General features: G+C 61.8%; 50 protein-coding genes and 2 pseudogenes (1 of these 52 only partly in view). 29 read left to right on the top strand and 23 right to left on the bottom strand.

What is annotated here, in order from left to right; translation table 11 throughout:
• Positions 1–154: 154 nt before the first annotated feature.
• Positions 155–521 (top strand): annotated as a pseudogene (locus tag AC07R0_RS13175) (bestrophin family protein); the annotation flags it as partial.
• 301 nt (positions 522–822) lie between these two features.
• On the opposite strand, the gene AC07R0_RS13170 reads toward AC07R0_RS13175, so the two are convergent.
• The 8 genes and pseudogenes from AC07R0_RS13170 to AC07R0_RS13135 form a co-directional block, all read right to left on the bottom strand.
• Positions 823–2,214, bottom strand: coding sequence for an efflux transporter outer membrane subunit (locus AC07R0_RS13170; RefSeq protein WP_495105138.1), 1,392 nt, complete (start codon positions 2,212–2,214; stop codon positions 823–825).
• Positions 2,211–4,169: a MacB family efflux pump subunit gene (locus tag AC07R0_RS13165; protein WP_495105137.1), complete on the bottom strand. Its 1,959-nt coding sequence runs from the start codon at positions 4,167–4,169 to the stop codon at positions 2,211–2,213. The genes AC07R0_RS13170 and AC07R0_RS13165 overlap by 4 nt, the downstream gene beginning before the upstream one ends.
• Before the next feature lie 2 nt (positions 4,170–4,171).
• On the bottom strand, positions 4,172–5,368 hold the full coding sequence (locus tag AC07R0_RS13160; RefSeq protein ID WP_495105136.1) for an efflux RND transporter periplasmic adaptor subunit: 1,197 nt from the start codon (positions 5,366–5,368) through the stop codon (positions 4,172–4,174).
• A gap of 388 nt (positions 5,369–5,756) precedes the next feature.
• Positions 5,757–6,335: a DUF2062 domain-containing protein gene (locus tag AC07R0_RS13155; protein WP_495105135.1), complete on the bottom strand. Its 579-nt coding sequence runs from the start codon at positions 6,333–6,335 to the stop codon at positions 5,757–5,759.
• The gene (locus AC07R0_RS13150; RefSeq protein ID WP_495105134.1) at positions 6,335–7,297 is read right to left on the bottom strand and encodes a TerC family protein; all 963 of its coding nucleotides are present in this window, start codon (positions 7,295–7,297) and stop codon (positions 6,335–6,337) included. Before AC07R0_RS13150 ends, AC07R0_RS13155 begins: the two co-directional genes overlap by 1 nt.
• A 162-nt stretch (positions 7,298–7,459) precedes the next feature.
• Positions 7,460–8,338, bottom strand: coding sequence for an EamA family transporter RarD (gene rarD / locus AC07R0_RS13145; RefSeq protein ID WP_495075540.1), 879 nt, complete (start codon positions 8,336–8,338; stop codon positions 7,460–7,462).
• A 116-nt stretch (positions 8,339–8,454) separates the two neighbouring features.
• Positions 8,455–8,559, bottom strand: a pseudogene (locus tag AC07R0_RS13140) (Lrp/AsnC family transcriptional regulator); the annotation flags it as partial.
• 100 nt (positions 8,560–8,659) lie between these two features.
• A complete protein-coding gene (locus tag AC07R0_RS13135) occupies positions 8,660–9,649 on the bottom strand; it encodes a helix-turn-helix domain-containing protein (RefSeq protein WP_495105133.1) in 990 nt (329 codons plus the stop codon).
• A 123-nt stretch (positions 9,650–9,772) separates the two neighbouring features.
• Between AC07R0_RS13135 and AC07R0_RS13130 the strand changes: the two genes are divergently transcribed.
• Positions 9,773–10,540 (top strand): SDR family NAD(P)-dependent oxidoreductase, encoded by a 768-nt coding sequence (locus AC07R0_RS13130; RefSeq protein WP_495075542.1) that lies wholly within the window; start codon positions 9,773–9,775, stop codon positions 10,538–10,540.
• Positions 10,541–10,581: 41 nt separating this feature from the next.
• Complete coding sequence (locus AC07R0_RS13125) at positions 10,582–12,114, top strand: amino acid permease (RefSeq protein WP_495105132.1); 1,533 nt, start codon at positions 10,582–10,584, stop codon at positions 12,112–12,114.
• A 116-nt stretch (positions 12,115–12,230) separates the two neighbouring features.
• On the opposite strand, the gene AC07R0_RS13120 is transcribed toward AC07R0_RS13125, so the two are convergent.
• The 3 genes from AC07R0_RS13120 to tkt form a co-directional block, all read right to left on the bottom strand.
• Complete coding sequence (locus tag AC07R0_RS13120) at positions 12,231–13,193, bottom strand: hypothetical protein (RefSeq protein ID WP_495105131.1); 963 nt, start codon at positions 13,191–13,193, stop codon at positions 12,231–12,233.
• A 113-nt stretch (positions 13,194–13,306) separates the two neighbouring features.
• A complete protein-coding gene (gene gap, locus AC07R0_RS13115) occupies positions 13,307–14,305 on the bottom strand; it encodes a type I glyceraldehyde-3-phosphate dehydrogenase (RefSeq protein WP_116607738.1) in 999 nt (332 codons plus the stop codon).
• A gap of 69 nt (positions 14,306–14,374) precedes the next feature.
• Complete coding sequence (gene tkt / locus AC07R0_RS13110; RefSeq protein WP_495105145.1) at positions 14,375–16,378, bottom strand: transketolase; 2,004 nt, start codon at positions 16,376–16,378, stop codon at positions 14,375–14,377.
• Between the two features lie 244 nt (positions 16,379–16,622).
• On the opposite strand from tkt, the gene AC07R0_RS13105 reads away from it, so the two are divergent.
• The 9 genes from AC07R0_RS13105 (at position 16,623) to AC07R0_RS13065 (ending at position 23,702) form a co-directional block, all read left to right on the top strand.
• A complete protein-coding gene (locus AC07R0_RS13105) occupies positions 16,623–16,997 on the top strand; it encodes a tautomerase family protein (RefSeq protein ID WP_310374998.1) in 375 nt (124 codons plus the stop codon).
• Between the two features lie 96 nt (positions 16,998–17,093).
• Complete coding sequence (gene murU / locus AC07R0_RS13100; RefSeq protein ID WP_495105130.1) at positions 17,094–17,798, top strand: N-acetylmuramate alpha-1-phosphate uridylyltransferase MurU; 705 nt, start codon at positions 17,094–17,096, stop codon at positions 17,796–17,798.
• 11 nt (positions 17,799–17,809) lie between these two features.
• Entirely contained in the window at positions 17,810–19,195 is a 1,386-nt protein-coding gene (locus AC07R0_RS13095) for an aminopeptidase P N-terminal domain-containing protein (RefSeq protein WP_495105129.1), read from the top strand.
• 186 nt (positions 19,196–19,381) lie between these two features.
• Positions 19,382–19,729, top strand: a complete 348-nt coding sequence (locus tag AC07R0_RS13090) for a hypothetical protein (RefSeq protein WP_495105128.1) — start codon at positions 19,382–19,384, stop codon at positions 19,727–19,729.
• A gap of 48 nt (positions 19,730–19,777) precedes the next feature.
• Positions 19,778–20,029: a translation initiation factor IF-1 gene (gene infA, locus AC07R0_RS13085; protein ID WP_092757223.1), complete on the top strand. Its 252-nt coding sequence runs from the start codon at positions 19,778–19,780 to the stop codon at positions 20,027–20,029.
• A 121-nt stretch (positions 20,030–20,150) separates the two neighbouring features.
• The gene (locus AC07R0_RS13080; protein WP_495075550.1) at positions 20,151–22,484 is read left to right on the top strand and encodes an NADP-dependent malic enzyme; all 2,334 of its coding nucleotides are present in this window, start codon (positions 20,151–20,153) and stop codon (positions 22,482–22,484) included.
• A gap of 158 nt (positions 22,485–22,642) precedes the next feature.
• Positions 22,643–23,047: a guanyl-specific ribonuclease gene (locus AC07R0_RS13075; protein WP_495075551.1), complete on the top strand. Its 405-nt coding sequence runs from the start codon at positions 22,643–22,645 to the stop codon at positions 23,045–23,047.
• A 47-nt stretch (positions 23,048–23,094) separates the two neighbouring features.
• Positions 23,095–23,517, top strand: coding sequence for a barstar family protein (locus AC07R0_RS13070; RefSeq protein ID WP_490591847.1), 423 nt, complete (start codon positions 23,095–23,097; stop codon positions 23,515–23,517).
• Positions 23,496–23,702, top strand: coding sequence for a hypothetical protein (locus AC07R0_RS13065; protein WP_490591848.1), 207 nt, complete (start codon positions 23,496–23,498; stop codon positions 23,700–23,702). Before AC07R0_RS13070 ends, AC07R0_RS13065 begins: the two co-directional genes overlap by 22 nt.
• 70 nt (positions 23,703–23,772) lie before the next feature.
• On the opposite strand, the gene rsmA is transcribed toward AC07R0_RS13065, so the two are convergent.
• The 3 genes from rsmA to AC07R0_RS13050 form a co-directional block, all read right to left on the bottom strand.
• A complete protein-coding gene (rsmA, locus tag AC07R0_RS13060) occupies positions 23,773–24,564 on the bottom strand; it encodes a 16S rRNA (adenine(1518)-N(6)/adenine(1519)-N(6))-dimethyltransferase RsmA (protein WP_495105144.1) in 792 nt (263 codons plus the stop codon).
• Between the two features lie 13 nt (positions 24,565–24,577).
• Positions 24,578–25,963 carry a peptidylprolyl isomerase gene (locus tag AC07R0_RS13055; RefSeq protein WP_495105127.1) on the bottom strand — a complete coding sequence of 462 codons (1,386 nt, stop codon included), beginning with the start codon at positions 25,961–25,963 and terminating at the stop codon, positions 24,578–24,580.
• A 72-nt stretch (positions 25,964–26,035) separates the two neighbouring features.
• Positions 26,036–28,423, bottom strand: a complete 2,388-nt coding sequence (locus AC07R0_RS13050) for an LPS-assembly protein LptD (RefSeq protein ID WP_495105126.1) — start codon at positions 28,421–28,423, stop codon at positions 26,036–26,038.
• Positions 28,424–28,510: 87 nt separating this feature from the next.
• On the opposite strand from AC07R0_RS13050, the gene AC07R0_RS13045 reads away from it, so the two are divergent.
• The 12 genes from AC07R0_RS13045 (at position 28,511) to rbp (AC07R0_RS12990) (ending at position 41,765) form a co-directional block, all read left to right on the top strand.
• Positions 28,511–29,683: an aminoglycoside phosphotransferase family protein gene (locus AC07R0_RS13045; RefSeq protein WP_495105125.1), complete on the top strand. Its 1,173-nt coding sequence runs from the start codon at positions 28,511–28,513 to the stop codon at positions 29,681–29,683.
• Between the two features lie 89 nt (positions 29,684–29,772).
• Complete coding sequence (locus AC07R0_RS13040) at positions 29,773–30,909, top strand: ABC transporter substrate-binding protein (RefSeq protein ID WP_495075823.1); 1,137 nt, start codon at positions 29,773–29,775, stop codon at positions 30,907–30,909.
• Positions 30,836–32,641 carry an ATP-binding protein gene (locus tag AC07R0_RS13035; RefSeq protein WP_495105124.1) on the top strand — a complete coding sequence of 602 codons (1,806 nt, stop codon included), beginning with the start codon at positions 30,836–30,838 and terminating at the stop codon, positions 32,639–32,641. Before AC07R0_RS13040 ends, AC07R0_RS13035 begins: the two co-directional genes overlap by 74 nt.
• Positions 32,642–32,854: 213 nt before the next feature.
• Positions 32,855–33,556, top strand: a complete 702-nt coding sequence (locus AC07R0_RS13030; protein WP_495105123.1) for a 16S rRNA (uracil(1498)-N(3))-methyltransferase — start codon at positions 32,855–32,857, stop codon at positions 33,554–33,556.
• Between the two features lie 2 nt (positions 33,557–33,558).
• Entirely contained in the window at positions 33,559–34,893 is a 1,335-nt protein-coding gene (locus tag AC07R0_RS13025; protein ID WP_495105122.1) for a hypothetical protein, read from the top strand.
• Positions 34,890–35,570 carry a hypothetical protein gene (locus tag AC07R0_RS13020; RefSeq protein ID WP_495105121.1) on the top strand — a complete coding sequence of 227 codons (681 nt, stop codon included), beginning with the start codon at positions 34,890–34,892 and terminating at the stop codon, positions 35,568–35,570. Before AC07R0_RS13025 ends, AC07R0_RS13020 begins: the two co-directional genes overlap by 4 nt.
• 4 nt (positions 35,571–35,574) lie before the next feature.
• On the top strand, positions 35,575–38,400 hold the full coding sequence (locus tag AC07R0_RS13015) for an ATP-binding protein (RefSeq protein WP_495105120.1): 2,826 nt from the start codon (positions 35,575–35,577) through the stop codon (positions 38,398–38,400).
• On the top strand, positions 38,397–39,560 hold the full coding sequence (locus tag AC07R0_RS13010) for a hypothetical protein (RefSeq protein ID WP_495105119.1): 1,164 nt from the start codon (positions 38,397–38,399) through the stop codon (positions 39,558–39,560). The genes AC07R0_RS13015 and AC07R0_RS13010 overlap by 4 nt, the downstream gene beginning before the upstream one ends.
• Positions 39,561–39,605: 45 nt before the next feature.
• Positions 39,606–40,175, top strand: coding sequence for a sigma-70 family RNA polymerase sigma factor (locus tag AC07R0_RS13005; RefSeq protein ID WP_495105118.1), 570 nt, complete (start codon positions 39,606–39,608; stop codon positions 40,173–40,175).
• The gene (locus tag AC07R0_RS13000; RefSeq protein WP_495075562.1) at positions 40,172–40,381 is read left to right on the top strand and encodes an anti-sigma factor family protein; all 210 of its coding nucleotides are present in this window, start codon (positions 40,172–40,174) and stop codon (positions 40,379–40,381) included. The genes AC07R0_RS13005 and AC07R0_RS13000 overlap by 4 nt, the downstream gene beginning before the upstream one ends.
• A 220-nt stretch (positions 40,382–40,601) precedes the next feature.
• On the top strand, positions 40,602–40,961 hold the full coding sequence (rbp, locus tag AC07R0_RS12995) for an RNA-binding regulator (RefSeq protein ID WP_495075563.1): 360 nt from the start codon (positions 40,602–40,604) through the stop codon (positions 40,959–40,961).
• Positions 40,962–41,222: 261 nt separating this feature from the next.
• Entirely contained in the window at positions 41,223–41,765 is a 543-nt protein-coding gene (rbp, locus tag AC07R0_RS12990) for an RNA-binding regulator (RefSeq protein WP_495075564.1), read from the top strand.
• A gap of 71 nt (positions 41,766–41,836) precedes the next feature.
• Here rbp (AC07R0_RS12990) and AC07R0_RS12985 read toward each other — a convergent pair whose 3' ends face one another.
• From AC07R0_RS12985 to AC07R0_RS12970, 4 genes are read right to left on the bottom strand one after another with little or no spacing between them, the layout of a single operon-like run.
• Positions 41,837–42,631, bottom strand: coding sequence for an SDR family oxidoreductase (locus AC07R0_RS12985; protein ID WP_495096355.1), 795 nt, complete (start codon positions 42,629–42,631; stop codon positions 41,837–41,839).
• A 4-nt stretch (positions 42,632–42,635) separates the two neighbouring features.
• On the bottom strand, positions 42,636–43,262 hold the full coding sequence (gene lptC / locus AC07R0_RS12980) for an LPS export ABC transporter periplasmic protein LptC (RefSeq protein WP_495105117.1): 627 nt from the start codon (positions 43,260–43,262) through the stop codon (positions 42,636–42,638).
• Positions 43,259–43,807, bottom strand: coding sequence for a KdsC family phosphatase (locus AC07R0_RS12975; RefSeq protein WP_495096354.1), 549 nt, complete (start codon positions 43,805–43,807; stop codon positions 43,259–43,261). The genes lptC and AC07R0_RS12975 overlap by 4 nt, the downstream gene beginning before the upstream one ends.
• On the bottom strand, positions 43,807–44,805 hold the full coding sequence (locus tag AC07R0_RS12970) for a KpsF/GutQ family sugar-phosphate isomerase (RefSeq protein ID WP_495105143.1): 999 nt from the start codon (positions 44,803–44,805) through the stop codon (positions 43,807–43,809). Before AC07R0_RS12970 ends, AC07R0_RS12975 begins: the two co-directional genes overlap by 1 nt.
• A gap of 74 nt (positions 44,806–44,879) precedes the next feature.
• Here AC07R0_RS12970 and AC07R0_RS12965 point away from each other — a divergent pair, with 74 nt between their 5' ends.
• Complete coding sequence (locus tag AC07R0_RS12965) at positions 44,880–46,865, top strand: monovalent cation:proton antiporter family protein (RefSeq protein ID WP_495105116.1); 1,986 nt, start codon at positions 44,880–44,882, stop codon at positions 46,863–46,865.
• Between the two features lie 64 nt (positions 46,866–46,929).
• Positions 46,930–47,484, top strand: coding sequence for an adenine phosphoribosyltransferase (locus AC07R0_RS12960; protein WP_495105115.1), 555 nt, complete (start codon positions 46,930–46,932; stop codon positions 47,482–47,484).
• Positions 47,485–47,504: 20 nt separating this feature from the next.
• Here the strand turns inward: AC07R0_RS12960 and mnmE are convergent, their stop codons facing one another.
• From mnmE to rpmH, 5 genes are all read right to left on the bottom strand, one after another.
• Positions 47,505–48,878: a tRNA uridine-5-carboxymethylaminomethyl(34) synthesis GTPase MnmE gene (gene mnmE, locus AC07R0_RS12955; protein ID WP_495105114.1), complete on the bottom strand. Its 1,374-nt coding sequence runs from the start codon at positions 48,876–48,878 to the stop codon at positions 47,505–47,507.
• A gap of 220 nt (positions 48,879–49,098) precedes the next feature.
• Positions 49,099–50,805 carry a membrane protein insertase YidC gene (yidC, locus tag AC07R0_RS12950; RefSeq protein WP_495105113.1) on the bottom strand — a complete coding sequence of 569 codons (1,707 nt, stop codon included), beginning with the start codon at positions 50,803–50,805 and terminating at the stop codon, positions 49,099–49,101.
• An 8-nt stretch (positions 50,806–50,813) separates the two neighbouring features.
• Positions 50,814–51,077 carry a membrane protein insertion efficiency factor YidD gene (gene yidD / locus AC07R0_RS12945; RefSeq protein ID WP_495075572.1) on the bottom strand — a complete coding sequence of 88 codons (264 nt, stop codon included), beginning with the start codon at positions 51,075–51,077 and terminating at the stop codon, positions 50,814–50,816.
• Positions 51,074–51,520, bottom strand: a complete 447-nt coding sequence (locus tag AC07R0_RS12940) for a ribonuclease P protein component (RefSeq protein WP_495075573.1) — start codon at positions 51,518–51,520, stop codon at positions 51,074–51,076. Before AC07R0_RS12940 ends, yidD begins: the two co-directional genes overlap by 4 nt.
• Positions 51,521–51,583: 63 nt before the next feature.
• Positions 51,584–51,718: a 50S ribosomal protein L34 gene (gene rpmH, locus AC07R0_RS12935; RefSeq protein ID WP_092757190.1), complete on the bottom strand. Its 135-nt coding sequence runs from the start codon at positions 51,716–51,718 to the stop codon at positions 51,584–51,586.
• A 377-nt stretch (positions 51,719–52,095) separates the two neighbouring features.
• Between rpmH and dnaA the strand changes: the two genes are divergently transcribed.
• The 3 genes from dnaA to gyrB all read left to right on the top strand — a co-directional run.
• On the top strand, positions 52,096–53,508 hold the full coding sequence (dnaA, locus tag AC07R0_RS12930; protein ID WP_495105112.1) for a chromosomal replication initiator protein DnaA: 1,413 nt from the start codon (positions 52,096–52,098) through the stop codon (positions 53,506–53,508).
• Positions 53,509–53,671: 163 nt separating this feature from the next.
• Positions 53,672–54,778, top strand: a complete 1,107-nt coding sequence (dnaN, locus tag AC07R0_RS12925; protein WP_495105111.1) for a DNA polymerase III subunit beta — start codon at positions 53,672–53,674, stop codon at positions 54,776–54,778.
• 113 nt (positions 54,779–54,891) lie between these two features.
• Positions 54,892–55,248, top strand: partial view of a DNA topoisomerase (ATP-hydrolyzing) subunit B gene (gene gyrB / locus AC07R0_RS12920; protein ID WP_495075576.1) — the 5' end (the start) only. 2,259 nt of this gene lie beyond the right edge of the window; the window shows 357 of its 2,616 coding nt (coding positions 1–357); its start codon is at positions 54,892–54,894; its stop codon lies off the right edge, out of view.

Genomic DNA, 55,248 nt, shown 5'->3' with positions numbered 1-55,248 from the left:
TTTTGAACACCACCTTGCAGTTCATTCATTTAGCATTCCTGGCTCTGCTGCTCAAAAGATTTTGAACAGGTTCTTAGCCGCACTGTTGTCAGTTGGAAGCATGCCTTTCTTTTTCCAGTCATTCTTCTTGTTCTCACGGTAGCCAAATTCTTTACTGGTTTTCTTATCGGCTCATACTTGCCTCTCTTTTTTGCAAGGCTTCCTGTTGCTGCGTGGCTCGGTGCTGCCGCGCATCCTGCCTTCGCTGCTGGTCAACACCGTAATCGCTATCGTGGTGACGCTCACCCATGGTGATCTGTTCACCCACAAGATCACCCTGACCACCATTCCCTTCACGCTGATCGGCCTGCCGATTGCGATCTTTTTGGGCTTTCGCAATACGGCGGCCTACGACCGCTACTGGAAAGGCCGCAAGCTAGTGGGGCGAGATTTTGCTGCGTAGCCGCAACCTGGCGCGGTAGTGCAATACCTTACTGATTTATCCGCAACCGGCGCTGGCCAGCAACGGCCTAGACTATGTGTAGGTGCGGATGGTGTACCGCTGCATTGCCTACGCGCATACGCGTGTCCAGCGGCGCCTGCAGCTGGGCACGGTCTGCTAGATAGGTCTGGATCAGAGAGGCAAGCTGTTTTGCGACCATGGTTACCTTATCAAGATCGAATCAATAGAGATGAGATTGGGGTTATCTTCTCAAGATTGATAGGATTTTGAGAAAGTGCTGGGTCCGGTGGACCGCATGGTTATCTCTCCAAGTTTTAAGGTTTTTAGCGTGCTGGCGCAGATAAACCGTGCGGTGACAGCTATGTTTTAAATAGCAAATGCTATTGAACTGCCCCCGCGCTGCCCCCCAGCGCCAGCACCAGCGTGGCATGGTTCACATACTGGTTCAAACGGTTTTCGGCCACGGCGATCTCGGCCGTGCGGCGGCTGTCTTGCGCGTCCAGCCAGGGGCGCAGGGCGACGGAGCCTGCGCGGTAGCGGACTTCGTACAGGCGCTCGGCCTGGGCGGCGGCGTCCAGCGCCTGTTGCAGCAATACCGCTTGCTGGCGGTACTGCTGGCGGGCGGACAGGGCGTTGTCCACATCGCCCAGGGCGGTGTACAGCGTCTGGCGGAAGTTGACCACGGCCTGGTCGCGCTGGGCCTGGGCGACCTGGATGTTCAGGTCCATAGTCTGCTGGTTCAGGAACGGTAGGCTCAGCGCTGCGCCCAAGCTGCCAAACGGGTTTTGCAGGATGTTCGCCAGCGAAGCGCTGGAGGTACCCAGCGCGCCGGTGAGTGTCAGCGCCGGGTAGTAGCTGGCGCGGGTGGCGTCGATCTGCACATGGGCTTCGCGCAGGCGCAGCTCGGCGGCGCGCAGGTCGGGGCGGCGCGCCAGCAGCTCGGCAGGCAGGCCGGCGGCCACCTCGGGCAGCGGGCTGTTGGGTAGGGCTTGCAGGGTTTGCAGCGAGGCGGGTACCGGCGCGGCGTCGAACAGCAGGGCCAGGGCGGTGTTGGCGGTGACCACGTTTTGCTGCAGCGTGGTGTGGGTGGCCTGCAGGTTCAGCAGGCTTTGCCGGGCCTCGGCCAGCTCCAGCCCGCTGGTGGCGCCCGCGCTGGCCTGGGCTTGCACCAGGGCCAGGGTTTTCTGGGCATTGGCAATGCTTTGCAGATTGGCGGCCAGGCGCTGCTGGGCGTAGCCCAGTTGCCAGTACAGCTGGGCGGTGGTGGCCACCAGGGTCAGCGCAGTGCTGGCGCGGTCTTGCTCGGTGGCGCGGGCTTCCCACAGGGCCACGTCGCGCTGGCTGCCCAGCTTGTTCCACAGGTCCAGCTCGTAGCTGACGCCCAGGCTGGTGCCGCTGCTATGGGTGACCTGCTGCGGTGTATCCAGCGTGCGCGTGGCCGTGGTGCTAAGGCTGCCGCTGAAGACGGGGCGGTTTTCTGCCAGGCCGGCCTGCAACTGGGCTTCGCGCAGCTTGATGGTGGCGGCGGCCAGGTTGTTGTTGCGCGCCAGGGCCTGGGCGACCAGTTGGTCCAGCACCGGGTCGTTGAAGGCTTTCCACCAGGCGTCGTTGCTGACGGCCTGGCTGGCATCGGCGTACTGCCCATATTGCCATTTGCTGGCAACCGTGGTGGCCGGGGGTGTGTAGGCGGCCTGCTGGGTAGCGCAGCCGGCCAGCAGCAGGGCGCACAGCAACGCGGGAGGGACGGCCAGAGGGAAGGGACGGGTTTTCATTCGCGGGTCAGTGCTTCGACGGGGTTGAGCTGAGAGGCGTTGCTGGCCGGCAAGAAGCCGAACACGATGCCGATGAGGGTGGAGCACACAAACGCCGCCACCATGGAGGCCGTGGAATAGACCATCTGGAAGCTGGTGCCGGCCAGGCTGAAGCCCCAACCTATGGCCAGTGACAGGCCTATGCCCAGCACGCCGCCCACCAGGCAGACCAGCACGGCTTCGATCAGGAACTGCTGGCGGATGTCGCTCTGCCGCGCGCCCACGGCCATGCGCACGCCGATCTCACCGGTGCGCTCAGTGACCGACACCAGCATGATGTTCATCACACCGATGCCACCCACTACCAGCGAGATGAGGGCGATGGCCGACACCAGCAGGGTCAGTACCTGGGTGGTGCTTTCAATGGTCTGGCGGATGGTGTCGGTGTTCAGCACATAGAAGTCCACCACGCCGTGGCGTTTTTTGAGCAGGCTGTTGATGCCGGCCTCGGCGGCCTTGGTGGAGACATCGTCGCTGACCCGCACGGTGATGGAGCGCAGATAGCTCTGGCCCAGCACCCGGCGCATGGCGGCGGTGTAGGGGATGTAGACGTTCAGCGCCTCGGCATTGCCAAAGCCGGACTCGGCCTTCTTCGCCACACCGACCACCTGGAAGGGCACGCTGCCCAGCAGCACCACTTGGCCCACCGGGTTGGGGTCGGTGGGGAACAGCTGTTTGCGGGTGTTGTCGTCTATCACCACCTCTTGTGCCAGGTTGGTAATGCTGGCGGGGTTGAAGAAGCGGCCCTGCGCCAGCTGCACACCCTTGACGCGGAAGTACTGCTCGCCCACGCCGTTGATGTTGCCGGTCACGGCCACGTTGCCAAAGCGCAGCGTGGCCGAGCTGGAGGCGGTGGGTGTCACGCTGTCGGCGTAGACCTGCTGGGCCAGCGCGTCGGCGTCGCCCGGCACCAGGGTGCGCACGCGCGCCGCACGCTGGTCGCCAAAGCCGGCGCCGGAAAAGATTTCAATCGTGTTGGTGCCGATGGAGCTGATGTTCTTCAGCACCTGCTGGCGCGAGCCCTCGCCCAGCGCCACCACCGACACCACCGAGGCGATGCCGATGATGATGCCCAGCATGGTTAGAAAGCTGCGCAGCGGGTGCGAGCGCAGCGCCAGCACGGCCATGCGGAAGGCTTCGGTGAAGCGGCCCCACACCGCACCCCAGCCTGCGCCGCCCGCGGGGGGCGCGGCCAGCACGGGCGCCACCGTGGCGGGCCGCACCTGGCGGTCGGCAATGATCTCGCCGTCGCTGATCTCGATGATGCGCTGGGCGTGTTCGGCCACCTGCATATCGTGGGTCACCAGGATGATGGTGTGGCCCTCGGCGTGCAGCTCTTGCAGGATCTTCATCACCTCGGCGCCGCTGTGGCTGTCCAGCGCGCCGGTGGGCTCGTCGGCCAGGATCACGCTGCCGCCGTTCATCAGCGCGCGCGCAATGCTCACGCGCTGCTGCTGCCCGCCGGACAGTTGGCCGGGCTTGTGGCGCATGCGGTCGGCCATGCCCAGGCGCGTCAGCAGGGCGGCGGCGCGGTCATGGCGGGCGGTGCTGTCCTTGCCGGCATAGACGGCGGGCACTTCCACATTGCCCAGTGCGTTCAGGTCGCCCAGCAGGTGGTAGCGCTGGAAGATGAAGCCAAAGTGTTCGCGCCGCAGCTCGGCCAGCGCGTCGGGCTCCAGCTGGCCGGTCTCGCGCCCAGCCACCCGGTACGAGCCGGTGGTGGGCCGGTCTAGGCAGCCCAGGATGTTCATCAAGGTGGATTTGCCCGATCCGGACGCACCCACGATGGCGATCATTTCACCCGCGTGGATTTGCAGGTTCAGGTCCTTCAGGACGGTGATGGTGTCTTCGCCCGCGGGGAACTCGCGCCGCAAGGCGGTGAGCTCCAGCAGCGGGCTGGATGGGTTGTTGGCCATGCCTACATGCCCATGGGGGGGCGCATGCGGGGAGCGCCACTGCCGCTGCCGGCGGCGGCTTCGCTGACCACCACCTGGTCGCCGGTCTTCAGGCCTTCCAGAATCTGCGCGTGGATGTTGTTGTTCAATCCGATCTTCACGGCGCGCGGTGTGGCCTGGCCATCCGGGCCCAGCACGCGCACCATGGTGCGGCCCTGCTTGTCGCGCTCACCCAGCGCGGCCGAAGGGATGCTGAGCACCTGCTTGGCCTCGTCCAGCACGATGTTGACCTGGGCCGTCATGGAGATGCGCAGCTGGCCGTCGGGGTTGGGCACGTCCAGCAGGCCGTTGTAGTAGATGGCGGTGGCGCTGGTGGTGGTCGAGGTGCTGCTGCTGGTGGTGGTGTCGGTCAGGATGGAGTCGGGCGCGGGCTCCACTGTGCGCAAGGTGGTGCTGTAGCGCTTGTCGGGTGCGCCGAGGATGGTGAAGTAGACCTTCTGCCCGGGCTTGACGCGCACCACGTCGGCCTCTGAGATTTGCGCCTTCACGGTGATGGTGTCCAGCCGCGCCAGCTTGATGATGGTGGGCGTGCTCTGGTTGGCGTTGACGGTCTGCCCTTCGAGTGCCACCAGGGCGACCACCACGCCGTCCATGGGCGCCAGGATCTGGGTGTAGCCCAGGTTCAGTTGGGCGGTGTTGACGGCGATCTGCGCCTGGGTGATTTGCGCCTGCTGCGCGCTCACATCGGCGCGGGCGGTGTGCAGCGCAGCATCGGCGGTTTCAAAGTCGGCACGCGAGCCCGCGTCGGCCGCCAGCAGGGTTTGGGCGCGCTGGAAGGCCAGCTCGGCCTGCTTCTGCGTGGCCTGTTTGTAGAGCAGCTGGGCCTGCACATTGGCCAGCGCGGCCTGGGCGGTGCGCAGGCTGTTTTGCTGGGTCAGCGAGTCGATCTCGGCCACCAGCTGGCCTTTTTTGACCACGTCACCCAGGGCTACTTTCAGCGACTTGATCTGGCCGGATGCCTGCGCACCCACGCTGACCTGCTTGAAGGCCTGCAGCGTGCCCGAGGCCAGCACCGCCTGCTCGATGTCGGCCAGGCCGGCGGTGGCGGTCACGTAGTCGGGCTTTTTGGCGCTGGGGAAGAAGACCAGTTTGGCGGCGACGGCCAGCACCAGCAGAAAAATGGCGGCCAGCGCGTAGCGCAGAAGTCGGGACTTGGGCATGGAGTGAGGGTGTGTGGTAGCAGCGGCTTACTTTACATAAGCCCCGTCACATGCCTGCCAAGCCCCGGCAAAGCCTTTGTAAAGCAAAGGCCGGAGGTTTGCCCCGGCGCGCTTGAGCTTGCTACTGCGCTATGGTTTTTGCGAAAAATTCATACAAGAAAATAACCCACTAGCGCAGGTATAACCTGCGCTGGCAGCTATCAAAAAAGTACTGATTTTTGATAACTTATGCGTTTGCAAACCGATCACACCACCATCGTTTTTGGTGATCATCACCTTGGCTGGGCCAGTGGCCCTTGTACTGGCTGGGGTCGCCGATGTTGGCGGTGTTTTTATCCGGGTGTTGGATGTTGATGAACAAGGCCTTGCCATCGGGCGACTCGGCCGGCTATGCGGTTTTTGCGTGTGACGCCTTGTGCCTGCGTCGGGCCTGCTGCCAGGCGCGCTTGATGGCCGGGCTCAGCCACAGTGCCTGCATGGCCCCGTAGGCCGTAAGCGCCAAGGCGGCGCCCAGCAGCGGCAGACCCACCAGCAGCGGCCAGCCCATGGCCTGCACCCAGCCCAGCAGGCCCTGCATCCAGTCGGCGGCGCCATCGCCCATGCTGGGCAGTGGCGGCAGGGTTTGCGTGCCGGGCAGCACCCACTGGCCGATCTGAAAGGCCAGCAGGTACAGCGGCACGATGGTCAGCGGGTTGGTGTAGCAGGTGGCCAGCGCACCGGCAATCGCATTGCCGCGCAGCCAGGCGCAAGCGGCAAAGGTGGCGGGCACCTGCAGCGGGCCGGGGATCAGCCCGCAGAACATGCCTATGGCCACGCCCAGGGTCAACGGGCGGCGGTTGAAGTTGAACACCTCGCGCCGGTCCAGCCAGGGCCGCATGCGCTGCAGCAGCGGCCCGTGCAGATGGGCCAGCACCCGGGGCTCCAGGCCACGCAGCCAATGGCGCAAGGTGTGCGCGTAACTGGCCATCAGTGCGCCGGCGGGCCGGGTTTGCGCGAGGTGATGAGCGAGGCCACGATGGACGCGGCAATCAGCAGCGCCGTCACCAGCAGGGCGTAGCCGATCGGGATCTTCACCAGGTCGATCAGTAGCATCTTGCCGCCGATGAAGACCAGCACCAGGGCCAGGCCATAGGCCAGCAGGTGGAAGCGGTCCGCCAGGTCGGCCAGCAGAAAGTACAGCGCGCGCAGGCCCAGAATGGCGAAGATGTTGGCGGTCAGCACGATGAACGGGTCGCTGGTGATGGCGAAGATGGCGGGGATGCTGTCCACCGCAAAAATCACGTCGGTGGTGCCGATCAGCACCAGCACCACGAACAGCGGCGTGTAGTACTTGACGCCGTTGACCTGGGTGGACAGCTTCTCGCCGTTAAACTCGTTGCTGATCTTCATGCGGCCGCGCAGAAAGCGCAGCACCGGGTTTTGTGCAATGTCCGGCTCCTTGCCGGCGGCCAGCCACATCTTGGTGCCGGTGAACACCAGGAAGGCGCCGAACACATACAGCAGCCAGTGGAAGGTGGCCAGCAGCCAGGCGCCGGCCAAAATCAGGATGGCGCGCAGCACGATGGCGCCGATGATGCCGGTGATCAGCGCGCGCTTCTGGTACTGGGCTGGCACGCCGAAGTAGCTGAAGATCATCAGGAACACAAAGATGTTGTCCACCGACAGGCTCTTTTCCACCAGGTAGCCGGTAATGAACTGCATGGACACGGTATTGGCCACCGTGCGGCTCTGGCTGTAGTCCAGGTAGGTCCACAGCAGGCCCACGAACACAAAGGCCAGCGAGAACCACAGCACACTCCAGCCGGCGGCTTCTTTCATGGTGACCTGGTGCGCGCCCTGGCGCTCCATTACCCATAGGTCGATGCCAATGGCCACCACCACAAAGACGGCAAAGCCGACCCACATCCACCAGGTTCCGATTGTTTCCATGCCGCTGCTTCCTTTCTTCGTATGCCAGACCCCGTGCAGATCTGCCGGGCGCCAGGGCGTAAGTCTAGGGGTAGGCTACTTCCGAGAAAACATGCTTAAACCATAGCGTATCTTCGGAAATTACGAAATGTACGGCCGGCACCGCGCGGTGGATTGCCCCGCTTATGCGGCTACGGTGCGCCGGCTGGTCCACCAGCCTTCCAGGCTATACACCACCAGCGCGGCCCAGATCATGCCAAAGCCCGCCAGGCGCGATAACTCGAAGGGCTCGTGGAACAGCCACACGCCGGTGGCGAACTGCAGGCTGGGTGAGATGTATTGCAGGATGCCCATGGTGGACATGGGGATCAGGCGCGCACCAGCGGCAAACAGCAGCAGAGGCACGGCCGTCATGGGCCCGGCAAACACCAGCAAGGCGATGGTGGCACTGTCGCCCTGCGCCAGCACGCCCTGGCCTTGCCAGGTTGCCCAGCCCAGCATGACGGCAGCGATCGGCGCCAGCAGCATGGTCTCCAGCGCCAGGCCTTCCAGCGCGCCCAGGTGAGCCACCTTGCGCAGCAGGCCGTAGAAGCCAAAGGTCAGCGCCAGCACCAGCGAGATCCAGGGCAGGTGCCCGGTCTGTACCGTCAGCCACAGCACGCCGCCGGCGGCCACCGCCACCGCCAGCCACTGGCCGGGCCGGGGCCGTTCACCCAGAAACACAAAGCCCAGCGCCACGCTGACCAGCGGCAGGATGAAGTAGCCCAGGCTGGCGTCCACGATGTGCTGGTGCTGCACCGCCCAGACATAGACCAGCCAGTTGCCCGACAGCAGCAGCGCCGACAGCGTAAATGCTCCCAGCACCTTGGGTTGGCCGCGCAGCGCGCGCATCCAGGACCAGCGCTTGAGCACGCCCAGCAGCAGCAGCACAAACACCAGCGACCACAGCGTGCGGTGCAGCACCATCTCCAGCGCTGGCACCTGGTTCAGGTGGTGGAAGTACAGCGGGAACAGGCCCCAGGCCGCGTAAGCCAGGGTGGCGTAAAGGATTCCGGGATGCATGGCGAAGGGGGGTAAAAGACGGTGGGTAGCGTGGTTACCCAAAATGACTGGCCCGCAGACCACTACATAAATTGTAGCTACCTGCGCAGTATTTATCTGCGCTGGGGGCTTGCTTCTTACACAGATTGGATGGTGACGAACTTGCGCACCGGGCTGGACAGCACCAGGGACGTGGTCACCGCACCATGTACCGCCAGCGCATCCACCACGCGCTGCAGGTCCTTCTTGTCGAGTTGCATCGGGGTTTCAGATGGGCCATCGGCCTGCTGTTTGAGCGTCGGCCCACCTCCGTATCAGCTCCAGCAGATCAAGCCTGGGGTCTTAGCTCAACCGGGTTGGCACCGCCTGCCCGTGCCGGCGCCGGAAGGTGTCTGATGGCCGCTCGCCAAACAGTGCGCGGTAGTCGTTGGCAAAGTGGCCGAAATGCCAGAAGCCAAAGCGCGTGGCCGCCTCGGTCACTGAATCGGCTTCGCCCATGATCTGGCGCACGCGGTTCAACCGCTCGGCGCGCAGGTAGGACGCCGGATTCAGGCCCAGCGCATCCTGGAAGGCGTATTGCAGGCAGCGCCGGCTGACACCCAGCAGGGCCACCAGCTCGGCCACCGACAGCGGGCAGTCACGGGCCGATTGCTCTATGTGCGAGCGCGCTGCCTGGGCCAGGCGCCAGTTGCGGTTGGCGCTGGGCGGAGTGGCCGATTCCCTTAGCGGCTCGGCCTCCAGCAGATCCAGCAGACTGTAGACCAGGGATTTTTCGAAGGCTTCGCAGACCTGGGGGTTGTCCAGTAAATCCGGGTCTTTGCCCACCGCGTCCAGCATGGCGCGTAGCAGCTGGCGCAGCGCGTCCATGCGTTCGCCGGGCATGTCCAGCACGGTGGCCCGCACACCCAGCTTGCCGGCGATGCGGGCCAGGGCCTCGCGCAGCGCCGGGTTGGCAAAACGCTGTGGATAGAACTCGATATCCACCACCACATGCTTTTCGGGCGAGCGGAACTCGAAGCCGTCGGCCCCCGAGAACACATGCAGGCCGTTGAGATGGCTGCGCTGGCCGCACAGCAGCGAATGCCCTTCTAGCTGCAAAGGCACGCCGATGGCCACGCAGCCGGGCGACAGTGCACCACGTTGCAGCACAGCACGGTTCAGGTGTTCGACCACGATGTGCACCGCCCCGGTGTCTATGGCGGTCACGCTGCCGTCGAAGGCGCCGGGCGACAGCTGGCAGTAGGACTGGTTCCAGCCGTGCAGCACCGCCGCCTGCTCGTCGGTGTCGCGGCAGCGGAAAACCTGGAAGTGCGGGGTGGCAGCGGGGTGCATGGGTGCGAAAGAAGTGGCCTAAAAGATTAAGCAAGTCTTTTGCCAATTCGGGATAGTGCCATCGCCACGGAATTTTTAGACTGGGGCGAACCAGCATTTCATTCGACTTAAAGGAGTTATTCCATGGCAGGCAGATTGGCGGGCAAGACGGCCCTTATTTCCGGTGGCGCTACCGGCGCGGGCGGTGCGGCATCCAAGTTGTTCGCGGCAGAAGGCGCGCGCGTGGCGGTGGTCGACATCAACGTAGCCGCCGGTGAAGCGGTGGTGGCCGAGATCATCGCTGCGGGCGGCGAGGCCGCATTCTTCGCCGCCGACGTGTCGCGGCGCGACCAGGTGGAGATCGCCGTGGCGGCAGCCAGCGCCCGCTTCGGCACCATCTCCGTGCTGTTCAACCATGCCGGCACCATCACCGTGAAGCCGTTTCTGGACACCACGGACGAAGACTACGACCGCTTGATGGATATCAATGTGAAGAGCATGTTCATGGTGACCCGCGCCGTGCTGCCGCAGATGCTGGCCGCCGGTAAGGGCAGCATCGTTTGCACCGCGTCCATCTCGTCGGTGGCGGCCACGCCGCTGGAGGTGCTGTACTGCATGACCAAGGGCGCTTGCGCGATGCTGGCGCGCGCAGTAGCGGTGGAGTACCGCGACCGCGGCATACGCTGCAACGCGGTCTGCCCCGGCTTCATCGACACGCCGCACGGCCAGCGCGAGATCAAGGCCCTGGCCGCGCACGGCTTCGACGCCTCGGTCGAGGCCTTGTCGGTCCAGCAAGGCCGCCTGTGCCAGCCCGAAGAGGTGGCCAAGGCCGCGCTGTTTCTGGCCAGCGACGACGCGAGCTTCGTCAACGGCGCGCACCTGTTCGTCGACAACTGCTTCACCGCAGCTTGATGTTTGTTTGAACTTTCACACCCTTACCGAAAGGTCTGTTTATGAGTGCCATCTCTCCTCCCGCCATGGATGCGGACGTCAAACTCCTGCATGAAATGGGCTATGCCCAAGAGCTGTCGCGCCGCATGGGGCGCTTCTCCAACTTCGCTGTGTCGTTCTCGCTGATCTGCATCTTGTCGGGCGGCATCACGTCCTTCCAGATGGGCCTGTCGGCCGCTGGTGGCGCGTCCATTGGCTTGGGCTGGCCGTTGGGCGGCCTGTTCGCCATGGTGGTGGCCGCGTCTATGGCGCAGATCGCCTCGGCCTACCCCACCGCGGGCGGCCTGTACCACTGGGGCTCCATCCTGGGTGGCAAGGCCTGGGGCTGGATCACCGCCTGGTTCAATTTGCTGGGCCTGGTGTTCGTGGTGGCGGCGATCAACTTCGGCACCTACGACCCGTTCTTCAAGACGCTGATTGCGCCGATGTTTGGCGTAGCACCCGAGTCGCTGGGCTGGGTGCACCAGACGATCTTTTTGAGCGTCATCACCGGCCTGCAGGCGCTGCTGAACCACCGCTTCATCAAGCTGGCTAGCCGCATCACCGACCTGTCGGGCTACCTGATCTTTGTGGTCACGGTGGTGCTGGTGGTGTCGTTGATCGCCTATGCGCCGGGCAAGCTGGACTTCAGCCGCCTGTACACCTTCACCAACCTCACCGGTACGGATGGCAGCGCCTGGCCACAGCAAACGCTGGTGATGGCCTTCTTGTCCGGTCTGCTGCTGACGGCCTACACCATCACCGGTTTTGACGCCTCAGCCCATACCGCCGAAGAGACCCGCGACGCCGCCAAGAACGTGCCCAAGGGCATCATCAGCTCGGTGCTCTGGTCGGTGCTGTTTGGCTATGTGATGGTGTGCAGCTTCGTGCTGGTCATGCCCGACCTGACGGCGGGCATGAAGATGGGTACCGGCTTCTTCGAGGCCATCCTGGCGCCTATCCCCACCGCGCTGCGTGTCACCATCGAGGTGCTGATGTTCTTCATCAACTTCGTCTGCGGCTTGGCTGCCGTCACCTCCTGCTCGCGCATGATGTACGCCTTCGCCCGCGACGGCGGCTTGCCCGGCTCGCGCTGGCTTAAGCAGGTGCACCATGTGCAGCGCACGCCCGGCACTGCCATCTGGGTCACCGCCGTGCTGGCGATTTCGATCACGCTGTATGGCGACGCCTTTACCGTGCTGAGTGCCGGCAGCGCCGTGTTCCTGTTCATCTCTTACGCCATGCCTATCGCCGCTGGCGTGTTCGCCGAGGGTAAGACCTGGACCAAAAAAGGCCCGTTCAACCTGGGCGCCTGGTCCAAACCCTTCGCCCTGCTAGGCACCGTGGGTGCACTGGTGCTGGCCTATGTGGGCATGCAACCGCCGAACGAAAAGGTGGCCTATGTGACCGTGGCCTTGTTGGTCGCGCTGCTGCTGATCTGGTTCGTCTTCGGCGTGCGCAAGCACTTCGCCGGCCCCCCCATCGGCAAACGCATTGCCGAGCGCCAGTCGCACATGGGCGAGATCGAAGCCGAGTTCGCCACGCAGGAGAGTTGAGGCTATTTTGCTATATTAAAAGTAGCTTCTAACGCAGGTATTCACTGCGCTAGCAGCCAAAATGATGTACATGAAAAACGCGCCCTGGGGCGCGTTTTTATTGGGGGCTCTTAGGCTCAGGGCGCAGTGCTTGCCGCCAAGGGTTTGGCTGCTGCATCGTCTTCTTTTTTCCAGACGACGACGCCATTGATGGCATACAGGTGGCAGGGTTCGGTACTAATGCGGTTGCAGTTCGCCATCACCCGCTCAGCCGGGTCTTGCAGTGGGCCGCCGTCAACGGAGCGCATGCCATTGGCCCAGGCATATTTGCCGGACATGGACAGCGCAAAGGCGCGCGGTGCAGACTTCTTCAACCACTCCCGGTACTGTTCACGCGCCTTGTCGTCAATGTAGGGAATGGCGTCTACGTCGTCGATGTTGGCGAAGCCACTCCCCAGGTAGGCAATGCCCGTCATCTTGGTCGCGGGGGCAGCAGCAGTGCCCGATGCCGCGGGTTTGGCCGCGATCACCAGGCTTTGTTGAGCACGTACCGTCGATTTGTCCAGGTCCGCCGTTTTGGTATTGCCCGTGAGCTCGTTCAGCGTGAGCTCGGCAAACTTTTCGTACATCCAGTTCATGCGCATGCTGTCTTGCCCGCCGCCCCAGCCGCCTAAACCGTAGGAGGCATTGACCTTGAATGCGTGCAGCTGGCGTCCGGCGGCATCCACGATCTGCACCCGCCCACTCATGGAGTCGGTGCCTGCCAGGATGCCCAGCAGCACCGCCGATACGGCCGAGCGCACCCGGAAGTCCTCGATGGTGATATTGATTCTGTAAGGCGCGTCGCTGCGCAGCAGGTTGTTGGCGTCCAGGCGGGTTTCTATATACCGGCCCAACTCCTTGGTGCTGAATTGCGGGTTGTCGGCCTGCAGCTTGCGGGCATCTTCCGTCAGCGCCAGTTCCACGCGGTTGTAGCTCAGCCCCAGCATGCTGCCCGGGGCTGCGGTCTTGCCGCCTTCCCGCTGCACCGTGCCCGCACACCCGGTGAGCAGAGCTGCCAGCGCAAGCAAAAGGCCCGCGCACCATTGCGTATTCAACATGCCATCTCCCTTGTTTTGTATGTCCACGTGGTTTTATTCTCGGCACCAAACGTTGCGGCCGGATGTAAAAAACGCGCCCGAGGGCGCGTTTTTCTTGGGGGCTGTGAGGCCGATTACTTGGCCACGACGCGGGCCATTTCCAACACTTTGTTGGAGTAACCCCATTCGTTGTCGTACCAGCTGACCAGCTTGACGAAGGTGCCGTCCAGGGCGATGGAGGCTTCAGCGTCGTAGATCGAGGTACGGCTGTCACCACGGAAGTCGGTCGCAACGACCTTGTCTTCGGTGTAACCCAGAATGCCCTTCAGCGCGCCTTCGGATTGAGCCTTCAGTTCGGCATTGATCTCGGCGATGGTGGCCGAGGTGTTCAGCTCGACCGTCAAGTCCACCACCGACACATCGCTGGTCGGCACGCGGAAGGCCATGCCGGTCAGCTTCTTGTTCAGCTCAGGAATCACCACGCCCACGGCCTTGGCAGCGCCCGTGCTGGAAGGAATGATGTTTTCCAGAATACCGCGGCCGCCGCGCCAGTCTTTGTTCGACGGGCCGTCCACAGTCTTTTGCGTGGCGGTGGCAGCGTGCACGGTGGTCATCAGGCCGCGCTTGATGCCGAACTTGTCATTGATCACCTTGGCCAGGGGGGCCAGGCAGTTGGTGGTGCAGGACGCGTTGGAGATGATGGCCTGGCCAGCGTAGCTCTTGTCGTTCACGCCAAACACGAACATGGGGGTGTCGTCTTTGGAAGGAGCGGACAGGATGACCTTCTTGGCACCTGCGTCGATGTGCTTTTGTGCGGTTTCCTTGGTCAGGAACAGGCCGGTGGATTCAACCACGATGTCGGCACCGACTTCGGCCCACTTCAGGTTCGCGGGGTCTCGCTCTTGCGTCAGGCGGATCTTCTTGCCGTTGACGATCAGCACGCCGTTGTCCACCGAGACTTCACCCTTGAAGCGGCCGTGCACGCTGTCGTACTGCAGCATGTACGCCAGGTAGTCGGGCTCCAGCAGGTCGTTGATGCCGACGATTTCCACGTCGTCAAAGTTTTGGATGGCGGCACGGAACACCATGCGCCCGATACGGCCGAAACCGTTGATACCGATCTTGATTGCCATTGTCTTATCTCCAGTAGTTAAATCTCAACCCAGCGATGGTAGGCCTGGTGTGCACCAGGCCTACGCCGTTTACTTCTTCTTACGCAGGACTTTTTCGACCGTCATCGCCACGTTCTCGGAGGTGAAGCCGAAGTGCTTGAACAGCACCGGTGCGGGGGCCGATTCGCCGTAGGTGTCCAGGCCGACCACGGCTGCGCAGCCGTATTTCCACCAGCCGTCGGTGACACCCATTTCGACAGCGATGCGGGGCAGATTGGCCGGCAGCACTTCGGTTTTGTAGGCTTCGGATTGGCGGTCAAATACCGTGTTGCTGGGCATAGAGACTACGCGGACAGCTATGCCTTTAGTAGCAAGCAGGGCCTGGGCAGCGATTGCCAGTTGCACTTCGGAGCCGGTGGCGATGATGACGGCCTGGCCCTTCTTCTTAATACCAACGGCTGCGGGTTCGGACAGCACATAGGCACCGCGGCTGATCTCGCCCAGATCCGCCTTGGCGGCGTAAGCGATGTTCTGGCGGCTCAGCAGCAGGGCCGAAGGACGGTTCTTGTTTTCCAGCGCCACGGCCCAGGCCACGGCGGTTTCGGCCGTGTCGCCCGGACGCCAGACGTCCAGGTTCGGGATCAAACGCAGGCTGGCGGCGTGCTCGACCGACTGGTGCGTCGGGCCGTCTTCGCCCAGACCGATGGAGTCGTGGGTGAACACGTGGACCACGCGCAGCTTCATCAGCGCAGCCATGCGGATGGCATTGCGGCTGTAGTCGCTGAAGGTCAGGAAGGTGCCGCCGTAGGGAATGAAGCCGCCGTGCAGCGCCACGCCGTTCATGATGGCGGCCATGCCGAATTCGCGCACGCCGTAGTTGATGTGGCGGCCACCGTTGCCGACGCCGGTGTGGCTGTCGAAACGCAGATTCGGCGTGGACTTGGTGTTGGTCAGGTTGGAACCAGTCAGGTCGGCCGAACCGCCCAGCAGTTCAGGCAGGGCCGCGGTGAAGGCTTCCAGCGCCAGCTGCGATGCCTTGCGGGAGGCCACGGTTTCGCCCTTGGTGTGGGCGCCGATGACGGTGTCCACAGCAGTCTGGGCAAAGTTCTTCGGCAGATCGCCCTTCATGCGGCGCAGCAGTTCCTTGGCTTCGGCGGGGAAGGCGGCCTTGTAGGCAGCGAACTGGGTGTTCCAGGCGGCTTCGCGGGCGGCTCCGGCGCTCTTGGCGTCCCAGGCGGCAGCGATGTCCTTGGGAATGGTGAACGGGGCGTAAGGCCAGTTCAGCACTTCGCGGGTCAGCTTGATTTCCTCGGCGCCCAGCGGTTCGCCGTGGGCCTTGGAGGTGTTGGCACGGTTCGGGCTGCCCTTGCCGATGTGGGTCTTGCAGATGATCAGCGTGGGCTTGTCGGCCGACTTCTTGGCATCGGCGATGGCTTGCGATACGGCGGCGGTGTCGTGGCCGTCGATCGGGCCCAGCACGTTCCAGCCGTAGGCCACAAAACGCAGGGCGCTGTTGTCGATGAACCAGGGCGCGACCTGGCCGTCGATGGAGATGCCGTTGTCGTCGTACAGGGCGACCAGCTTGTTCAGCTTCCAGGCGCCGGCCAGAGCGGCGGCTTCGTGGCTGATGCCTTCCATCAGGCAACCGTCGCCCAGGAAGGCGTAGGTGTGGTGGTCGACGATGGCATGGCCTTCGCGGTTGAACTCTTGCGCCAGCAGCTTCTCCGCCAGGGCAAAGCCGACGGCATTGGTGATGCCTTGGCCCAGCGGGCCGGTGGTGGTTTCCACGCCAGGCGTGTAGCCGAATTCGGGGTGGCCTGGGGTCTTGCTGTGCAGCTGGCGGAAGTTCTTCAGCTCAGCTATCGGCAGCTTGTAGCCGGTCAGGTGCAGCAGCGCGTACAGCAGCATGGAGCCGTGGCCGTTGGACAGGATGAAGCGGTCGCGGTTCAGCCAGTTCGGGTTCTTGGGGTTGTGCTGCAGGTGCTCGTCCCACAGGGCGACAGCCATGTCGGCCATGCCCATGGGCGCACCGGGGTGGCCGGAGTTGGCCTGTTGCACCGCGTCCATGGCCAGCGCGCGGATGGCGTTGGCCATGGCGGTGGTGGGCTTTGCAGCAGCCGGAGCCGCAGCAGGAAGAACCGCCACTTCGGGGGTGTTTTCGTTCAGGGGGGTGTCGGCCATCGAGGTCAGCTCCGGAGAAAGTTCGGGGTGGATATTCTGGTAAGCCCGTTATTTTACGGGGCTGACACCTTGCGCCTTGTGCTGCCCTGGTAACCCGGAGCGGGTACGGCAAAGACAGCACAATAGACAACCCCTCGCCCACACACCCGTAACCGCCATGCCGCTTGCCAAAATTGAAGTCCGCCGCAGCCGTCCTGCTGCCGAAGTTGCCGCGCTGATGGAGGCGGTCTACCTGTCCATGCGCGAAGCCCTGAAAGTGCCGGAAGACGACCGCCAGGTGCGCTACATCGAGCACCGCCCCGAGCACTTCTGGGTGGCCCCCGGCAAGACCGAAAACTACACCCTGGTCGAGGTGATGATGTTCCCCGGCCGCAGCATCGATGCCAAGCGCACGCTGTACCAGGGCATCGTGCAGCGCTTGGGCACACTCGGCATTGCGCCACTGGACGTGTTGGTGGTGCTGACCGAGCCACCCAAGGAAAGCTGGGGCGTGCTGGGTGTACCGGCCTCAGACACCACACCCAAGGTTTAAGCCTTTTAGGCCGCTAGCGCAATAACCATCTGCGGCAGCAGCTATTTATTCAATAGCAAATGCAGCCGTAGCATGACCCGCCCGATAATCCACACCATGCCCGCCCACCCCCTGATTACCCATGCCATCGTGCTCGCCGCAGGCCGCGGCGAGCGCATGCGCCCGCTGACCGACCACACGCCCAAGCCGCTGTTGCCCGTACAAGGCAAACCGCTGATCGTCTGGCACCTGGAAGCGCTGGCGGCAGCTGGTGTGCGCTCCGTCGTCATCAACACCGCCTGGCTGGAAGAGCAGATCCCCGCCGCGCTGGGCGATGGCTCGCGCTGGGGCCTGCAGATCAGCTATTCCATGGAAGGCCGCGACCACGGCGGAGCACTGGAAACCGCCGGTGGCATCCGCAAGGCGTTGCCGCAGCTGGGAGATGCTTTCTGGGTGGTGGCCGGCGATATTTATGCGCCAAGCTTCCGCTATGAGGCCAGCGCCGCCAATGACTTCGCCCGCAGCAGCGCCCTGGCCCAGCTGTGGATGGTGCCGAACCCACCCTACCACCCGCGCGGCGACTTCGGCATTGCCGACAACGGTCTGGCGCTGGACGGCCCTGGCCCCGACGGCCATCGCTGGACCTATAGCAGCTTGGCCCTGGTGCGCGCCGAACTGTGCCGCGCCGTGCCCCTGGGCAGCAAGGCCGCGCTGGGCCCGCTGCTGTTTGACGCGATACGCAAGCAGCGCATCACCGCATCCCGTTTTGACGGCCCCTGGCACAACGTGGGCACCCCCGAACAACTGGCCGAACTCCACTGAAGCGACACACCATGAGCACCCACATCTACGCCCAACGCCGCGCCCAACTGGCCCGTGAAATCGGTCCCGGCGGCATCGCCATCGTCCCCACCGCGCCCGAGCAGCAGCGCAACCGCGACAGCGACTTTCTGTACCGTGCCGACAGCTATTTCTACTACCTGAGCGGCTTCACCGAGCCGAATGCCTGGCTGGTGGTGACCGGCGAAGGCCAGTCCACCCTGTTCTGCGCACCAAAAGATCTGGAGCGCGAAATCTGGGACGGTTTCCGGCTCGGACCGGATGCAGCGCCCGCAGTGCTTGCGGTAGATGCTGCATATTCTGTAGCAGACCTGGACACCCAGCTGCCGCGCCTGCTGGAAAACCGCAGCGCTGTGTGGACGCCGTTCGCCACCCACAAGGGGCTGGAAGGCCGTGTCGATGGCTGGCTGAACAAGGTGCGCGCGCGGGTCCGCTACGGCGCCCTGTGCCCGGATACCCAGCGCGACCTGTGCAGCGTGCTGGACGAGATGCGTATGTTCAAGGACGCCAGCGAGCAGGACACCATGCGCCGCGCCGCACAGATCAGCGCCGGCGCCCATATCCGCGCCATGCAGCTGTCTGCCCGCATGCTGCGCGCCGGCCAGGACGTATTTGAGTACCACCTGGACGCCGAACTGCTGCACGAGTTCCGCCGCCAGGGCTCGCAGTACCCGGCCTACGGCTCCATCGTCGCTGCGGGCGCGAATGCCTGCGTGCTGCACTACCGCGCCGACAAGGCCCCGGTGCGCGACGGTGAGCTGGTGCTGATCGACGCGGGTTGCGAGCTGGACGGCTATGCCAGCGACATCACCCGCACCTTCCCGGCCAACGGCAAGTTCAGCGGCCCGCAGCGCACGCTGTACGAGCTGGTGCTGGCCAGCCAGGATGCAGCTGTCGCCGCCACCAAGCCCGGCGCCCGCTTCACCGACCCACACGACGCCACGGTGAAAGTGCTGGCCCAGGGCATGCTGGACGTAGGCTTGCTGGACAAGAACAAGGTTGGCACCGTGGACGACGTGATCGCCAGCCGCGCCTACTTTGCCTACTACATGCACCGCACCGGCCACTGGATCGGCATGGACGTACACGACTGCGGCAGCTATGTGGAGGCGTCGGAAGTCGGCGCCAGCAGCCAGCGCAAGGACCCGCTGAGCGGCGAGACCATCACCAACCGGCCGAGTCGCATCCTGCAACCCGGCATGGCGCTGACCATCGAGCCCGGCATCTATGTGCGCCCCGGCCCGGGCGTACCCGAGGCCTTCCACAACATCGGCATCCGCATCGAAGACGATGCCATCGTCACGGCCACCGGCTGCGAACTGATCAGCCGCGGCGTGCCGGTGGATCCGGACGCGATCGAGGCTCTGATGCGGGATTAAGCAGCTTTTACGGCTCTACGCTATAATAGTCGTCTCGGTAGATGGGCTTCGCCATGGAGCTCCGCGATGCAACCCAACACATCGCACCACCACGCCGAGCCTGCACCCCCGAGTTTGTCCGCACCCTGTCATGCTGTGCGGACCCAGGGCTCCAAGTGCTTTGCGCGCAAAACCCCTCCCCACCGGGTGCTGCGCAAGACCTGCCTCCAGTGCAATTCCATCGGAAGCCTGTCTAAAACCCGCAGTGTGACAAGACGTATTTCTGGCGCGCCCATTAGTAAGGCCGCCTTGTTTTCCATAATGAATAAAAATAATTCGATTGCTGCCGGCAAATATTTGCTCTCGCCGCTGACCCGTGAACAGGCCGATGGCCGTTTTGGCTCCTCCGTGTCGATCCGTAATGGCTCGCACGACCGTGTCATGCGTTTCGTGGCCCTGTTCGACGATGCCACAACCGCGACACAATACGCAGTTGAGCAAGGTTTGCAGTGGGTGGGTGCGCGCCACGCCAATCCGAGCGCCGCACACGCCTAAAAATTAGTTAGTTACTTAGATACTGTCTCATCCTCAAGGAATTTATCCATGGCAAAAGAAGAACTGATCGAAATGAAGGGCCTTGTGTCCGAAGTCTTGCCCGACTCGCGCTTTCGCGTGACGCTGGAAAACGGCCACGTACTCATCGCTTACACCGCCGGCAAGATGCGCAAGAACCACATCCGTATCCTGGCGGGTGACCATGTGTCGCTGGAACTGTCGCCTTACGATTTGTCCAAGGGCCGCATCACCTTCCGTCACATTGCCGGCCGCGCTCCGACGTCTACGCGTTTCGCCTGATACCGGCGTACGCAAAACCCCGTACGGAGGCCGTCGTTGGACGGCCCCTACAATCGCAGTCCCTTTGACACAGTGACTGCCCGGCATATTTCCAGTCGGCGGCCATGGCAGGAGACGCCAGATGAGCAATACCACGGTGAATGCCGAAGAAAAACGCGCTGAGTTACGGCGTGCAGCCCTTGAATACCACCAGTTTCCTAGCCCCGGAAAAATAGCCATTGCGGCGACCAAGCAGTTGGTCAACCAGCATGATCTGGCGCTGGCCTACTCGCCCGGTGTGGCAGCTCCTTGCGAGGAAATCGTCAAGGACCCGAACAACGCGTTCAAGTACACCAGCCGGGGCAACCTGGTCGCCGTGATCAGCAACGGTACGGCCGTGCTGGGTCTGGGCGACATAGGGCCACTGGCGTCCAAGCCGGTGATGGAGGGCAAGGGCGTGCTGTTCAAGAAGTTCGCCGGCATCGACGTGTTCGACATCGAAATCGATGAAAAGCACGACCTCGACAAGCTGGTGGACATCATCGCCTCGCTGGAGCCCACCTTCGGCGGCATCAACCTCGAAGATATCAAGGCCCCGGACTGCTTCTACGTCGAGCGCAAGCTGCGCGAACGCATGAAGATCCCCGTGTTCCATGACGACCAGCACGGCACGGCGATCTGCGTGGGCGCGGCCCTGCTAAACGGCCTGAAGGTGGTCGGCAAAGACCCCAAAGACGTTAAGCTGGTGACCTCTGGCGCCGGTGCTGCTGCACTGGCCTGCCTGGGCTTGCTGGTCAAGCTGGGCATACGCCGCGAAAACATTTACGTGACCGACTTGGCCGGCGTGGTCTATGAGGGCCGTACCGAGCTGATGGATGAAGACAAGATCATCTACGCCCAGAACACTTCGGCGCGCACTCTGTCTGAGATCATCGAAGGAGCCGATGTGTTCCTGGGACTGTCGGCTGGTGGTGTGCTGAAAAAAGAAATGGTTGCCAAGATGGCGGCCAAGCCTGTGATTTTTGCGTTGGCCAACCCCAACCCCGAAATTACCCCTGAAGACGTGAAGTCTGTGCGCAGCGATGCCATCATCGCCACCGGTCGCACCGATTACCCGAACCAAGTCAACAACGTCTTGTGCTTCCCCTACATCTTCCGAGGTGCTTTGGATGCGGGTGCCTCCACCATCACGTTGGAGATGGAAATTGCCGCCGTGCATGCGATTGCCGAGTTGGCCCAGGCCGAGCAAAGCGAAGTGGTGGCCGCCGCCTATGCCGGCGAACAGCTGGCGTTTGGCCCCGAATACATCATCCCCAAGCCGTTTGATCCGCGGCTGATGATCAAGATTGCGCCTGCCGTTGCCAAGGCCGCTGCAGACAGCGGCGTGGCTCTGCGTCCCATTGAGGACATGGACGCCTACCGCAATCGGCTGCAAAGCTTTGTCTACGCTTCCGGCACGACCATGAAGCCGATCTATGACGCGGCCAAAAATGCAGCCAAGAAACGCGTCTGCTACGCCGAAGGTGAAGAAGAGCGCGTGTTGCGGGCCGCCCAGATCGTGGTGGACGAAGGTCTGGCTCGCCCCACGCTGATCGGGCGTCCGGCCGTGATCGCCGAGCGGATCAAGAAATTTGGCCTGCGTCTGCGCGAAGAACTGGACTACGACGTGGTGAACGTCGAGCAAGACCACCGTTACCGCGATTTCTGGCAGACCTACCACCGCATGACCGAACGCAAGGGCGTGACGGCACAAATGGCCAAAATCGAAATGCGCCGTCGCTTGACGCTGATTGGCAGCATGCTGCTGCACAAGGGCGAAGTGGATGGCATGATTTGTGGCACCTGGGGCCACACCTCCATCCATTTGCACTACATCGACCAGGTGATCGGCAAGCGCGCAGGCGGTTGCCCCAGCACTCCACAAGATGTGCCCATCTATGCCTGCATGAACGGCCTGATGCTGCCGGGCCGCCAGGTGTTCCTGGTGGATACCCACGTCAACTACGACCCCACGGCGGAAGAGTTGACGGAGATCACGGTCATGGCGGCCGAAGAAATGTTGCGCTTTGGTCTCAAACCCAAAGCTGCGTTGTTATCGCATAGCAACTACGGCCAAAGTAATCAGCCCAGCGCGGTCAAGATGCGCCGTGTTCTGGAGCTTTTGCAGACAGAGGCTCCATGGCTGGAGGTGGACGGTGAAATGCACGGCGATATCGCGCTGGATGGTGCAGCCCGCGCCGCTACTATGCCGAACAGCCCGCTGGTAGGTGACGCCAACTTGCTGGTATTCCCGAATATCGATGCGGCCAATATTGCCTACAACCTGTTGAAAATGGCGGCGGGCGGCAATATTGCGATTGGCCCCGTGCTGCTGGGAGCGGCTAAACCCGTGCATATTCTGACCGCCAGCACCACTGTGCGCCGTATCGTGAATATGACGGCTTTGACGGTAGCCGACGCTAACGTGGTTCGATAAAGCCTAATTCGCCAGCAAGTGCTAACTTTGTTGGTGTAAAGACTTGTGAGGGGCTGCCCAAATTTTGGGCAGCCCCTTGCTTTTTTGGTGCACATACGGCACACTTACGCCTTGAAATTTACGGGTTAACCCGAAGTTCTCCAAAGGCTTATTCCCGCATGGTTCTAAATGTCCGTGGCTCTGCATGCAGGCGTGTTTTTGCTTTCCTGCTGTTGGCTGTTTCTGTCTTGTGCACCCCATTGGGGCATGCGCGTCAGGCTGCTCCGCAGGAAATTGGTGAGGTCATCGGACTCTCGGCACTGCCCTCGCAAGGCCAGGCAACATATGCGCTGATCAAGCAGGGCGGTCCGTTTCCTTTTGATAAGGATGGCGTGGTCTTTGGGAACCGTGAACGTATTTTGCCGCTCCAGAAGCGTGGATATTACCGGGAGTACACCGTGAAAACGGTGGGTGCCGGTAACCGGGGTGCTAAGCGAATTGTTTGTGGCGGGCCTGCCAGAACGCCAGATGCATGTTTTTATACCAGTGACCATTACGCCAGCTTTCGTCGCATTGTCGAATAGAGCGTAAGAGGCTGCTCCCTCAGAATTTTGAAGCCGGGGTAAATTAGATGATTGAAAAGAAAGCGGAGACGGATATGCCTCTTCGCAATGTAAGAACCAATATCGTGCAGTCTATTCGTGCCTTCAGGGTGCAAGATTTGCAAGATGCTGCTTTGGGTCTGGGCCAGCATTTCCTGTACGCGAACCTGGCGAACGCCCAGAGCAAGCAGGATGTGTTGGACATGATCGCCCAGCAGTTCACCTTTCCGACCCATTTCGGCAAGAATTTTGATGCGCTGTACGACTGCATGACAGACCCGTTGCATAAATCGGGCCCACAGCCTGGATTTGTGGTGGTGCTGGAGCAGATTCCTGCGCACGCCAAGTTTGACAAGGAAGCCCGTGAGCAACTGCTCGACATTTTCCGCGATGCCGCAGACTATTGGGGGGACCGGAAGATTCCGTTCCGATGCTTCTATTCTTTTCTGTAGCCCGTTCTGCACAAAACAGCCAAGCAGAACGGGCGAACGAGGCAGGCAGCGATGCCGTCTCGGGCATTGAATTGAACAGTGAATCCGGCGAGAAGATGCCTACCGACAAGTTGGTAGATGTGTCGCCTCTGGCTTTGCGTATGAGCAGCCCGTTTAATGCGGGTTACTGGCTGGCCGCAGCCTGATTCGGAGGCGCGTTGCATGCTGTATGCTGCAGTCGCTTTCATCAAAAAAGCCCGTCTATGACGGGCTTTTTTATGTGTGTGCCAGGCTGCTTGCCAGTGTCACATATTCCTCCACCGGGACTTCTTCGGCGCGGCGTTTGACGTCGAAGCTGCCGCTGAAGGCCTTGGTTTCCAGCCATTGGCCCAGGGTGTGGCGCATGATTTTGCGGCGCTGGCTGAACGCCACCTGAACGATCTCACTCAACAACTGCACGTCCACGGATGGGGGCTTGGTCAGGGGCACCATGCGCACCACGGCGCTGTCTACGCGCGGTGGCGGATCGAAGGATTCGGGTGGTACAAACAGCACGTTTTCCATCGCGTAGCGCCATTGCAACATGACGCTGAGGCGGCCATAGGCGGCGGTGCTGGGACGCGCCACCATGCGGTCGATGACTTCTTTTTGCAGCATGAAGTGCTGGTCTTCGACGACATGGACCGCATCCAGCAGGTGGAACAGGATGGGGGTGGAGATGTTGTAGGGTAAGTTGCCGACTACCCTGACTTTCTTCGCTGGACTTGCTATGGAATCAGTAGCTGTTGGTGCTGGTAGAAACTGCGTGAAGTCCACTTTCAATACATCAGATTCCACCACCGTCAGCTGGGGGTGCTGGCGCAGGCGCTGGGCCAGATCGCGGTCCAGCTCCACCACCGTCAGGTGGCCCAGTCGTTCAACCAGGGGCTGGGTCAATGCCGCCAGGCCGGGGCCGATCTCCACCATATTGTCGCCAGGCTGGGGGGCAATCGCATCGACGATGGCGTCGATGATGCCGTTGTCGGACAGGAAATGCTGGCCGAAGCGTTTACGGGGGATGTGCTTCACGGCGTATTCAATGTCATTGCGGGGATTCGCGGTATTCGACATAGGCGCGTGAGCGCAGCTCGTCGATCCAGCGGGCGTAGGCCTCGTCCAATTTCTTTTCGCGCACCAGGCCACGGACCATTTCGCGCTGTTCACGTTGCGACAGTGTGGCGGTGCGGCGTTCCAGCAGCTGCACCAGGTGCACGCCAAAGCGGGACACAAAGGGCGGGGCAATCTGGCCGGGCGTCAGGTTGTTGAGCACCTCTTCAAATTCCGGCACAAATTGGCCGGGACTGGCCCAGCCCAGGTCGCCACCCTGTGCGGCGCTGCCATCGGCTGAGTTTTCCTTGGCCAACTGGGCAAAATCGGCCTGCTTGTTCTGGATACGTCTCTTGAAGTCGTTCAGGCGTTCAAGGGCCGCGGCCTCGGTCAGCCGTGGGCCGGTGCGCAGCAGGATGTGTCGGGCATGTTGCTGGACGACGGCCGTGGCCACGCCACCCTGGCGTTTGTCGAGCACCTTGAGCACGTGGAAGCCTGCGCCGGAGCGCAGCACTGGGCTGATGGCGCCGGTATCCAGGCTTTGCACTGCGTTGACGAACAGCTCCGGGTAGCGGTCTGCACTGCGCAGGCCGAGCACGCCACTGTTCTTGGCATGGTCAGGGGCATCCGACAGTTCGCGGGCCAGGGCGGCGAAGTCTTCGCCTGCCAGCGCACGTTCGCGGATTTTTTCGGCCTTGGCCTGCAGTGTTGCGACTTGTTCGGGAGTTGCGTTTTCAGGTACTTCCACCAGCACCATGCCCAGATTGAGCTCCAGGGCCGACGCGTCGGTTTTGCCTTGTTGGTCACGCAGGTATTGGTCCACCTCGGCGTCGCTCACGCGCTGGCGGCTGTCCAGTTCGCGGTCGCGCAGACGGGTGATCAGGATCTGGTTGCGCAACTCCTCGCGGAACTGGGTGGGGACCATGCCGTCCTGCACCAGGCGGCGGCGCAGCTCGGTCACGCTCAGTTGGTTTTGGCGTGCCACGTTCTCTTCTGCCGCGTCAACGGCCGCATCATCGACCTTTACACCGGTTTCGCGCGCCAGCTGCAGCTGGGCTTTTTCAACGATCAACCGTTCCAATACCTGACGGACCAGTTCGGGTGTTGGGTTGGTAGCTTCACCTTGTTGCGACATCTGCTGCAAGGCGCGGCCCATCCGGGCGCGGACTTCGTTATTGGTAATGGGCTCAGAGTTCACCACAGCAACAATGAAATCGGCCTGACGGGGGCCTTCGAGTGCACGGGCCGTCAGGGGGACGCTGCTGCTGCCGGTCAATCCGGTGCCGGATGGCGATGCAGGGCGCAGGCCTTGGGCAGATACGGACAAGGCCGCCAGTGCCGCCAAGCCCAGGAGCGTCGTGCGAAATAAACGGTGGTTCATGGTTGGGGTGGAAGTGAGTGGACTTGCTTCGCGGAGAAGGCGTGGCCTTCCTCTGCTGGTGCAGGTCGGTGGTTAGTCGTATTGGCTGAAGCGGCTGGGGGTGGTGATCTGCTCGCGCAGATACTGGTAACGGGGGATGTTTTCCTTCAGGACCGACAAGGGGTTGTTGCCAACGCCCAGGCGTGTAAAGCCGACAAACTCCAGCTGGAAGGAAATTTTCTGGGTGGATGTAGTGGTGCTGGTCTGGGTTCTGTCCAGCACCACGCGGCCAACCCAGCAGCCGGCATCATATTCAAAGCCCATGATCGCGTTGACCATCTTGCGGTCATACATGCTGTAGTTCAGGCGACCCACGCTGTACCAGCGCCCCTCAGTCTGTCCGGAGCTGTTCTTGCCGTTCCACAAATCGCTGATCGGCCATTGCCAGCCCAGGTCGATCTGTTCGCTGCCATCGGTGGCCGTTGACGTGGAATCGCGTTGGTACCGGTAATTGGCGCTGATGACGCGGAAGTCGCCCGGATTCCAGCGCCCGCCGATGGTGGAGCGTTCAGATCGCCCGGTTTGCGGGTTGTACTGGATGGTGGTGTCGAAAGCCCAACGCTTGTCCCAGTTCAGCTGGGTGCCGACCAGGAAGTCGCTCCAACGGTCGGTCACGGTCGTGCCACCGGGCAGCGTCACATTCTGGTCCTTGAAGCGCAGCCTCTGGGCGAAGCTGAAACGGGCCAGCTCTTCGCTGGTGTCGGGCTCCAGGAAGCGGGTGGTCACACCCAGGGTCAGCAGATTGTTGTCGGCAATGCGGTCATTTCCGGAAAACGAGTTTTCGGTATAGACCGTAGCGAAGTTGAAGTCGTTCAGGCCGGTGTCGTAGACCGGCAGCATGCTCTGGTCGCGGTAGGGCGTGTTCACATAGAACGCGCGCGGCTCCAGGGTCTGGGTGAGGGCCTTGCCCCAGAAATTGGCGGAGCGCTCGAACACCAGGCCGCTGTCCAGGCTGAAGGTCGGAACTGTGCTGCTGGCCGAGGTGGCGCCATTGCTCAAGGCTTCGTCAAACTGGTAGCTGGTGGCATGCAACTGGACCTTGGGTGTCACAAACCAGCCTGGCGCCACCCAGGGGCGGCTGATCTGTCCCAGCGCGTAGCCACGCTTGGCATTGGGTTGCCCGGTCAGCGTGCGGTCCGCCGAGAACTCGGTGTAGTCGGTTTCCAGCGATGCATCTATGCCGCCCACGTCGTAACGTGCGTACTTGGCGTTGAGTTCGGGCAGCCGGTCGTAGGGCGGAACAATGATTGAACTGGTGCTCTGCAGGGTTTGCCATTTCAGCGTGCGCACGCTAGCGCTGAAATTGTCTTTGGCCCAACTCAGGGTTGCGTCATTGGACAGCAGGCGCTGCGTCAGCGTGGTAGACGAGCTGCCAAAGTCGGTCCAGTAGTTATCGTCACTGACCCGGTTCAATGCCACGTTTAAGCCTAAGCCGCCGATACCGGAAATTCCGGTCTGGACGGTTCCCGAATGCGTCGCAGCAATGCCCCAACGGGATTCGCCGCGTAGCTTGTCACCGGGCAGGTAATTGGCCTTGACTTGACCCTTGTATTCCGGCTCCAGGTAACGGAACTCGCCGTCCAGATTTACGCCCCGGCTGGTCATCACCGTGGGGGTGATGGTGGCGTCGCGGTTGGGCGCGATGTTCCAGTAGTAGGGAACCGTCAGCTCCGCGCCGTTGGTGCTGTCCAAACCTATGCTGGGCGGCAAAAAGCCCGATTTGCGCTTGTCCGTCAGCGGAAAGCTCATGGCTGGGAATGCCAGTATGGGCACGTCCTTGAAGCGCAGCACCGCGCCATCGGCCACGCCGACTTCTTCCTCGGTATCTATGCTGATTGAAGTGGCGCGCAGTATCCAGTCGGGCAGCCAGCTCGGGCCGGGTTGGCGGCGGCAGGTACTGTAGGTGGCGTTTTGCAGCACCATGCGGTTGTCGTCCACGAAATCGGCGCGGTCGGCCTCGCCATAAGCGCCGTTCTTGATGAACTGGTAGTGCGGCTGGACGAAAAAGCCCTCGAACGAATCCACCTTCAGCTCCAGCGCCGGGCCTTCGTAGATATTGCCAGCGCGGTTGATGCGCACATTGCCGCGCGCCTTGACCAGATCGTCGGGCTGGTAGTACTCCACCCGGTCGGCCTTCAGCACCATATCGCCTTTGCGCATCTCGGCATTGCCATCGATCACGGTGTCCAGGTCGGGCCGGCCCAGAGTGTGGTCGCCAGAGAAGAAGCTGGGCATCTGCTCCCGCATCTCTTGGGGAATCTGCTCCTGCAGCAGGGGCGTAGACTTCAGGACCAGGGGCGGTTGGGCGTCCTCGGCGCGTGCCGTGGCCGAACACAGCACGGCGGCGACAAGTGCCACAGGCGTCAGGGTAAAGCGGCCGCGGCGGGTGCTGCGCTGGAATTCAGGCATCAGGGCAGGCATGAAAGAGGTGGATCGGTCGGGCGAAAAGGTTGTACACAGAGGCGGGCCAGCTATACAGATAAGCCGGATTTGTAGAATGGATTATCCATGAGCCCTACCTCCACTCCAGCGTCTCCCGCTTCTTTACCCGATTCCGGCTCCATCGTTTGGGCTGATGCTGCGCGCGCAAGCGCCTTCCATGCCTGGCTGGAGCAGATCGCCAGCACCCACCATTTGCAAGCGCAGACCCTGCAGCTGGCCGCGGCCGACGCCGGTTTTCGCCGTTACTTCCGTCTGCAAAGCGCCCACGGCAGCTGCATCGTCATGGACGCGCCTCCCGACAAGGAGAACTGCGAGCCCTTTGTGCGCATCGCCAGCTTGTTTGCCCAGGCCGGCCTGCTGGTGCCCGAGGTGCTGGCCTGGGACCAGGCCCAGGGCTTTATGCTGCTCAGCGACCTGGGCAGGCAGACCATGCTGCAGGCCCTGCAGTCCGACGCACCTCCGCCGGCTGCCGGCCTGTTCACCCAGGCGATTGACACCCTGGTGACGCTGCAGCTGGCCTCCCAGCCCGGCGTGCTGCCGGTGTACGACGCTGCCGTGCTGCAACGCGAGCTGGCGCTGTTCCCCGACTGGTACATCGCCCGGCACCGCGGCATCACCCTGGACGATAGCCAGCGCGCCACGCTGGACAAGGTATTCGCCCAGATCGTGGCCAACAATTTGGAAGCCCCACGCGTCTACGTGCACCGCGACTTCATGCCGCGTAACCTCATGGTGGGGAATGTGGCCCCCACGCTCCCCGCTACGCGTGGTTCGCTGCCCCCCGAGGGGGCGCATTTCGCCTCGGGGCGGCCCAGCGGCGAAATCGAGAAATTAGGCGTGCTGGACTTCCAGGACGCGCTCTACGGCCCCATCACCTACGACATCGCCTGCCTGACGCGCGACGCTTTCCACAGCTGGGAAGAAGACTTTGTGCTGGACGTCACTATCCGCTACTGGCAAAAGGCGCGCAAGGCCGGCCTGCCGGTGGGCGACGATTTCGGCGCCTTCTACCGCAGCGTGGAATGGATGGGCCTGCAGCGCCACCTCAAGGTAGCCGGCATCTTCGCCCGCCTGACCCTGCGCGATGGCAAGTCCAAATATCTGGCCGATACGCCCCGTTTCATCGCTTACATCCGCGCCACCGCCGGCCGTTACCGAGAGCTGACGCCTTTGCTTCGCCTTGTCGACAAAATCGAAGGCACACAGGCGACTACGGGTTTTGCCTATGGAAGGATGTAGCCAGCGACTGGTTTGGCGCTACTTTATACATGGTGCCTTTGGCGATTCGCATGTATAAAGTGGTAGCAATTTTTCACGGAGCTTCGACTATGGCATACGGTACCCGGATGTGTTCGGTCTTAGGTTTCTGTCTGGTGGTAGCGCTTCCGGTATACGCACAGTCAGCCCCCCCGCCGAGCAAGCCAGCGGCAGCTGTGGAGCAGAGCTTGGACGCCATGCGACAGTTGGTTGCCGATGCAAGCAAGCACGGTGCTCCCTGGAACGGACCAGAATCCGGTCCGGTTGCGTACGCAGGGGCCACGGTGGCAATAGTCAGTGAAGATCTGCGCAATGGGGGTATTCTCGGCGTCGGCAAGGGTATCCAGGAAGCCGCAAAAACAATCGGCTGGAACACCAAGATTTACGACGCGGGAGGAACACCTGCAGGGCGCGCCAAGGCTCTTTCCTCAGCGCTGGCTTTGAAGCCGGATGGCGTCATCCTGGTCGGCATCGATGTAAAAGAAATTCAAGCCCAACTGGCCCCATTTGAAGAACGTAAAGTGCCTATGGTGGGCTGGCATGTTGGCCCCAATGCCGGCCCGATTGTCGGCAGTCCGATCGCCATGAACGTATCCACCAACCCGCTGGATGTGGCGCGTATCACTGCCATGGCGGCGGTAGTCGCGTCCGAGGGGCGGGCAAGTGTAGTGGTCTTCACCGATAGCAACTTCGAAATCGCCATGGCCAAGTCCAATGCCATGGCGGATGTCATACGTGCCTGCAAAGGCTGTCGCTTGCTGGAAATCAAGGACGTAGCGATTTCCAAAAGTGCCGAATTGATGCCTGCCGCGACGCAAGACCTGCTCAAACGCTATGGCACGCAGTGGACCCATGCGCTGGCCATCAACGATATTTATTTTGACTATGCCGCGCCAGAGCTGACCAATGCCGGAAAATCCAGCAAAAGTGTCAACATGCTTTCTGCTGGCGATGGCAGCGCCGCCGCCTTCCTGCGCATCCGGGCAGGCACGTTTCAGACCGGCACGGTCTCCGAACCACTGAATCTCCATGGCTGGCAGCTGGTGGACGAATTGAATCGCCTGTTGGCTCGACAGCCGGTCAGCGGCTATATCGTTCCTGTGCATTTGGTCACGGCCGACAACATCGCCTTTGATGGCGGCGCACAGCGCCAATACGACCCTGACAACGGTTACCGCAACATCTACCGGCGCATCTGGAAACGTTAAGAACACACGCCGGAATTTATTGCTGAATATGCACTTACGGCTACCCCGGTCTCTGCGCAACCAGTTCATACTGGCCCTTTCAGCACTGGCGCTGCTGGTTTTGGCGGGCGGTGTGACTGCTGTGTATGCCTTGCGCGTCAATACCAATGCCACCCAGTTATTGGCCGAAAAGCGTCTGGTGCAGATGCGGGATGCGCAAGACCTCGTCCGGCGCACCTTGCTCATCGAGCGCGAAGCCTACCAATTGACCGCTGCTGAATCTGTCGACGAGATGCGCGAGAGCTATGCCGATGTTCTCAAGCAGCTGGAGTTGTTCGACCACACCATAGACCGTCTCGCCGCGGCCGACGACGATCTTGGTGTACTTGACCTGCACGAGTCCAGCCAGTTGTTTCGCAATACCGTGAATATCGTTGGGCAATTGCAAGAAAGCAAGCTGCAAACCACTGGGCAAGCACCACCTAAAACCAGCGCCGAAGCAGACCAACAGTTCCACACGGAACTGCGCAATCAAGCGGGTCAGATGGTGGAAACAACCCAGGCCCAATCTGACCGCGTCACGCAGGACTACCGAAATGCCATGCTGGCATTGGCAGAAACCTCCCAGAAGAACCAGCGCTGGGTCACGGTGTTACTGTCAGCCAGCTTGTTGCTGGCTTGGCTGGTAGCGCAAAGTTTTCTCGGCAAACATGTGCTGGCGCGTCTGCAATTGGTTAGCAAAAGTCTGCGCAAAACCGAAGTGGGCGAGGGGCGTTTTGTGGTTCCAGTACAAGGCAGCGATGAGATTGGAGCCATGGCGCGCGCCGTTGAGCAGTTCCAGGAGGACCGCCAACAACTGGCCTTGGCCAACGCTGCGCTGCTGGTCGAAAAAGCCCGGCAAGAAGAACTCATCCGCAAGCTTGCGCAAGCCCATAGCCAGTTGCTGCAATCGGAAAAATTGGCCTCTATTGGGCAGCTCGCTGCTGGCGTGGCGCACGAAATCAATAATCCCATCGCTTTCGTGAACTCAAACCTGGGCACCCTGCAAGGCTATGTGGAGGATATTTTCAAAATCCTGGCTGCATACGAACAGAGCGAGAAGGAGTTGAGCCCCGCCACCCAAAAGACCATGTACAACTTGAAGCAGGAGGTCGACATCGTCTATTTGCGTGAAGATGTGGGTAGTCTCATGGCCGAATCGGTGAACGGTTTGCAGCGGGTCAAACGCATCGTGCAGGATCTGCGGGACTTCTCCCATGTGGACGAGACAGATAAACAATGGGCTAACCTGGAATCTGGCCTGGACAGCACATTGAACGTGGTGTGGAGCGCGCTCAAGGATAAGGCCGAGGTGGTCAAGGAATACGGCGCCATCCCGGAAATCGAGTGCATCCCCTCGCAAATCAACCAGGTGTTCATGAATCTGCTGATCAACGCCGGACAGGCGATCGAAGAGCACGGCCGCATTACCTTGCGCACCGGCCAGGATGCCGAAAATGTCTGGGTCGAGATACAGGACACGGGCAACGGCATACCTCCTGAGCATCTGGACCGCATTTTCGACCCTTTCTTCACCACCAAACCTGTTGGCACGGGCACCGGTCTAGGCCTCTCTATCTCCTACGGCATCGTTAGCCGGCATGGTGGACAGATTGAAGTGACAAGCCAGCCTGGAAAAGGCGCCACCTTCAAGGTGCTGTTACCGCGGAATGCGGTTTCCGCACGGGCGGAGACCCATTCGGAAGTGGCATGAACAAGGGTCGCGCCAGCCCCAGACCGGGAAACCGCATAATTACCCCCTCTCGCAACATGCAAGCCGCTACATACCCAATCCTCTGGGTCTGAGGGGTGCTGCCCACGTCAAGTTTTTTGCGCCAGTTTCTGGTATTTGAACTCGCCATTGAAAATGGCATTTCCGCACATCCAATAAAGCTTTATAGCTACATAAATAATAGCGTTTACCTGTATGCCCCGTTTTTACTGCCCTGCCCCTTTGGCGACCGGGGCTGTTCTTGATTTACCCGCCGGTGCTGCCCGCCACGTGCAGGTGCTGCGCATGCAGCCCGGCCAGAGCATCACCCTTTTCAACGGCCAGGGCGGCGAGTTTGAGGCCACGATTGAGCGCATGGGCCGCAGCGATGTGGCCGTGAGTGTTACTGCCCATGACCCGGTGGAGCGTGAAGCCGCGCGCGCCGTGCACATCGTGCTGGCCATGCCGGCGAACGACCGCATGGACTGGTTGGTCGAGAAAGCCGCCGAGCTCGGTGTGGCCAGCATCCAGCCCCTGGTGGCCGAGCGCAGTGTGCTGCGCCTGAACGGTGAACGCGCCGACAAAAAGCGCGCCCACTGGTTTGCCGTGGGCGTAGCCGCCTGCGAACAATCCGGCCGCAATAGCGTGCCCGAGGTCTACCCCGTGCGTAGCTTTGCCGACTGGGTGGCCACGGCAGACGCCGGCCTGCTGCTGTCGCTGCGTCCCGGCAGCCAGCCGATGTTGAAGGCGCTACCCGCCAGCGGCCCCATCCACTTCCTCAGCGGCCCCGAGGGCGGCCTCAGCCCCGCTGAGGAAGACGCGGCCACCGCCCGTGGCTACCAGCCGGTGACCCTGGCCAACCGCGTGCTGCGCGCCGAGACCGCGCCCCTGGCCGCGCTGGCCCAACTCCAGTTCTGACGATGGACGACACGACGCTCCCCGACAGCGACACCACGCTGTCGGATTACTTCCGTGATGCTGACTTTGCAGCCGAATCCCTGCTGGCCTTCCGCATCGACGCGCAGGGCGCGCTGATTGACGCACTGCGCGCCCTGTTCCACGGTCCGGCCGGCCTGGTGCGCCTGCGCCTGTGGGTCTTCATGGGCCTGCTGGGCCAGAGCGAAGCCAGCCTGAGCCGTGATGACATCAACGAACTGTTCCACGCCGTGCGCCCGGAAGCGCTGGACACCGTGTTCAAACGCTTCCGCGACACCGGCCTGCTGCTGTGGGACGAAACCCAGCGCCGCACCAGCCTCACGCCGCTGGCGCAGCAGCTGTCTGCCGTGCTGGGCGTGCTGAATACCGCGCCGCCGGCCGATGGCGAAGACGGCGACCTGGCCAGCTTGCTGAGCCAGGTGGTCGGTGCAGACCAGCTCGGCACGCTGGACGCCGCCCAGGTCCAAATGCTGCAAGCCCAGCTGGGCCGCCTGCATGCCGAGTTCGAGGACGCCATCGCCAGCGGCTCCGAATTCCGCCTGCGTGAGGCGCGCAAACGCTACGACCGCGCCGCGCGCTTGATCGACAAGGCCTCCACCGCCATCACCGCCATCATCAGCCACGCCCACGGCCATGTGGTGATGGAGCGCGCCGCCCGGGCCCTGGGCCAGGCGCAGAGCCGCTTGCTGGCCATGGCCAGCCAGTTCAACCGCGCGCTGCAACAGGTGGACCGCCAGCGCGTCACTCTGGGCACCACCGGTATCACCAGCACCGACGTGAAACGCTGGATGCAGACCGTTGCCGCCCCCGAACATTTGCTGCAGGACGCGCTGGCCTGCCCGGTCGCGCCCGTCATGCTTGCCCCCCATGAATTGCTGGATGTGACCGAAGCAGAATTTGAACGCGACCGCCCCACGCTGGCCCTGCCCGATGCCTTGCCGGTATCCCAGGCCGCGCCGCTTGGCGAACTCAGCGCCGTGGCCCTGCCGCAGGCGCTGGCCGATCTGTCCGAGCTGCTGGCCAGCTGGAACACCGACGGCAGCGAGCCACGCACCGCCGTCCAGGCCTTGCTGGGTGCCGAGCCTCTTGAAGCCGCCTATGCCGAGGTGGCCTACAAGGCCCAACTGCTGCCGCTGCTGGGCGACGCCCAGGCCTGCCTGCTGCCCGGTGCCACCGGTGATCTGGCGCGCCAGCCCTGGCGCGTGGAATGGAGTACCGAGTTGCTGGACCTGCAGCACCCCGTGCTGGCCCAGGTCAGCGCCGGCGCGCTGCACCCGGTGCTGCCCCCGAACGAATCTATTGAGAAGACTACCCCATGACCGACGAAGCCGCCCTGCTGGTCGCCGAGCTGCTGGCCCGCCGCAGCCTGCCGCGCACCCACCCCCGCGTGAAGCGCGCGCTGGTGAACGCCGAACTGTTCGCCCAGGTGGAACAACGTCTGGCCGACATCGGCCTGCGCTGGATGGACAACATTTACGCCGAGCACGTCAGCCTGGCCCTGCTGCCTGCCGCGCAAAGCACCGTGATGGGCGAGGCCGGCCTCAACGCCAACAACAACCTGGAGCTGCCGCGCGACGGCCAGGCCCTGCTGGTCGTGCTGTGGGCGCTGATCATCTTGCCCAAGCGTGAACGCCAGACCAGCCGCGCCCCAGTCGCCGAGACGCAGAACGACATGTTCGCCAGCAGCAAGCCGCTGCCACCGGTGCGCGATGTCAGCCCGGTGCTGTCGTACAAGGCCCTGCTGGAAGACTACGGCACGCAGCTGGGCAAAAAGACCCGGCTCGACGGCAACCTCAAGTTGTTGGAGCGCCACGGCTTCATCCTGCGCCGGCAAGACGACATTGCTGAAGGCCCGTTGCTAGACGTGCTGCTGGACTACGACATCATGGCCCCGCGCATCCTGGACGGCGCCCTGGCCGACGTGCTGGCCCGCGAGCAAGCCGCCCGCCTGGCCGCTGAAGCCCAGCTGGCTGCCGAAACCCCTACCGAAGACTGAGCCCATGTTCCATCTGCAAAGCCTTGAGCTGGTCCACTGGGACTACTGCCAACGCGTCAGCCTGCCGCTGGACGCCAGCATCATCACCATCGCCGGCCCCAACGGCTCCGGCAAGACCACCCTGCTGGATGCGCTACGCACCCTGCTGGGCCTGAAATGCTCGTCGCCACGCGACTTCAAAACCTATGCCCGCCACGCCGGGGCCAACGTAGCCTGGCTGCGCGCCGTGGTGGACAACCGCCCGCATAACCGCCAGACCAGCAGCCGCCCGTTTGCCAAACGCCTGCTGTACAGCGACCAGGTCACCCTGGCCTGCCGCATCGAACGCAACGGTGGCGACTGGCAGCGCCGCTACATGGTGCTGGAAGGCGACGTCAGCATCGAGCAGCTGAGCGAAAAACCCGAGAAAGAGCTTGCCACCATGGGCATAGAGGCCTGGGGCAAAACCCTGTCCGCCGCCGGCCTGTCGCCGGCGATTGCCAAGGTGCTGTCGCTGGAGCAGGGCCAGACCGACCGCCTGTGTGAATTCAGCCCGCGCGAGCTGCTGCGCCTGGTGTTTGACGTGTTTGGCGACCAGGAGGTGTTGAACCACTACGACACCGCCCGCGAACACCAGCAGCAGCTGGCCCGCGAGATGGAGCAGGCCAGCCACGAGCTGGACCACAGCAAGGCCCAGCTGGCCGAGCTGCAAAGTCGCGTCAGCAACTACCAGAACTGGCAGCACAAGGTGCAGGAGCATGAGCGCCTGGCCACCGAGGTGGTGCCGGTGCTGGAATGGCATATCCAGCGCCAAAAGCTCACCGAGCGCAGCCGCGAGCAGCGCCGCCAGCGCCAGCACGCAAGCCAAAACATCGCCCAGCGCAAGCAGGACAATGACAAGCTGCTCTCTTTATTGGAGCAACGCAGTCAGGCCGAAGACAATGAAGCCCGCCTGCTGCGCGAGCGCGATGCGGCCAATGTGCAGCGCGAAAGCTGCCGCGACCTGGAGCGTCCGCTGGAAGATCTGGTCAAGCGCGAAACCGAGCTGCTGGCCCTGGTGGACAAGGAAAGTGACGCCGAGGCGCTGAACGCCCACCTCAACACCCTGCACAGCCAGCAGGCCGCGCTGCAGGCCAAGCACAGCGCTGTGCTACAAAAAAGAGAGCTGGTTGCGCAGGCTTTATCTGCGCTGGAAGGCCAAAACACCCCACCCCACCCGGAAGACGCCCGGCGGCTGCGCCAGCGTCTGCAGGCCGCCAAGATCAGCCACCGCTTCCTGGCCGAGGTGGTCGAGGTGCGCGACGAATATTGGCGCGCCGCGGTCGAAGGTGTGCTGCGCCCGCTGCGCTGGATGGTGCTGCTGGAGAAAAATGACGACCTGACCCAGGCCGACACCATCGCCAGCGCAGACCGCTACCGCCACTACATCACCGCCCCCGGCGACCCGGTGCCGACGGCTGACGCGCAATCGCTGCTGGCGCAGACGAAGTTCGATGCCAAGCTGCCGCGCTGGCTGATCCAGCAGCTGCAAAACCTGCGCTGCGTGGACAACCCGGCCGAGGGCCGCAAGACCAGTGGCAGCTGGATCACCCCGCAGGCCTATAGCTTTGACGGGCGCGGTGCGCGCTCGGTGTGGGTGGAGCCGCGCGACCACCAGTTCGGTGCCGCCGCTCTGGTAGCCCGCCGCGACGGCCTGGAGCGCGACCTGCGCCGCCTGGACGGCGAACTCGGCCCGCTGACGCAGGAGCTGATGGCCGTAAAACGCCAGGTCAAGGACATCCAGAAATCGCTGGAGGGCCATAGCGCCGCCGAAGAGCTGGCCCGCCGCAGCGAAGAGTTCGCCGCTGCCCGCGAAGCATGGCCCGGCGCCAAGCAGGCCCGCATCGCTGCCGCCCAGCATTGGCAGGCGCTGGACAAGGCCTATGGCGACGCCAAGACCCGGTACCAGCAGGTCGACACCCAGTACCGCCAGACCGAGCAGGCCCTGCGCCAGAAGCACCAGGAGGCCGACCGTCTGATCGCCGAGCTGGCGCAGCGCCGCAAGCAGCTGACCGTGGATGTGGACAACTCCAATACCCGGCGCGGCCAGATCCCGCCGCAATGGCGCACGCCCGAGCTGCTGCAGTCCCTGGTGAAGACCTACCAGAACGACACGCAAGCCCGCCTGCGCCTGCAGTCGGTGCACGAGGAATTGCAACTCGACACCTGGGAAAAAGACGCCACGGTGGAAGAACGCTACCGCCGCATGGAGGTGCTGGTGCGCGAACAGGGCTTGAACCTGGGCGACCACCAGGCCAAGAATGCCCAGGCCGCCATTGCCGTGCACAACGCCCGCGAGAGCTATATCGAGGTGCTGCGCACCACCGTGCGCCGCTACCGCAAGAACATCCAGGAACTCGGCGAGCTGGCCGGCGTGGCCGTGAATGCCGACCTGCCCGCGCTGGAAAACAGCGACACCGTGCTGGCCCAGGCCGGCCTGAAGGTGCACTTCAACTTCGACGGCAAGGGCAGCATCGGCATGAACGACGGCGAGGCCTCGGGCGGCCAGCAGGTCATCAAGTCGCTGATCCTGCTGGTGGCGCTGCTGAAGGACGACGAAACCGCCTCCGGCGGCTTTGTCTTCATCGACGAGCCCTTTGCCCATCTGGACGTGCGCAACATCCAGTTGGTCGGCCACTTCCTGCGCTCCACCCAGGCGCAATACGTGCTGACCACGCCTATCACCCACAATCTGGAAGTCTTCGAGCCCGCCGAGATCACCCTGATCACCAGCAAGAAGCCGAAGAACGCCAAATGGGCACCGCCCATCGCGGTGGCCAAGCGGCGGGGTGTCGTTACCAGCACACCATGATCGAGACCACCGCCACGGGCAAAGGCAAGCGCACCTGCCAGTCCCAGGCGGGGTTTGCCGGCTTGCCAGCGTTGCGCGAAGTGCAGCGCATTGTGCTGTTGCGGTGGTTGGCGTCAGATGCCAAGGAGCGGGCCTGGCAGTCGCTGCTCAACGAGGCGGGTACGGAGTACCTCGACCACACCGAAACCTTGCTGCAAGCTCTGCTGGAAGCGGGCGCACTGCAGGTCAAGCAGGGTTTTAAAAATGGCCAATGGTGGCCGCTGCGCATCGTCTGGACGGATCTCCCCCAGCTACAAAAAATCTGTGGCATACAGCCCGCTGACGAACGTGACGCGCAGCGCCAGGATCTGCAGCAGCAGCTGCAGGTCCTGGCCTCTGCCCAGCCCTGGGTGGCTAGTGCCGTTCAAAGTAGCCTGGTTTTGCCCACGGCAAGTTTGGTCGCCAGGGCACAGCTGCTGCACGCTTTGTCTGAATGGCATGCTGAACAGCGTTTTGGCTTAAGGCAAGACTTCGCCCTGTTTGCCCGCGAACACACCAAAGACATCAAGCTCCATGAATGGGCCTGGCTGGAAGCACATTGCGACCTGGAAGGCCTGGGCATCGGGCGTTTTGAACCCTTGCTGTGGCTGGGTGGCGCACTTCGTTTGCAGGGCCCGAATGGCCAACTGGATGCCGCAGCCCTGGGTTGGGCCGCCATACCGGCCCGGCGCCTGGACTCGCGCATGACGGTGGCGACAGGCCCGGCCCGCTACTGGCTGGTCGAAAACCGGGCTAGTTTTGAGCGCTGCGCTGTGAAAGCACCGACGGACCATTGCGTCGTATGGCTGCCGGGGCGGCCATCGCAAGATTGGCTCAAGGCCATGCAATGGTTGCTGGAGCAGGCCCCTGCGCCTGCAGACATCAGCTGCGACCCCGATCCCGCGGGCATCGAAATTGCGCTCACAGCAGGTCAACTTTGGATGCAGCGTGGACTCGCTTGGCGCTGCACCCATATGGCACCCGAACTCTGGCAGGACGGCAAAACATTGCCACTTACCCACTATGACCGCCAGACCCTGGAGCGCCTGGCACTGCACATCGACCTACCCGCCGATCTGGTCGTGTTGCGAGACTATTTGCAACGTACGGCATGCAAGGCGGAACAAGAAGGCTGGCTGTGAGAAAAAGTATCGTAGATACTGCGCGCCTACCGACCAAAGAGTGACATGCATTTCGAAACTGAACTGGCCCAACACCGCACCTACTTGCTGCGCTTTGCGCGTCTGCAGCTGCGCAACGATGCCTGGGCCGAGGATGCCGTATCCGAGACGCTGCTGGCCGCTTTAAGCAAGCCGCAATCCTTTGGCAGCAAGTCACAGCTCAAGACCTGGCTGGTCGGCATCCTCAAGCACAAGGTGCTGGACCTGTTTCGCAGCCATGCCCGCGAGGTGTGTTTGGACAGCGAGGGCGAAGAGACTGGCGCGGAAGAGCTGGAGAACTTGGTGTTCAAGGCCGACGGACATTTCGCGCAGACGCCCGCAGACTGGGGCAACCCCGAGCAGGACCTGCATTCGCGGCAGTTTTTTCTGGTGCTGGAGGCGTGCACCGATAAATTGCCGGCGGTGTTGGGTCGTGTGTTCCTGATGCGCGAGTGGCTGGAGCTGTCCAGCGAAGAAATTTGTAAGGATCTTGGCCTGACGTCGACTAATCTTTACGTCCAGTTGCACCGTGCCCGTTTACGGTTGCGTGAATGTCTGGAGCTCAACTGGTTTGGCGCATCAAAGGAGGCTACGTGATCCCGTTACGGCGCACCTGCAAGCAAGTTGCAGCCATTCTGATCGCCCGTGAGGACCGCGCCATCACCTTGCCTGACAGTGTGGCTTTGCGCCTGCATTTGATGGCGTGCAAAGCCTGTCCACGTTTCGAGCGTCAATTGCTCACCATGCGCAATGCCATGCGGCAATGGCGCCACTATGCGGACGACGTGGAAACCGACGCTTAGGCGACAGAATTTGCCCTGTGTATGGGCCCGCCTGCAACAGCTGCACAAGTATTTTTGTGCTTATGGGCCAGATGTAGCATAATCAATTGGTTCAGCCGCTTCAACGGCTGCACGGGTTTGCGGTGAATGGTCAGTTTCGCGTCTGCTTTAGTCTTCAATGGTTTGTTGATTGCGGTTATCGGACTCCATCGCGTTTTGCGTTTTTTTGAGGAGTCCTTTCATGGGCAACAAACTTTACGTGGGCAACCTGCCCTACTCTTTCCGCGATGAAGACATGCAACAGGCTTTCAGCCAGTTCGGCTCCATCTCCAGCGCCAAGGTCATGATGGAACGTGACACCGGCCGCTCCAAGGGTTTCGGCTTTGTCGAAATGGGTAACGATGCTGAAGCACAAGCTGCTATCAAGGGCATGAACGGTCAGTCCATGGGCGGCCGTAACCTGGTTGTCAACGAAGCCCGTCCGATGGAGGCTCGTCCTCCCCGCACCGGCGGTGGTGGCGGCTACGGTGGTGGCAATGGTGGCGGCGGCTACGGCGGCGGCAACGGTGGTGGTTACGGCGGTGGCCGCAACAGCTACTAAATCTTGCCAACAGGAGGTTTTGCCTCCTTTCGCAAATTTGAAAAAGGGCCCCCTGGGCCCTTTTTTATTGCCTGCGCATTTTCGTACTTACAGCCATCGTATTTTTTAGTTGAAATCTTTTGATCTAGTCGCATAATGCAAAAGTGTGGGTTCAAAATCCACACAAGTTTGCGGTGTCGGTCAGTTTCGCGTCCTTGCTTTCGGTTGATTGCGTTTTCGGAACTCCATCGCTTTATTAATGTGTTTTTGAGGAGTCCCTTGATGGGCAACAAACTGTACGTCGGCAACCTGCCTTACTCAGTGCGCGACAACGATCTGGAGCAATCTTTCAGCCAGTTTGGCAGTGTCACCAGCGCCAAAGTGATGATGGAGCGTGATACGGGCCGGTCGAAGGGTTTCGGTTTTGTGGAAATGGGCAGCGATGCCGAAGCACAAGCCGCTATCAATGGTATGAATGGTCAGCCTCTGGGTGGCCGCAGCTGCGTTGTGAACGAAGCACGCCCCATGGAAGCCCGTCCTCCCCGTAGCGGTGGCGGCGGTGGTTATGGCGGCGGCGGTGGTGGTGGTTACGGCGGCGGCCGTGGCGGCGAAGGCGGCGGTGGTTACGGTGGCGGCGGCGGTGGTCGTAGCGGCGGTGGCGGTTACGGCGGCGGTGGTGGCCGTGGTGGTGAGGGTGGCGGTTACGGCGGCGGCGGTGGTCGCAGCGGTGGCGGCGGTGGTGACGGTGGTTTCCGTAGCCCCTACGGTTCCGGTCCCCGCAGTGGAGGCGGTGGCAATGGCGGCGGTGGCCGCGGCGGCTACTGATATATCGGCTGCACTTTGCAGAATTGAAAAAGGCTCCTCAGGAGCCTTTTTTGTTGCCTATTGAAAGCGCACTAGGGATTTTCTGGGGGCGTTGCCTGCCTAGGTTTGCGTGCACGACCTACCAATAATTTATCAAATACCGCGTTTGGCAGCAGGCGCAGGACTTTGGCGACGACACCCATCTGCCAGGGAATGACACGGTAGCTATTGCCAGCCTGGATGGTCTGGAATGCCTTGTCCGCAAAGTCTTGCGCTTGCATCAGGAACGGCATTCCATAGCCGTTTTTCTGGGTTAGCGGCGTATCCACATAGCCGGGGCAAATGGTGACAACTTTGACCCCACTCCCGCGTAGCTCACCGCGCAGACTTTCGCAATAGCTGATGACGCCTGCATTGCTGGCGCAGTAGGCGCCGTGGCCAGGCAGACCGCGGATGCCGGCCACACTGCCTATGCCAACTAACGCCCCGCTGCCGCGTTGCTGCATGGCATGGATGAAGGGGTGAAAAGTGGCTGCTGTGCCTACGTTTTTGGTGGCAAAAGTTTGCGCCATGATGGCAAGGTCTTCGTACACCGCAGTGTCTACGCCGACGCTGGCTCCCGCGCAGGCGACCACCACGTCTGGCACGCCTTGCTGGGCGATGCAGGCCTTGCCGGCCGCTACGATGCTGTCTGTTACAGAAACGTCTGCACTATATATTTGATAGCTGCTTGTGCTGATTCCATTTGCGCTAGCCCATGATTCAATGACTGAAGTGCGACGGGCAACCAGGGCCAGGCGATAGCCGGCCTGGAAGTAGCGTAGTGCCAGAGCCTGGCCAATGCCGCTGGACGCTCCGGTAATGAATGCCAGTGGAGACGAGGACATCGGTTTACTTATTGGAAGGTGCGGGAGCGGGTACCAACAGGCCACGCACGCGCCCCTGGAGTTGCATCACGCGGTCTAGATTGTCATAGTCCATGGAGTCGGCCGTGAAGGTGTCTGTGCCACGGGTGATGACCACCGGCAGGTTGGAGCGGACGCGCTCGGTATTCAGATAGGCGTGCAGGAAGTTGCTGCGCAGCTCCAGGCGCGGCTGGACAACACCGCTCTTGTCGGTGGCGGCGTCACGGACCACGATGGCGTTTTGAAAGAGCTGTACTTCTGAGCCGTCGCCATTGCTGAGGCCTCGGTCGCCGCTGGCCGTGGTAACCAGGCCGTCCGGGTTGACTGAGCGGATCCGGACTTTGTCGATTTCGATGGTGTCGGTGTCTGGAAAATGGCGGGCTTCCACCCCCATGACTTCGCTTTTCAAGCGTCCGGTGGAATCGAAGGTTTTAACCGAAAATTTTCGCATGAAGTAATCGGGTTCGTGGGTGGCCGCAACCGGTGCAGCTGCTGGCGCAAAGATGGGTGTATTGCGCACCAGCCAATAGGTACCCAGCGCCAAAACACCCATCAACAGAACGGGCAGGTAAATGGAAACCTGCTCCCAGGCGGCACGCAGCAGGGATTTCACGCTGTGTACTCTTCCAGTAGGCGCGCATAGTGGCCGCTGGCCACCAGCAGCAGATCGCAAAATTCGCGGGCCGCGCCCTGGCCACCGGAACGCTGGGTGGTGTATTGCGCCGCTGCCAGTACTTCGGCTTGGGCATTTGCTGGGGCGCAGGCGATAGCGCTACGGCGCATAACGGGCAGGTCGGGCCAGTCGTCGCCCATGGCCGCAGCCTGTGACCAGTCCAGGCCGAGTGCTGCCAGCGTTTGTTCAGCCGCCGGGCGCTTGTCCTCGGTGCCGAAATGTACGTGGGTGATGCCCAGCGCCTGCAGCCGATTGCGCAGCGGCAGGGAGTCGCGTCCGGTGATGACGGCGGGCGTGATGCCGGCTTTCTGCAACAGCTTCAGGCCGTGGCCGTCCAGTGTGTTGAAGCGCTTGAGGGTTTCACCGGTCTCTGAAAAATACAGGCCACCGTCGGTCAAGACGCCGTCAACATCGAAGAAGGCGACGCGGACGTTCTGGGCGCGCAACAGCAGCTCTGGCGCGAATGCGATGGCAACGGCGGCCATCAGATGACTTTGGCCCGCATCAGGTCGCCAATATGCACTACGCCAACCAACGTGTCCTCTGCATCCACGACCAGTACGCAGGTGATGCGGTGTTGTTCCATCAGCTCGGCGGCTTCTACGGCCAGCGCATCGGGCCGAATGCTGCGGGGGTGGCGATGCATCACGTCTTGGGCATGCATGGCGCGCAGGTCAACGCCGTTTTCAATCAAGCGTCGCAAATCTCCATCGGTGAATACACCCAGCACCTGCTGTTGGGCGTCTACCACTGCGGTGATGCCTCCCTTGGCGCTCATTTCACGCATCATGTCGCTGAAAGCGGTGTCTGGTGCGACGCTGGGCACATCGTCACCTGAGCGCATCACGTCGCTGACATGGGTGAGCAGTTTGCGTCCCAGCGCGCCGCCAGGGTGAGAGCGCGCAAAGTCTTCGGCCTTGAAGCCACGTGCATCCAACAGGGCTACGGCCAACGCGTCACCCAGGGCCAGCTGGGCGGTGGTGCTGGCGGTGGGCGCCAGGTTCAGCGGGCAGGCCTCTTTGTCCACGCCGCCGTTCAATATCTCGGTGGCATGCTGGGCCAGTGTGGACTGCAAATTGCCGGTGATCGCAATCAGGGGCACGCCCTGGCGCTTGAGCACCGGCAGCAGCACAGTAATCTCCGCGCTTTCACCGCTGTTGGAAATGGCCAGGACGATGTCCATCGCGCGGATCATGCCCAGGTCGCCGTGGCTGGCTTCGGCCGGGTGTACGAACAGCGCGGGCGTGCCGGTGGAAGCGAGTGTGGCGGCAATTTTGCGGCCCACATGGCCACTTTTGCCCATGCCCATGACGACGACGCGGCCGCGCAAGGCGAGGATCATCTGCACCGACCGGGCGAAGGAGTCCGTGATGCGACGCTTCAGGTCCGTGACGGCTGCAGCTTCGATATCCAGGGTGTCAAAAGCCTTGCGCAAGGCACGTGCGGGATCGAAGGAAGCAGTGGTCGGCGGTGCGGATGTCATGCCGTCGATTCTATCGGCGCGCATGCTGCGGTTCTTTTCGAGGGAATGCGCATTTCCCTTGTTAGCATGCTGGCATGACCGCTCTGGAATTGACACTGATGTACCTGCTGGCCGCTGTACTGGGGGTGGTGACGTTCCGCTCGCTGAAGCTGCCACCCATGCTGGGTTATCTGGTGGTAGGTGTGGTCATCGGCCCGAATGCGCTGGCGCTGGCGCAGAACTCAGAGGGAATCAAGCACCTGGGTGAGTTCGGTGTGGTGTTTCTGATGTTTGTCATCGGGCTGGAATTTAATTTGCCCAAGTTGCGCGCCATGCGTGGCCATGTGTTTGGCCTGGGCTTGCTCCAGGTGGCCGGCACCATGCTGATCGCCACGTTTGCCTCATTGATGTTTGCCACCATGGCGCCCACGCTATGGCGTATGGAGTGGCGTACCGCTTTGGCGCTTTCGGGGGCGTTGGCCATGAGCAGCACGGCCATTGTGGTGAAGCTGATGGCCGAGCGACTGGAGCTGGAGTCGGAGCATGGCAAGCGCGTGATGGGTGTGCTGCTGTTCCAGGATTTGGCCGTGGTGCCCTTGCTGGTTTTGATTCCGGCCTTGGGTGCATCGCCTGAAGAACTGCTGATGTCACTGGCTCTGGCGTCCATCAAGGCGGCGGCGCTGATTACCGTGTTGTTGGTCGGCGGGCAGAAGGGAATGCGCTGGTGGCTGACGATCGTGGCGCGACGGCGGAGCGAAGAGCTGTTTGTGCTGAACCTATTGCTGATCACCCTGGGCCTGGCCTGGTTGACCGAGCTGGCGGGCTTGAGCCTGGCCCTGGGGGCTTTCATTGCTGGCATGCTGATTTCAGAGACCGAATACAAGCACCAGGTGGAAACCGACATACGGCCATTCCACGACGTGCTGCTGGGCTTGTTTTTCATCACCATCGGCATGCTGCTGGACTGGCGCCTGGTGCTGGAGCATTGGCCCCTGGTGCTGTTGCTGGTGACCTTGCCGGTGTTGTTCAAGCTGGCCCTAGTTGCGGCGCTATCCAAGTCGCTGGGCGGTACGGCGGGTGTCTCCTTGCGTACCGGCCTGTACCTGGCCCAGGCGGGTGAATTCGGTTTTGTGCTGCTGACCTTGGCCCAGGAAAACAAGCTGGTGCCGGCCTCGCTGTTGAACCCGATTCTGGCCAGCATGGTGCTGTCCATGCTGGCAACCCCGTTCATCATCATGTACAGCAACCGTATCGTGATGAAGCTAGTGAGCAGCGAATGGTTGCAGCAGTCGCTGCAGATGACCACCATTGCCCGCAAGTCCATCAATGCCAACAAGCACGTGATCATTTGCGGCTATGGGCGTTGCGGGCAAAACCTGGCGCGTATGTTGGAGCGCGAGAGCATTCCCTATATGGCGCTGGACCTGGACCCGGACCGGGTGCGCAAGGCTGCCGCGGCTGGCGATTCTGTGGTGTTCGGCGATGCGGCGCGGCTGCAGGCTTTGATGGCCGCCGGCCTGGCCCGGGCCAGCGCGGTGGTCATCACCTACCTGGATGTGCCGGGTGCCATGAAGGTGCTGGCCAACACCCATACCCATGCACCCCAGGTGCCGGTGATTGTGCGCACCCAGGACGATCACGACCTGGAAAAGTTGCGCAATGCCGGCGCCACCGAAGTGGTGCCCGAGGCCATCGAGGGATCTCTGATGCTGGCCAGCCATGCCCTAGCCCTGGTGGGCGTGCCCATGCGCAGAGTGATACGGGTGGTGCAGGACCAGCGTGATGCGCGCTACAACCTGCTGCGTGGCTACTTCCACGGGGCCGACGATGACGGCGTGGACGAATTGCGCCACGAACGGTTGACGACCGTGACCCTGACCATCGCCGCCAAGTGCCTAGGCAAACCGCTGGGTCGTCTGGCTCTGCACGCGATGGGTGTGCGGGTGGTCAGCTTGCGCCGGCACAGTGGCAAAACCGAGCTACCCGGAGACGATGTGCTGCTGGAAGACGGTGACACCCTGGTCTTGTCCGGCAAGGCCGAGACCCTGGCATTGGCGGAAGAGAAGTTTCAAAAAGGTTGAGCTGGGCAGCGGCGCAGCCGCGCAAGGCACAATAGCGGCCCTCCCCATTTTTGGTTGATTTCCCATGACAAGCTTTAGCGTCAACGCATACCTCAAGGCCCATATGCGCACGGTGCCCGATTGGCCTGCGCCGGGCGTGCAGTTCCGGGACATCACTCCCTTGCTGCAAAACCCCCGGGTGTTTCGCGTAATGATCGATGCGTTCGTGCACCGCTACATGGACCCGGCTCTGCGCCCGGACGTGGTGGCCGGGCTGGACGCGCGCGGCTTCATTCTGGGTGCGGTGGTGGCTTACGAGCTGAATATCGGCTTTGTACCCATCCGTAAAAAGGGCAAGCTGCCGTTCACCACGGTGGAAGAAACCTACGAGCTGGAATATGGCAGTGCCACGGTGGAGCTGCACACCGATGCTGTTAAAGCCGGCGACCGCGTGCTATTGATAGACGATCTGATCGCCACTGGCGGCACCATGATGGCCGGCAAGAAGCTGCTGGAAAAACTCGGTGCCACCGTGGTAGAAGGCGCGGCCATTGTGGATTTGCCCGAGCTGGGTGGTTCTACCAAGCTGCAGGAAAGCGGGCTTCCATTGTTCACCCTGGTGGATTTCGCCGGGCACTGAAAGTCTGCTCAGAACCCGGCTTATTTGCCGATACAGAACTGCGAAAAGATCACGCCTAGCAGGTCGTCGGCGCTGAAGGCTCCGGTGATTTCGTTCAGGGCGTTCTGCGCCAGGCGCAGTTCTTCGGCCAGCAAGTCCAGTGACTGGGCCTGGCTGGCCAGATGCGCCACCGCCATCTCGATGTGCTCGTCCACATGCTGCAAGGCGTGCACATGGCGAGCCCGGGCGATGAAAACCCCCTCGGGCGAGGTTTGCCATCCGGCCACTTCCAGCAGTTTGTGGCGCAGTTGGTCTAGCCCGGTGCCGATCTTGGCAGACAGGGTTAGGGCGTCTGCAGCGGTGGAGGTGGCTGCATCCGATTTGTTCCAGACATCGATGACCGGTACGCGGGACGGCAGTTTTTGTGCCAGTTCGGCGCCAATGGCGGCGTCTGCTTGCTGGTAGTCTGCTAGTTGGGCGCGGGTCAGGTCGTGTAGGAACAGCACCGCGTCGGCCGCTGCGATTTCCGCCCAGGCGCGTTCAATGCCTATGGTTTCGATGGCGTCATCACTGCTGCGCAGGCCGGCGGTATCGATGACGTGGATGGGCACGCCTTCGATCTGGATGGTTTGCGCCACCTTGTCGCGGGTGGTGCCAGCGATGGGGGTGACGATGGCCAGCTCGGCCCCCGCAAGCGCGTTCAGCAGCGACGACTTGCCCGCGTTCGGTTGGCCGGCAATCACCACCTTGATTCCTTCGCGCAGCAGTGCCCCCTGGCGTGTGCGCTGCATCACTGCGGCCAGGCGTTGCTGCAGTTTTGATAGCTGCCCGTGCGCGTCCGCCTTGCGCAAGAAGTCGATTTCTTCCTCAGGAAAATCCAATGTGGCCTCGACCAACATGCGTAGGTGTACCAGGCCATCGCGCAGGCTGTGGATCTCCTGCGAGAACTCGCCAGACAGTGAGCGGGTGGCGCTGCGCGCTGCGGCTTCGGTGCTGGCGTCGATCAGGTCGGCAATCGCCTCGGCTTGCGCCAGGTCGATCTTGTCGTTCAGGAAGGCGCGCTGCGTGAACTCGCCAGGCTGGGCCAAGCGCATGCCCATGGCTGCACCCGCTTCCAGGCAGCGCGCCAGCAGCAGCTGCAGCACCACTGGCCCGCCATGGGCCTGCAGCTCCAGCACGTCTTCGCCGGTATAGGAGTGTGGTGCCGGGAAGTGGATGGCCAAGCCCTGGTCTATGGCCTGGCCAGCCGCGTCGCGGAACGGCAGATAGGTGGCTTCGCGGGCTTTCAGCGGGCGGCCACACAGGGCTTCGATGATGGGTGCGATCTGCTTGCCGCTGACCCGCACAATACCGACAGCACCACGTCCGGGTGCTGTGGCGATGGCGGCGATGGGGCTGGTGTCGCGAGCTTGCATGGTGGGCGCTTTCAATAAAAAAGCCGCTCAACCTAGAAGATTGAAGCGGCCTTTGGCGTTCAAGACACTACCTGGCTAGGGGTACCACGGCGTTCAGACCAGGAACCCGTGGAACCGGCTTTGCCGGGCCACTGGGTTCGCCCCCCTGCGTGTCGTATCGGCTTTTCAAGTCGATACGAGGGGGTTGGCGAAAACACGCAGTGTGTAGCCTGGGGGTGTTTCAAAATTTCGGCAGGTGGAACTTCGGTGGCACACCCATGCGGGTATTGATGATCCATTGCTGGGCAATGGACAAGGCGTTGTTGGTAATCCAGTACATCACCAAACCGGCCGGGAAAAAGAAGAACATCACCGAGAAGGCCAGTGGCATGAACCACATCATCTTGGCCTGCAGTGGATCCGGCGGAGCGGGGTTCAGCGAGGTTTGCAACATGGTCGTCAAAGCCATGACGATGGGCAGGATGTAGTACGGGTCAGGCGAAGACAAGTCGTGGATCCACAGCGCCCAGGGGGCGTTGCGCATTTCTACGCTGGACAGCAGCACGTTGTACAGCGCGATGAATACAGGGATCTGGATCATGATGGGGAAGCAGCCACCCATGGGGTTGATCTTTTCCTCGCGGTAGATCTTCATCATGGCCTGTTGCATTTCCTGTGGCTTGTCCTTCAGGCGCTCACGCATTTCGGTAATGCGCGGGTTGATGGCCTTCATCTTGGCCATGCTGGCGTAGGCCTTGGCATTCAGCCAGTAGAAAGCGATCTTCAGCAGCAGCACCAGGGCCACGATGGACCAGCCCCAGTTTTGGATCACGCTGTGCAACTGGTCCAGCAGCCAGTACAAAGGCTGGGCCAGGATGGTCAAGCGACCATAGTCTTTTACACGTTCCAGACCGGGCGAGAGTTTTTCCAGTACTTTTTCGAGTTCAGGACCCACGAACATGCGGGCTTCCACTGTCTTGCTGGCACCCGGTGTGATGTCGTTCATGGGGGTAATCATGCCGACCGCATACAGATTGGTGTCCACCTTGCGCATGAACAGGTCGCGCTGGATGCCGTCTCCCAGCAGCCAGGCGCTGGCAAAGTAGTGCTGCACCATGGCAACGTAGCCGTTGCTGGATTGCTTTTCGATGTCGACCTTGTTGTTTTCGATGTCCTTGAAGTCCACCTTTTCGTACTTCTTGGCTTCGGTATAGACTGCTGGGCCGGTAAAGGTCGAGTAGAAGGAGGATTCGCCCACGGGCTTGTTGCCGTCGCGTACCAGTTGCAGGTACAACTGGGGCGACACGGCGGTGGTACCGGTGTTGACGACTTCGTGCTTCACGTCCAATACGTAGGAGCCGCGGGTGAGGGTGAAGGTCTTGACCAGTTTCACGCCGCCCACATCAGGCGATTCGAAGCGCAGCACCAGGTTTTGCGCGTCGTCTTTCAGGCTGCGGTCGCCAGGTACCAGCGTCATGACCGTTTTGTGGCTGGGCAGCGTGGCGCCTGCGGCAGAGCCAGCGCCGGCGATCAGGCCGGTTTGGGCCACGTACACGCGTTCCTTGCTGTCGTCGAGCAAGACGAAGTTCTTCGACTTGTCGGTCATGTCCACCTGGTTCAGCAACTCGGAGCGGACCAGGTTGCCACCTTCGGTATCGAAGGTCAGCTTGAGCACGTCAGTCACTACTTCCACGCGTTCCTTGGCTGCTGCTGGAGCACCGGCGGTCACGGGGAGCTGGCCTGCAGCAGGGGTGGCTGGCACGGCGGCCACTGGGGTCGGAACGCTGGACGCGCCAGACGCTGGGGCGGTAGCTGCCGGAGCAACCTTGGATGCAGGCGTCGGGAAGAAGGTGGCTTTATGGCCGTTGTAGACCTGCCACTGGTCCCACAGCAAGACCATGGAGAAACCAAAAATCACCCATAGGATGGTCCGGCGAATATCGTTCATGTAAAGGACTACTTATGTGAGGAAGAGGAAAGCAGATGGGCGAATAGCGCAGGACGTTTTTGCGGAACAGGGTCCAAGCCGCCGTCACACCAAGGATGGCAACGTGCCAGACGCCGTAGTGTCAGATAAGTTCCTGCGGATGCGCCGTGCTGTTCCAAGGCCTGCAATGCATACACAGAGCAGGTGGGTTCGAAACGGCAGGCCGATCCCAGCCAGGGACTGAGCAGCAGACGGTAGCCGCGTACCAGCGTGATCAAGGCCGCGCGCATCATGGCATAGCACCGGCGACGGCCCTGTCGAAGAGTTGCTCCAGCTCGGTTCGCACGGCGTGCTTGAGCTGGTCGGACGTTGCGCTGATGAAAACCTTGCGGTCAAAGCCGCTGCGCAACCGCACCACATGGGCGGCATGCGGAAAGCGCGGCTCAAAAACTTGGATCACCTGGTAAATCTGGCGCTTGATGGTGTTGCGGGTCACGGCCCGCTTGGCCCAACGCTTGGGCACCATGGCGCCCAGCCACACGCCATCCATAGCAAAAAGGGCCTGCGGTCGTGACGACTCGGGCCCTAATGGAGGTGGCGGTGATGTGCTGGCCATGGAAGTTGGCACTGGACGCGCATCCAATGCTGCACGGTGCAGCGCGAAATGGGCTGTCCGTGCAACCGTTTTTCCTGCCAATACAGCCTGGAACTGCGCTCGCGTTTTGAGTCGCTGCACGTCAGGTGTTGGGCCGAAGTAGAAAAATCGGGAGCGAAGGTGCGCGCCAACCGGGGCGCAGGCTTAGACAGCCAGGCGCTTGCGGCCCTTGGCGCGACGTGCGTTGATGACGGCACGGCCACCGCGGGTTTTCATGCGGACCATGAAACCATGGGTACGGGCACGCTTGATTTTCGATGGCTGATAAGTGCGTTTCATGATGACTTCCTAGAAGAGTTCGGTACAGCAACTCCCCCAAGGTAAACCCGAGGTACATCGCTAAAAAAAGAGGACTTAACGCCCTTGGTGGCCCCTGAAGCGCAATCCACGCTGGGCTTTTGCAAGCACTGCTGGGGACTGCGCTGGTCCGCCTTCTGGGTTTTTTGCGTGCAGCCGCAAAAATAACCTAAGGCGAATTTGGCCAGGGAAACCCGGCATTATGGCAAATAATCGGCCGTCTGGCAATACACTGCTGCATCAAGGGCGGAGGGGTGGGATGCCTGTCTCATATCGGCGAAATTGTGGATAAGGGATGGATAAATTACAATGGTCGGTTCGCCGATCCCTAATTTATCCACAGAAGTAGAAACAGAATAATGACCGAGGGAACCCATGCCCATGTTGGCGCAGGAAGTAGTGCCGGGCACAGTCTCTGGCAAGCCTGCGTAGAACAGCTGGCACAGGAACTGCCAGAGCAGCAGTTCAATACCTGGATCAAGCCCTTGGTGGCGCAGGTGACTGACGACTTCTCCAAAGTGACCTTGTTTGTCGCGAATCGCTTCAAGCTGGACTGGATCCGTGCGCAGTACGTAGGCCGTATCAGTGCCTTGCTGGAAAAGCTGTATGGCCAGATTATTCCGCTCGAGTTAGCGCTTACTCCTCGTGAAGCGCAGGTGCGCTCATCCATCGCTGCCTTGGTGCCTCAAGGCGTTGGGGCGGTTCCCGAGCCGGTCGTGGCAGTGGGTGAAGACCCTGCGCAGGCGCAATTCAAGAACCGACTGAACACCGCCCTGACCTTCGACACCTTGGTGGAGGGGACAGCCAACCGCATGGCGCGGGCTGCGGCCATGCACGTTTCCGGCACGCCTGGCCAGCTGTACAACCCGCTGTTCATCTACGGCGGCGTGGGTCTGGGCAAGACCCATTTGATGCACGCCGTGGGCAATCGCCTGCTGGCCGATCGGCCGGATGCCAAAGTTCTCTACATCCATGCGGAACAGTTTGTTTCAGATGTGGTTAAAGCCTACCAGCGCAAGACTTTTGACGAATTTAAGGAGCGCTACCACTCGCTGGACCTGTTGCTGATTGACGACGTGCAGTTCTTTGCCAACAAGGATCGCACGCAAGAAGAGTTCTTCAACGCCTTCGAAGCCCTGCTGACCAAGAAGTCGCACATCGTGATGACCAGCGACACCTATCCCAAGGGGCTGGCCGACATCCACGAGCGCCTGGTGTCGCGCTTCGACTCCGGCCTGACGGTGGCCATCGAGCCGCCCGAGCTGGAGATGCGCGTCGCGATTCTGATCAACAAGTCGCGTGCCGAAGGCACCGAAATGCCCGAGGAAGTGGCATTTTTCGTTGCCAAGAACGTGCGCTCCAACGTGCGCGAGCTCGAAGGCGCGCTGCGCAAATGCCTGGCTTATTCGCGTTTCAATCAGAAGGAAATGTCGATTCAGTTGGCGCGCGAAGCCTTGCGTGACTTGCTGTCCATCCAGAATCGGCAGATTTCGGTAGAGAACATCCAGAAGACGGTGGCCGACTACTACAAGATCAAGGTCGCGGATATGTACAGCAAGAAGCGCCCGGCCTCAATCGCCCGGCCGCGCCAGATTGCGATGTACCTGGCCAAGGAGCTGACGCAAAAGAGCCTGCCCGAGATCGGTGAGCTGTTCGGCGGACGTGACCACACCACGGTGCTGCACGCGGTGCGCAAGATTGGTGGTGAACGTCAACAGCTTACCGAGTTGAACCAGCAATTGCACGTGCTGGAGCAAACATTAAAGGGTTAGAACTTACGCAGCGTCCCCTATGCTGCCCTCTGGGCGCACAGGGGACTTGCGTAAGTCCTGAAGGCTCGCCAAAAGTGCAGGTAAAAACAGGGAAAATCACGCCTTGGTCGAAATCGACACGCTGGTTTCTCGCAAAGCTTATTTATAAACACACGGGGTTGACATGATCGTTTTGAAGGCAACACAAAGCAAAGTGCTCGCGGTTCTGCAGTCGGTGGCCGGCATCGTTGAACGGCGCCACACCTTGCCGATTCTGGCCAACGTGATGCTGCGCAAAACTGGCGGCACCGTGCAGCTGACCACCAGCGACCTGGAAATCCAGATCCGCACCAATGCCGAACTGGACGGCGACGCCGGCGATTTCAGCACCACCGTGGGCGCCCGCAAGCTGATCGACATCCTGCGCACCATGCCCGCAGACCAGACCGTGAGCCTGGAATCCAGCCAGAACAAGCTGATCCTCAAGGGTGGCAAGAGCAAGTTCACCTTGCAAACCCTGCCCTCTGAAGATTTCCCGCTGGTGCAAGAAGCCGCCAGCTTCGGCCCGGTGTTCAGCGTGCCGCAAAAAGTATTGAAGGCCCTGCTGAGCCAAGTGTCGTTCGCCATGGCCGTGCACGACATCCGCTACTACCTGAACGGCATTCTGTTCGTCGCTGAAGGCAACCAGCTCAGCCTGGTTTCCACCGACGGCCACCGTCTGGCCTTTGCCTCGGCCGCGCTGGACGTGGAAGTGCCCAAGCAAGAGGTGATCTTGCCGCGCAAGACGGTGCTGGAAATGCAGCGCCTGCTGAGCGACGCCGAAGGCGCGATCGAGATGCAGTTCGCCAGTAATCAGGCCAAGTTCAGCTTTGACGGCATGGAATTCGTCACCAAGCTGGTTGAAGGCAAGTTCCCCGACTACAACCGCGTGATTCCCAAGAACCACCACAACCACATCACCTTGGGCCGCCAGGCCTTCCTGTCCAGCCTGCAGCGCACCGCGATTCTGACCAGCGACAAGTTCAAGGGCGTGCGCTTGAACGTTGAACCTGGCAGCTTGCGCGTGGCCTCGAACAATGCCGAGCAGGAAGAAGCCGTGGATGAGCTCGACATCGACTACGGTGGCGACACCATCGAGATCGGTTTCAACGTGACCTACCTGATCGATGCCTTGGCCAATATGGCGCAAGACATGGTGACGATCTCGCTCAGCGACGGCAACAGCTCTGCGTTGTTGACCATCCCCGAGAACGAGACCTTCAAATACGTGGTCATGCCCATGCGGATTTAACTGCTATATAAAACGTAGCTACTTCCGCACTATCCATCTGCGCCAGAGGCAGATTTACCTTATAAATATTGCGGCATCTGGGGGAGTATTCCCCCCGACACGCACAGTACGCCATGACCGAAGAAAACAAGCCCGTCCCCGCAGCCACCGATGCCATGGACGCCGTGAACACCGGCGACAGCACGGTGGACAGCTCCAACTTCCAGCCCACGATCGACACCAACCAGGCCGGCGCCACCGAAGCCTACGGCGAAGGTTCGATCCAGATCCTGGAAGGCCTGGAAGCGGTGCGCAAGCGCCCGGGTATGTACATCGGCGATACGTCCGACGGCACCGGCCTGCACCATCTGGTGTTCGAGGTGGTGGACAACTCCATCGACGAATCTTTGGCGGGCCATTGTGACGACATCTTGGTCACCATCCATTCCGACAACTCGATCAGCGTGGTCGACAACGGCCGTGGCATCCCC

The sequence above is a fragment of the Rhodoferax sp. GW821-FHT07F03 genome, assembly GCF_059418745.1.
This window is presented reverse-complemented; position numbering and strand designations above follow the sequence as displayed.

What these genes read in the sequence shown, in the direction of transcription:
- AC07R0_RS13030 (WP_495105123.1), top strand. Translation starts at nt 32,855, where the DNA reads ATGCCCCGTTTTTACTGCCCTGCCCCTTTGGCGACCGGGGCTGTTCTT.
- AC07R0_RS13055 (WP_495105127.1), bottom strand. Translation starts at nt 25,963, where the DNA reads ATGAACCACCGTTTATTTCGCACGACGCTCCTGGGCTTGGCGGCACTG.
- infA (WP_092757223.1), top strand. Translation starts at nt 19,778, where the DNA reads ATGGCAAAAGAAGAACTGATCGAAATGAAGGGCCTTGTGTCCGAAGTC.
- AC07R0_RS12985 (WP_495096355.1), bottom strand. Translation starts at nt 42,631, where the DNA reads ATGTCCTCGTCTCCACTGGCATTCATTACCGGAGCGTCCAGCGGCATT.
- AC07R0_RS12965 (WP_495105116.1), top strand. Translation starts at nt 44,880, where the DNA reads ATGACCGCTCTGGAATTGACACTGATGTACCTGCTGGCCGCTGTACTG.
- AC07R0_RS13025 (WP_495105122.1), top strand. Translation starts at nt 33,559, where the DNA reads ATGGACGACACGACGCTCCCCGACAGCGACACCACGCTGTCGGATTAC.
- dnaA (WP_495105112.1), top strand. Translation starts at nt 52,096, where the DNA reads ATGACCGAGGGAACCCATGCCCATGTTGGCGCAGGAAGTAGTGCCGGG.
- rbp (WP_495075563.1), top strand. Translation starts at nt 40,602, where the DNA reads ATGGGCAACAAACTTTACGTGGGCAACCTGCCCTACTCTTTCCGCGAT.
- AC07R0_RS13125 (WP_495105132.1), top strand. Translation starts at nt 10,582, where the DNA reads ATGAGTGCCATCTCTCCTCCCGCCATGGATGCGGACGTCAAACTCCTG.
- AC07R0_RS12975 (WP_495096354.1), bottom strand. Translation starts at nt 43,807, where the DNA reads ATGGCCGCCGTTGCCATCGCATTCGCGCCAGAGCTGCTGTTGCGCGCC.
- AC07R0_RS12970 (WP_495105143.1), bottom strand. Translation starts at nt 44,805, where the DNA reads ATGACATCCGCACCGCCGACCACTGCTTCCTTCGATCCCGCACGTGCC.
- AC07R0_RS13075 (WP_495075551.1), top strand. Translation starts at nt 22,643, where the DNA reads ATGGTTCTAAATGTCCGTGGCTCTGCATGCAGGCGTGTTTTTGCTTTC.
- AC07R0_RS13160 (WP_495105136.1), bottom strand. Translation starts at nt 5,368, where the DNA reads ATGCCCAAGTCCCGACTTCTGCGCTACGCGCTGGCCGCCATTTTTCTG.
- AC07R0_RS13070 (WP_490591847.1), top strand. Translation starts at nt 23,095, where the DNA reads ATGATTGAAAAGAAAGCGGAGACGGATATGCCTCTTCGCAATGTAAGA.
- gap (WP_116607738.1), bottom strand. Translation starts at nt 14,305, where the DNA reads ATGGCAATCAAGATCGGTATCAACGGTTTCGGCCGTATCGGGCGCATG.
- AC07R0_RS13065 (WP_490591848.1), top strand. Translation starts at nt 23,496, where the DNA reads ATGCTTCTATTCTTTTCTGTAGCCCGTTCTGCACAAAACAGCCAAGCA.
- AC07R0_RS13170 (WP_495105138.1), bottom strand. Translation starts at nt 2,214, where the DNA reads ATGAAAACCCGTCCCTTCCCTCTGGCCGTCCCTCCCGCGTTGCTGTGC.
- AC07R0_RS13015 (WP_495105120.1), top strand. Translation starts at nt 35,575, where the DNA reads ATGTTCCATCTGCAAAGCCTTGAGCTGGTCCACTGGGACTACTGCCAA.
- mnmE (WP_495105114.1), bottom strand. Translation starts at nt 48,878, where the DNA reads ATGCAAGCTCGCGACACCAGCCCCATCGCCGCCATCGCCACAGCACCC.
- yidD (WP_495075572.1), bottom strand. Translation starts at nt 51,077, where the DNA reads ATGATGCGCGCGGCCTTGATCACGCTGGTACGCGGCTACCGTCTGCTG.
- AC07R0_RS13135 (WP_495105133.1), bottom strand. Translation starts at nt 9,649, where the DNA reads ATGCACCCCGCTGCCACCCCGCACTTCCAGGTTTTCCGCTGCCGCGAC.
- AC07R0_RS13150 (WP_495105134.1), bottom strand. Translation starts at nt 7,297, where the DNA reads ATGGAAACAATCGGAACCTGGTGGATGTGGGTCGGCTTTGCCGTCTTT.
- AC07R0_RS13080 (WP_495075550.1), top strand. Translation starts at nt 20,151, where the DNA reads ATGAGCAATACCACGGTGAATGCCGAAGAAAAACGCGCTGAGTTACGG.
- AC07R0_RS13130 (WP_495075542.1), top strand. Translation starts at nt 9,773, where the DNA reads ATGGCAGGCAGATTGGCGGGCAAGACGGCCCTTATTTCCGGTGGCGCT.
- yidC (WP_495105113.1), bottom strand. Translation starts at nt 50,805, where the DNA reads ATGAACGATATTCGCCGGACCATCCTATGGGTGATTTTTGGTTTCTCC.
- AC07R0_RS13095 (WP_495105129.1), top strand. Translation starts at nt 17,810, where the DNA reads ATGAGCACCCACATCTACGCCCAACGCCGCGCCCAACTGGCCCGTGAA.
- AC07R0_RS13155 (WP_495105135.1), bottom strand. Translation starts at nt 6,335, where the DNA reads ATGGCCAGTTACGCGCACACCTTGCGCCATTGGCTGCGTGGCCTGGAG.
- AC07R0_RS13020 (WP_495105121.1), top strand. Translation starts at nt 34,890, where the DNA reads ATGACCGACGAAGCCGCCCTGCTGGTCGCCGAGCTGCTGGCCCGCCGC.
- AC07R0_RS13040 (WP_495075823.1), top strand. Translation starts at nt 29,773, where the DNA reads ATGGCATACGGTACCCGGATGTGTTCGGTCTTAGGTTTCTGTCTGGTG.
- rpmH (WP_092757190.1), bottom strand. Translation starts at nt 51,718, where the DNA reads ATGAAACGCACTTATCAGCCATCGAAAATCAAGCGTGCCCGTACCCAT.
- murU (WP_495105130.1), top strand. Translation starts at nt 17,094, where the DNA reads ATGCCCGCCCACCCCCTGATTACCCATGCCATCGTGCTCGCCGCAGGC.
- rbp (WP_495075564.1), top strand. Translation starts at nt 41,223, where the DNA reads ATGGGCAACAAACTGTACGTCGGCAACCTGCCTTACTCAGTGCGCGAC.
- AC07R0_RS13105 (WP_310374998.1), top strand. Translation starts at nt 16,623, where the DNA reads ATGCCGCTTGCCAAAATTGAAGTCCGCCGCAGCCGTCCTGCTGCCGAA.
- AC07R0_RS13165 (WP_495105137.1), bottom strand. Translation starts at nt 4,169, where the DNA reads ATGGCCAACAACCCATCCAGCCCGCTGCTGGAGCTCACCGCCTTGCGG.
- AC07R0_RS13045 (WP_495105125.1), top strand. Translation starts at nt 28,511, where the DNA reads ATGAGCCCTACCTCCACTCCAGCGTCTCCCGCTTCTTTACCCGATTCC.
- AC07R0_RS13010 (WP_495105119.1), top strand. Translation starts at nt 38,397, where the DNA reads ATGATCGAGACCACCGCCACGGGCAAAGGCAAGCGCACCTGCCAGTCC.
- AC07R0_RS13005 (WP_495105118.1), top strand. Translation starts at nt 39,606, where the DNA reads ATGCATTTCGAAACTGAACTGGCCCAACACCGCACCTACTTGCTGCGC.
- AC07R0_RS13035 (WP_495105124.1), top strand. Translation starts at nt 30,836, where the DNA reads ATGGCGGCGCACAGCGCCAATACGACCCTGACAACGGTTACCGCAACA.
- AC07R0_RS13120 (WP_495105131.1), bottom strand. Translation starts at nt 13,193, where the DNA reads ATGTTGAATACGCAATGGTGCGCGGGCCTTTTGCTTGCGCTGGCAGCT.
- rarD (WP_495075540.1), bottom strand. Translation starts at nt 8,338, where the DNA reads ATGCATCCCGGAATCCTTTACGCCACCCTGGCTTACGCGGCCTGGGGC.
- dnaN (WP_495105111.1), top strand. Translation starts at nt 53,672, where the DNA reads ATGATCGTTTTGAAGGCAACACAAAGCAAAGTGCTCGCGGTTCTGCAG.
- tkt (WP_495105145.1), bottom strand. Translation starts at nt 16,378, where the DNA reads ATGGCCAACGCCATCCGCGCGCTGGCCATGGACGCGGTGCAACAGGCC.
- AC07R0_RS13050 (WP_495105126.1), bottom strand. Translation starts at nt 28,423, where the DNA reads ATGCCTGCCCTGATGCCTGAATTCCAGCGCAGCACCCGCCGCGGCCGC.
- AC07R0_RS12960 (WP_495105115.1), top strand. Translation starts at nt 46,930, where the DNA reads ATGACAAGCTTTAGCGTCAACGCATACCTCAAGGCCCATATGCGCACG.